The organism is Mesorhizobium sp. M8A.F.Ca.ET.165.01.1.1 (genome assembly GCF_004792065.1).
In the GTDB taxonomy this organism is placed as follows: Bacteria; Pseudomonadota; Alphaproteobacteria; order Rhizobiales; family Rhizobiaceae; genus Mesorhizobium.
In genome coordinates this window covers 167,020-224,498 of sequence record NZ_SRTH01000003.1, presented here as the reverse complement: position 1 = coordinate 224,498, position 57,479 = coordinate 167,020, and the positions used below count along the sequence as shown (strand labels likewise).

At 63.0% G+C, this 57,479-nt stretch carries 52 protein-coding genes and 1 pseudogene (2 of these 53 only partly in view); 24 read left to right on the top strand and 29 right to left on the bottom strand.

The features are described from left to right. A protein-coding gene (locus EN808_RS10340; RefSeq protein ID WP_135915719.1) for a prolyl oligopeptidase family protein crosses the window boundary here: on the bottom strand, positions 1–1,553 show its 5' portion. Its footprint begins 523 nt before the window's first position; 1,553 of the gene's 2,076 nt are visible here — the first part of the coding sequence; it begins with the start codon at positions 1,551–1,553; its stop codon lies beyond the left edge, outside the window. 122 nt (positions 1,554–1,675) lie between these two features. Between EN808_RS10340 and EN808_RS10335 the strand changes: the two genes are divergently transcribed. Next, complete coding sequence (locus EN808_RS10335; protein WP_135915718.1) at positions 1,676–2,227, top strand: hypothetical protein; 552 nt, start codon at positions 1,676–1,678, stop codon at positions 2,225–2,227. Positions 2,228–2,246: 19 nt separating this feature from the next. On the opposite strand, the gene EN808_RS10330 is transcribed toward EN808_RS10335, so the two are convergent. Together EN808_RS10330 and EN808_RS10325 are read right to left on the bottom strand one after the other, a co-directional pair. Next, positions 2,247–3,407 (bottom strand): MFS transporter, encoded by a 1,161-nt coding sequence (locus EN808_RS10330; RefSeq protein ID WP_135866738.1) that lies wholly within the window; start codon positions 3,405–3,407, stop codon positions 2,247–2,249. Between the two features lie 96 nt (positions 3,408–3,503). Continuing rightward, positions 3,504–4,678 (bottom strand): annotated as a pseudogene (locus EN808_RS10325) (MFS transporter). Between the two features lie 256 nt (positions 4,679–4,934). Between EN808_RS10325 and EN808_RS10320 the strand changes: the two are divergent. The 4 genes from EN808_RS10320 (at position 4,935) to EN808_RS10305 (ending at position 11,065) form a co-directional block, all read left to right on the top strand. Beyond that, positions 4,935–6,512 carry a trimethylamine methyltransferase family protein gene (locus tag EN808_RS10320; RefSeq protein ID WP_135915717.1) on the top strand — a complete coding sequence of 526 codons (1,578 nt, stop codon included), beginning with the start codon at positions 4,935–4,937 and terminating at the stop codon, positions 6,510–6,512. A gap of 135 nt (positions 6,513–6,647) precedes the next feature. After that, a complete protein-coding gene (locus EN808_RS10315) occupies positions 6,648–7,133 on the top strand; it encodes a DUF559 domain-containing protein (RefSeq protein WP_135880600.1) in 486 nt (161 codons plus the stop codon). Continuing rightward, the gene (locus tag EN808_RS10310; RefSeq protein ID WP_135915716.1) at positions 7,130–9,700 is read left to right on the top strand and encodes an FAD-dependent oxidoreductase; all 2,571 of its coding nucleotides are present in this window, start codon (positions 7,130–7,132) and stop codon (positions 9,698–9,700) included. The genes EN808_RS10315 and EN808_RS10310 overlap by 4 nt, the downstream gene beginning before the upstream one ends. A 9-nt stretch (positions 9,701–9,709) precedes the next feature. Next, positions 9,710–11,065 (top strand): Xaa-Pro peptidase family protein, encoded by a 1,356-nt coding sequence (locus EN808_RS10305; RefSeq protein ID WP_135915715.1) that lies wholly within the window; start codon positions 9,710–9,712, stop codon positions 11,063–11,065. Here EN808_RS10305 and EN808_RS10300 read toward each other — a convergent pair. Then, the gene (locus tag EN808_RS10300; protein ID WP_135915714.1) at positions 11,030–11,857 is read right to left on the bottom strand and encodes a PhnD/SsuA/transferrin family substrate-binding protein; all 828 of its coding nucleotides are present in this window, start codon (positions 11,855–11,857) and stop codon (positions 11,030–11,032) included. The genes EN808_RS10305 and EN808_RS10300 overlap by 36 nt on opposite strands. A 94-nt stretch (positions 11,858–11,951) precedes the next feature. After that, a complete protein-coding gene (locus tag EN808_RS10295; RefSeq protein WP_189343746.1) occupies positions 11,952–12,971 on the bottom strand; it encodes a fatty acid desaturase in 1,020 nt (339 codons plus the stop codon). A 230-nt stretch (positions 12,972–13,201) separates the two neighbouring features. On the opposite strand from EN808_RS10295, the gene EN808_RS10290 reads away from it, so the two are divergent. Together EN808_RS10290 and bmt are read left to right on the top strand one after the other, a co-directional pair. Continuing rightward, positions 13,202–14,059, top strand: coding sequence for a helix-turn-helix transcriptional regulator (locus tag EN808_RS10290; protein ID WP_127280234.1), 858 nt, complete (start codon positions 13,202–13,204; stop codon positions 14,057–14,059). Between the two features lie 86 nt (positions 14,060–14,145). Further along, positions 14,146–15,168: a betaine--homocysteine S-methyltransferase gene (gene bmt, locus EN808_RS10285; protein ID WP_189524108.1), complete on the top strand. Its 1,023-nt coding sequence runs from the start codon at positions 14,146–14,148 to the stop codon at positions 15,166–15,168. Positions 15,169–15,185: 17 nt separating this feature from the next. On the opposite strand, the gene EN808_RS36275 is transcribed toward bmt, so the two are convergent. The 7 genes from EN808_RS36275 to EN808_RS10250 all read right to left on the bottom strand — a co-directional run bounded on the left by EN808_RS36275 (position 15,186) and on the right by EN808_RS10250 (position 23,123). Continuing rightward, positions 15,186–15,455: a hypothetical protein gene (locus tag EN808_RS36275; protein ID WP_189524086.1), complete on the bottom strand. Its 270-nt coding sequence runs from the start codon at positions 15,453–15,455 to the stop codon at positions 15,186–15,188. A 352-nt stretch (positions 15,456–15,807) separates the two neighbouring features. Beyond that, complete coding sequence (locus EN808_RS10275; protein WP_135915712.1) at positions 15,808–17,967, bottom strand: VWA domain-containing protein; 2,160 nt, start codon at positions 17,965–17,967, stop codon at positions 15,808–15,810. Positions 17,968–17,969: 2 nt separating this feature from the next. After that, positions 17,970–18,530 carry an RNA polymerase sigma factor gene (locus tag EN808_RS10270; RefSeq protein ID WP_127871520.1) on the bottom strand — a complete coding sequence of 187 codons (561 nt, stop codon included), beginning with the start codon at positions 18,528–18,530 and terminating at the stop codon, positions 17,970–17,972. A gap of 123 nt (positions 18,531–18,653) precedes the next feature. Beyond that, positions 18,654–19,832 (bottom strand): NAD(P)/FAD-dependent oxidoreductase, encoded by a 1,179-nt coding sequence (locus EN808_RS10265; RefSeq protein WP_135915711.1) that lies wholly within the window; start codon positions 19,830–19,832, stop codon positions 18,654–18,656. A gap of 102 nt (positions 19,833–19,934) precedes the next feature. Further along, positions 19,935–20,666 (bottom strand): dienelactone hydrolase family protein, encoded by a 732-nt coding sequence (locus EN808_RS10260; protein WP_135915710.1) that lies wholly within the window; start codon positions 20,664–20,666, stop codon positions 19,935–19,937. A 104-nt stretch (positions 20,667–20,770) separates the two neighbouring features. After that, positions 20,771–21,451, bottom strand: coding sequence for a hypothetical protein (locus EN808_RS10255; protein ID WP_135915709.1), 681 nt, complete (start codon positions 21,449–21,451; stop codon positions 20,771–20,773). Positions 21,452–21,548: 97 nt separating this feature from the next. Further along, positions 21,549–23,123: a trimethylamine methyltransferase family protein gene (locus EN808_RS10250; protein ID WP_127278059.1), complete on the bottom strand. Its 1,575-nt coding sequence runs from the start codon at positions 23,121–23,123 to the stop codon at positions 21,549–21,551. 288 nt (positions 23,124–23,411) lie between these two features. On the opposite strand from EN808_RS10250, the gene EN808_RS10245 reads away from it, so the two are divergent. Beyond that, positions 23,412–24,110 carry a B12-binding domain-containing protein gene (locus EN808_RS10245; RefSeq protein ID WP_135915708.1) on the top strand — a complete coding sequence of 233 codons (699 nt, stop codon included), beginning with the start codon at positions 23,412–23,414 and terminating at the stop codon, positions 24,108–24,110. Between the two features lie 82 nt (positions 24,111–24,192). Here the strand turns inward: EN808_RS10245 and EN808_RS10240 are convergent, their stop codons facing one another. Then, the gene (locus tag EN808_RS10240; RefSeq protein WP_019858698.1) at positions 24,193–24,330 is read right to left on the bottom strand and encodes an entericidin A/B family lipoprotein; all 138 of its coding nucleotides are present in this window, start codon (positions 24,328–24,330) and stop codon (positions 24,193–24,195) included. A 52-nt stretch (positions 24,331–24,382) separates the two neighbouring features. Between EN808_RS10240 and EN808_RS10235 the strand changes: the two genes are divergently transcribed. After that, the gene (locus tag EN808_RS10235) at positions 24,383–25,012 is read left to right on the top strand and encodes a DUF1638 domain-containing protein (RefSeq protein ID WP_127871523.1); all 630 of its coding nucleotides are present in this window, start codon (positions 24,383–24,385) and stop codon (positions 25,010–25,012) included. Positions 25,013–25,017: 5 nt separating this feature from the next. Here the strand turns inward: EN808_RS10235 and EN808_RS10230 are convergent, their stop codons facing one another. Further along, positions 25,018–25,938 (bottom strand): NAD(P)-dependent oxidoreductase, encoded by a 921-nt coding sequence (locus EN808_RS10230; RefSeq protein WP_135915707.1) that lies wholly within the window; start codon positions 25,936–25,938, stop codon positions 25,018–25,020. A 120-nt stretch (positions 25,939–26,058) separates the two neighbouring features. Here EN808_RS10230 and EN808_RS10225 point away from each other — a divergent pair, with 120 nt between their 5' ends. From EN808_RS10225 to EN808_RS10185, 9 genes are all read left to right on the top strand, one after another. Then, positions 26,059–26,634 carry a DUF4893 domain-containing protein gene (locus tag EN808_RS10225; RefSeq protein ID WP_127278056.1) on the top strand — a complete coding sequence of 192 codons (576 nt, stop codon included), beginning with the start codon at positions 26,059–26,061 and terminating at the stop codon, positions 26,632–26,634. A gap of 101 nt (positions 26,635–26,735) precedes the next feature. Beyond that, positions 26,736–27,518, top strand: coding sequence for a formyl transferase (locus tag EN808_RS10220; protein ID WP_135915706.1), 783 nt, complete (start codon positions 26,736–26,738; stop codon positions 27,516–27,518). Positions 27,519–27,720: 202 nt separating this feature from the next. Then, positions 27,721–28,023, top strand: a complete 303-nt coding sequence (locus EN808_RS10215) for a virulence factor (RefSeq protein ID WP_127871527.1) — start codon at positions 27,721–27,723, stop codon at positions 28,021–28,023. Beyond that, positions 28,016–28,612, top strand: coding sequence for a methylenetetrahydrofolate reductase C-terminal domain-containing protein (locus EN808_RS10210; protein ID WP_135915705.1), 597 nt, complete (start codon positions 28,016–28,018; stop codon positions 28,610–28,612). The genes EN808_RS10215 and EN808_RS10210 overlap by 8 nt, the downstream gene beginning before the upstream one ends. Then, entirely contained in the window at positions 28,609–29,700 is a 1,092-nt protein-coding gene (locus EN808_RS10205) for a methylenetetrahydrofolate reductase (protein WP_127278052.1), read from the top strand. The genes EN808_RS10210 and EN808_RS10205 overlap by 4 nt, the downstream gene beginning before the upstream one ends. 80 nt (positions 29,701–29,780) lie before the next feature. Continuing rightward, positions 29,781–30,755 (top strand): methyltetrahydrofolate cobalamin methyltransferase, encoded by a 975-nt coding sequence (locus tag EN808_RS10200; RefSeq protein ID WP_135866672.1) that lies wholly within the window; start codon positions 29,781–29,783, stop codon positions 30,753–30,755. Further along, complete coding sequence (locus EN808_RS10195; RefSeq protein ID WP_135915704.1) at positions 30,706–32,835, top strand: ASKHA domain-containing protein; 2,130 nt, start codon at positions 30,706–30,708, stop codon at positions 32,833–32,835. The genes EN808_RS10200 and EN808_RS10195 overlap by 50 nt, the downstream gene beginning before the upstream one ends. 178 nt (positions 32,836–33,013) lie before the next feature. After that, the gene (locus tag EN808_RS36270) at positions 33,014–33,199 is read left to right on the top strand and encodes a hypothetical protein (RefSeq protein ID WP_167531375.1); all 186 of its coding nucleotides are present in this window, start codon (positions 33,014–33,016) and stop codon (positions 33,197–33,199) included. Positions 33,200–33,431: 232 nt separating this feature from the next. After that, entirely contained in the window at positions 33,432–34,412 is a 981-nt protein-coding gene (locus tag EN808_RS10185) for an alpha/beta hydrolase (RefSeq protein ID WP_127871532.1), read from the top strand. Here EN808_RS10185 and EN808_RS10180 read toward each other — a convergent pair whose 3' ends face one another. After that, positions 34,413–35,312, bottom strand: coding sequence for a LysR substrate-binding domain-containing protein (locus EN808_RS10180; protein ID WP_015317416.1), 900 nt, complete (start codon positions 35,310–35,312; stop codon positions 34,413–34,415). A 219-nt stretch (positions 35,313–35,531) separates the two neighbouring features. Between EN808_RS10180 and EN808_RS10175 the strand changes: the two genes are divergently transcribed. The 3 genes from EN808_RS10175 to EN808_RS10165 all read left to right on the top strand — a co-directional run bounded on the left by EN808_RS10175 (position 35,532) and on the right by EN808_RS10165 (position 37,545). Next, positions 35,532–35,717, top strand: coding sequence for a hypothetical protein (locus EN808_RS10175; protein WP_127280941.1), 186 nt, complete (start codon positions 35,532–35,534; stop codon positions 35,715–35,717). A 350-nt stretch (positions 35,718–36,067) separates the two neighbouring features. After that, complete coding sequence (locus EN808_RS37595; protein ID WP_127281166.1) at positions 36,068–36,202, top strand: hypothetical protein; 135 nt, start codon at positions 36,068–36,070, stop codon at positions 36,200–36,202. A 404-nt stretch (positions 36,203–36,606) separates the two neighbouring features. Next, complete coding sequence (locus tag EN808_RS10165; protein WP_348630721.1) at positions 36,607–37,545, top strand: GlxA family transcriptional regulator; 939 nt, start codon at positions 36,607–36,609, stop codon at positions 37,543–37,545. 37 nt (positions 37,546–37,582) lie between these two features. On the opposite strand, the gene EN808_RS10160 is transcribed toward EN808_RS10165, so the two are convergent. From EN808_RS10160 to EN808_RS10095, 14 genes are all read right to left on the bottom strand, one after another. Continuing rightward, a complete protein-coding gene (locus EN808_RS10160) occupies positions 37,583–38,368 on the bottom strand; it encodes an ABC transporter ATP-binding protein (protein ID WP_135915703.1) in 786 nt (261 codons plus the stop codon). Further along, complete coding sequence (locus EN808_RS10155; protein ID WP_127279859.1) at positions 38,365–39,138, bottom strand: ABC transporter permease; 774 nt, start codon at positions 39,136–39,138, stop codon at positions 38,365–38,367. Before EN808_RS10155 ends, EN808_RS10160 begins: the two co-directional genes overlap by 4 nt. A gap of 68 nt (positions 39,139–39,206) precedes the next feature. Continuing rightward, positions 39,207–40,157 carry an ABC transporter substrate-binding protein gene (locus tag EN808_RS10150; RefSeq protein ID WP_127279860.1) on the bottom strand — a complete coding sequence of 317 codons (951 nt, stop codon included), beginning with the start codon at positions 40,155–40,157 and terminating at the stop codon, positions 39,207–39,209. Positions 40,158–40,270: 113 nt separating this feature from the next. Next, positions 40,271–41,119, bottom strand: a complete 849-nt coding sequence (locus EN808_RS10145) for a DUF1194 domain-containing protein (protein WP_189343743.1) — start codon at positions 41,117–41,119, stop codon at positions 40,271–40,273. 94 nt (positions 41,120–41,213) lie between these two features. Further along, complete coding sequence (locus tag EN808_RS10140; protein WP_135915702.1) at positions 41,214–43,775, bottom strand: FAD-dependent oxidoreductase; 2,562 nt, start codon at positions 43,773–43,775, stop codon at positions 41,214–41,216. A gap of 149 nt (positions 43,776–43,924) precedes the next feature. Continuing rightward, positions 43,925–44,683 (bottom strand): FkbM family methyltransferase, encoded by a 759-nt coding sequence (locus tag EN808_RS10135; protein WP_127277688.1) that lies wholly within the window; start codon positions 44,681–44,683, stop codon positions 43,925–43,927. After that, entirely contained in the window at positions 44,680–45,912 is a 1,233-nt protein-coding gene (locus EN808_RS10130) for a hypothetical protein (protein ID WP_127277687.1), read from the bottom strand. Before EN808_RS10130 ends, EN808_RS10135 begins: the two co-directional genes overlap by 4 nt. Before the next feature lie 21 nt (positions 45,913–45,933). After that, entirely contained in the window at positions 45,934–47,397 is a 1,464-nt protein-coding gene (locus EN808_RS10125) for an aspartate aminotransferase family protein (RefSeq protein WP_189522139.1), read from the bottom strand. 69 nt (positions 47,398–47,466) lie between these two features. Continuing rightward, positions 47,467–48,474, bottom strand: coding sequence for an NAD(P)-dependent oxidoreductase (locus tag EN808_RS10120; protein WP_127277685.1), 1,008 nt, complete (start codon positions 48,472–48,474; stop codon positions 47,467–47,469). Then, positions 48,471–48,905, bottom strand: a complete 435-nt coding sequence (locus tag EN808_RS10115; RefSeq protein WP_127277684.1) for an EamA family transporter — start codon at positions 48,903–48,905, stop codon at positions 48,471–48,473. The genes EN808_RS10120 and EN808_RS10115 overlap by 4 nt, the downstream gene beginning before the upstream one ends. A gap of 124 nt (positions 48,906–49,029) precedes the next feature. Then, a complete protein-coding gene (locus tag EN808_RS10110) occupies positions 49,030–50,379 on the bottom strand; it encodes an FAD-binding oxidoreductase (protein ID WP_135915701.1) in 1,350 nt (449 codons plus the stop codon). 2 nt (positions 50,380–50,381) lie between these two features. Then, positions 50,382–51,815 (bottom strand): UbiA family prenyltransferase, encoded by a 1,434-nt coding sequence (locus EN808_RS10105; protein WP_135915700.1) that lies wholly within the window; start codon positions 51,813–51,815, stop codon positions 50,382–50,384. Positions 51,816–52,040: 225 nt separating this feature from the next. Next, on the bottom strand, positions 52,041–52,304 hold the full coding sequence (locus EN808_RS10100) for a hypothetical protein (protein WP_127277681.1): 264 nt from the start codon (positions 52,302–52,304) through the stop codon (positions 52,041–52,043). A 206-nt stretch (positions 52,305–52,510) separates the two neighbouring features. After that, positions 52,511–54,997 (bottom strand): mechanosensitive ion channel family protein, encoded by a 2,487-nt coding sequence (locus tag EN808_RS10095; protein WP_135915699.1) that lies wholly within the window; start codon positions 54,995–54,997, stop codon positions 52,511–52,513. Positions 54,998–55,186: 189 nt separating this feature from the next. Here EN808_RS10095 and EN808_RS10090 point away from each other — a divergent pair, with 189 nt between their 5' ends. The 3 genes in view from EN808_RS10090 to EN808_RS10080 are tightly spaced (at most 9 nt apart) and all read left to right on the top strand, a layout consistent with a single transcriptional unit that may run on beyond the window. Next, on the top strand, positions 55,187–56,446 hold the full coding sequence (locus EN808_RS10090) for a sarcosine oxidase subunit beta (RefSeq protein WP_135915698.1): 1,260 nt from the start codon (positions 55,187–55,189) through the stop codon (positions 56,444–56,446). A gap of 9 nt (positions 56,447–56,455) precedes the next feature. Further along, positions 56,456–56,752, top strand: a complete 297-nt coding sequence (locus EN808_RS10085; protein WP_027145874.1) for a sarcosine oxidase subunit delta — start codon at positions 56,456–56,458, stop codon at positions 56,750–56,752. Beyond that, a protein-coding gene (locus tag EN808_RS10080) for a sarcosine oxidase subunit alpha (RefSeq protein WP_135915697.1) crosses the window boundary here: on the top strand, positions 56,749–57,479 show its start. 2,263 nt of this gene lie beyond the right edge of the window; 731 of the gene's 2,994 nt are visible here — the first part of the coding sequence; it begins with the start codon at positions 56,749–56,751; its stop codon lies off the right edge, out of view. The genes EN808_RS10085 and EN808_RS10080 overlap by 4 nt, the downstream gene beginning before the upstream one ends.

Genomic DNA, 57,479 nt, shown 5'->3' with positions numbered 1-57,479 from the left:
TTCTGGCGCTTGCCTTTCAGCGCCGCCTGGTGCCAGCCAGGTCCGAATTCGCCACCACCGCGAATGCAGGCCTGCACATAGGCATTGCCTTTCTCCAGCCACAGCCTGCCGCGCACGCCGGCATAGCCAGGCAAGAGCGGCACTTCGAAGCCGCCATAGCCATAGAGCAGCGTCGGCACCGGCCCGTTCTGGTCCCGCCGCCTGACGACGAAGTAAGGGATCATCGTGCCGTCCTTCGATCGTGCCTCGAACTGTTCCGAGATCAGCGGCGAGGCATCGAAGCGGGCCGGCTGCGACTTCACGGTGGCCAGCGTCTCGCCATCGTCATCGGACCAGATGATCGAGCTTGGCGTGAGGAAATCGGTGAAGGAAAAGGACACGGTGGAGCCGAAATGCTCTGCATGGCTGATGCCGACAGTGCCGTTTTCAGGCAGCGCGACAGGCTTCAGCGACCAGGCGCCATCCTTGCGCTCGCAGACGATAACTTTGCCGCGGACATTGTCCATCAGGTTGATGAACAGGCGGTCCTGCGTTCTGGCGAGCCCGGCAATCGAGACGCGATGCGCCGGCGCCAGCAAGGTCTCGATGGCGCCAAAACCGCCAGTTTCGATCCAATACGCGAAGTCGAGCGAATAAAGCCCGTCCGGCTGGCATGCGGTGCCGTCCGGCGCCGTCCACGGAGTGCGCACCCCGAACACCAGCTGATCCCTGAAGAGCGCGGTGTCGGTAACGTCGTCGGGCAGCGGGATGCGGCGGTTCTCGCCCGAAGGGAGGCGCAGGAAACTGTGCGATGCGAAGAAGTTGAGTGTCCGCGCCAGAAACAGATGGCGCTTCTCGCCGTCGAACTCGACGCCGGCGCCAACGGCGAGATCCTCGGTCTTTCCCTCGAAGATCGGGGTTGCCTCTTCCAGCCTGGTGCCGCGCTTCCAGAGCTTGACCACGCGCGGATATCCGGACTCTGTCTTGTCGGCCTCTTCGAACGCGGCCGAGACGATGACCGTGTCCTCATCCAGCCAGCCGAAGCCCGATTTCGAGGCCGACGCCTGAAAACCGCCTTCGACGAAGGACTTGGCCGCGATGTCGAACTCGCGCATTGCACTGGCATCACCGCCATCGGGCGACATCGAGACCAGGCAGCGGTTGAAATCGGGGTAGAGCCTGACAGCGCCGCCGAACACCCACTTTATCCCCTCCTTCGCCGCCAGTCGGTCGAAGTCGATGATCGTTTCCCATTCGGGCTTGTCGGTCTTGTAGGAAGCGACCGTCGTGCGCCGCCACAGGCCGAGCGCGTTGGTCTTGTCCTGCCAGAAATTGTAGACATGGCCCGCGATTGCCGCGCCGACCGCGATATTGTCCTCGGCCGTCATCAGGTCGAGCGCCGTCTGGAACGACGCCTGATAGGATGGATCGCCCTGCAATTGCGCCACCGTCACCTCATTCTGCTGGTGAACCCAGTCGAGCGACTGTTTGCTTGTCCTGTCCTCCAGCCAGAGAAAGGGATCTTGTCTCTCGTCAACTGGCCCTGGCTGCCTTTGGGCGATCGAATTGGTCATGTGGGTCTCCGAAAAATTCATCAGGCTCGGTGCCACAAACATCGGCATGACGCTACCGACATTCAACGGGAACAGGTAAAACGGTTCGCGGACGCGACAGCTGTTCAGAGCAGGCAGCCGGCATGCAACGTCTTTACATCGCAACCGAGAAGTTCAGCCCATTCCACGGAAGCGGGTGGAGGGAATACATCGAGTGGTCGGGCCTCACCCAGTTGACCGAAGTCGTTACGCTCGACGGGGTGCTTTGCCCAGTTGCGCTCTCGCAGATCAAGAATAGCTACTGGCCTCACATCGTCAACGACGACAACATGCTCGATTTCTTTGTCGACCTGGACTTCCTGCTCTCGGAATTGGGCGATCCCGCCAACTTCAACATCCTTGGCGTCATCCGAAGGCCTCCGGCAGACGTACGATCGCTTGGTTGGGACGGGTTCACCTTCATGGGCTATGACCTGATGGATCAGGCTGTCGGCGTCAGCGCTTTGACCAATTGCGGTGGCTTCCCAGACGTGTTTGCAAATGCAGAGCTGTCCAGGGTCGGGCTGATTGATGACTTCGATCGAGCCGTGGAGATTCGGGATTCGCTGCGCAGGATGCATCCCGAAGAACGCCATGCCGACTGTGACCTCTGGGCCATTTTCAGGCTGGCGAGCAAACCGGGCCCAGGGATTTGAGCATCCCGATACCCCGATGCTACACAACCCGTCTTCGAATAAGCGTCGCCAGCGCCAGCGTGGCGCAGATCGCGCCAAGCGTGGCCGGCAGGCCACCCGCGCCAAGCACATCCATCATGCCACCGGTAAGCGGCGGGACCAGAATGCCGCCGACGCCCCACATCAGCGAGAATGCCGCATTGCCGGCAACCAGCGCCGAGCCGGTAAAGCGCTCGCCGAGCTCGATGATCGACATCGTGTAGATGCCGTAGGACACCGCGCCCCAGACGAAGACGCAGGGCCATATCAGCGGGGTTTCGATCAGCAGCGGCAGCAGCACACAGCCGCCCAGCGTCAGCAAGACGCAGAGGAAACGTACCAGGCGGGCCGTCAGCCGCTCGGCCAGCAGGCCAAGCGGCACCTGCATGGCAATGTTGCCGGCAATCATGACCGCCAGCAGCGCCGACATGCGCGCCTCCGCGATGCCATGATGCGTGCCATAGACAGGCAGCAGCGCCAGCGCCGCCTGCTCGAAGCCGGCGGCCACGACCACCGCCGACAGAAGCAGCCAGGCAAGCGGCATGAAACCCATCACCGAAACCCGATGCCCGGCCTCGTCCACCCTGGGCAGCTGCGGCAGAACCGACGCCAGGCAAAAGCCGCACAGCACGAAGGCGCCAATCCCGACAAGGAATGGCGGCCAGCCTTCCGTGCCGACGGCAAGCAGGCAAAGCGGCCCGGTCGCGAAGCCGGCGGAAATGATCGTCGAATAGAGACCCATGATGCGGCCGCGCCGGGCCGGCGGTGCCAGCGCGATCACCCAGATTTCACTGAGCACATAGAGCGGGTTGGTCACCACGCCGATCAGGAAGCGCAGCGGAAACCAGAGATAGACGTTCTGCGTCCAGCCGATCAACGCCAGCACGATAGCCGAGAATGCGGCGCAGGTGAGCGCCGTGCGCCCTGCCCCGAACCGGCGCGCCAGGCCAGGTATCAGCGGCGATGACAGGATGAAGCCGACAGGGGTCATTGCCGCCGACAGGCCGATCATCGCTGGCGAGACGCCCTGGCGCTGCAGGATGAAGCTCAAAAGCGGATAGGACAGGCCCTGCGCGATGGCGAACACGGACACGGTCGCGATCACACCGGTGATCGCCGCCCACTGCATCCTCTCGTCGCTTTTGGTGTCCACCAAGTCCATGATCCCCAGTGCCGTCGCGGTTGCAGACTTAGCGGTTCGGCCCGATGGCGGTAAGCCCTGCGGCCCGAACCGACGCGCGGCTCCAGCCAAACCTTGTCAGGAGCCTCCGCGGCGGGCCGATCTATAGAGCGCGAAGGCGACCAGCAAAGCGTCGAGGCCAATGATTACGGTCGGCAATCCCAGTGGTCCGATCGCTTGCATCAGCAGGCCCGCACCCGGCGGACCGACGATGCCGCCGACGCCCCACAGCAAGGCGAAAGCCGCATTGCCGGTGACCAGCAGCGAGCCCCCGAAGCGGCTGCCGAGTTCGACGAGCGCCATCGTATAGACGCCGTAGCCGACCGCGCCCATTACCAGAAGCACGCCCCAGATCAGCGGTGTGGTGATCAGCAGCGACAGCAGGACAGCGCAAGTGGTCGTCGCCACCGCGCAGGCCAGGATCATCGGCCGGCCACCGAAGCGCTCGGCGAGCACGCCAAGCGGGACCTGCAAAAGGATGTTGCCCAGCGACAGCGCCATCACCAGCGCGGCGAGCACGGCCTCAGGCTGGCCGTAGCCTGCGCCGAACACCGGGACCAGCGCATAGGTGCTCTGCTGAACGGCGGCCGAGACCAGCACCGCCAGCAGCAGCGCCGGCGCCAGCCGGGCAAAACCGACAAAACTTCCTGCTGGCTGGCCGTCATCCTCAAAGCCGGCAAGCTTCGAGGAGACAAGGCGCAAAATGACCGCGCAAAGCAAAAAGCCGCCAATGCCGACGCTGAAGGGTGCCCAGCCCTCGATCCCGATAAAGGTCAGGGTAAACGGACCGGCCGCGTAGCCGGCGCCCATCAGTGTGTTGAACACCCCATCACCCGGCCGCGCCGCGACGGTGGCGCCAGCGACAGCGCCCACACCTCGCCAAGGATGTAGAGCGGATTGATGACCACCCCGATGATGAAGCGGATGACGTACCAGGCTAACCAGTTCTGCAGATAGCCGATGCCCAGGAAGCACAGCGCTCCGATCAGCGAGCATCCGACTGCCAGGTTTCGCGCACCGACCAGCCGAACCGCCGCCGGCACGAAGGAAGCCGACAGGATCAGCCCGAGCGGCATCATCGCCGCCGACAGGCCGATCAGGCCTGGAGACATGCCTTGCTTCTGCATCAGCAGCGTGAACAGCGGCGAACTCAGCCCTTGCGCCGCTCCGAACATGGCCAGCGCGGCGGTGACGCCGGCGAGCGCTGCCCACTGCGCTCCCGCTTCGCCTTCGCTCGAGCCGGTTGCGACCATGCTGTCATTCCATGTGAGGCGCCGGCTGACCTCCCTGCCGGCAGGCCTCACCAGCTACTGGTTCGATCCGGGGAAAGAAAGGGCCGCCGAGGAAAACCCGTTTGCGCCAAGGGATGAATGATCGGGCGAATGCGGCGGCCGCGCAACTGCCGTTCGGGCATGTCGCTTCCCTCGCCCTAGTGGTCGCCGCCTCCGCAATGGCCGGACGGGCGCCGGTCCATTATGCCGCCCGTTATCGCATCCTACGAGGACCATCATGACCGCCGCCCTACAACCCTCAGAGCCGGCTTTGGCACCCGACCGTGCCCGCCGTGGCGGTCGCGCCGGCAAGCGCGCCGGAGGCTCGGCCGCCTTCGAGCAGCCGGCCTTCCGCCAGCTGAAAAATCCACTGACGCCGACCAAGCTGGTTTCCGAGGACGAACTCGAATCGATCCACCTCGCCTCTCTGCGCGTGCTCAGGGAAATCGGTGTCGATGTCCTGCACGAGGAAGCCCGCCACATCATGAAGGCGCATGGCGCCGATGTCCGCGAGGGCTCTGAGCGGGTACGCTTCGACAGCGACATGATCCTCGATCTGGTGTCGAACTGCCCGTCCGAATTCACCATTCATGCCCGCAATCCCGCGCACAATTTGCGCTTCGGCGGCGACAATCTCATCATTTCGATGATGGCCTCGGCACCCAATTGCTCCGACATCGATCGTGGCCGCCGACCGGGCAACCAGCAGGATTATCGCAATTTCCTGCGGCTGGCCCAGATGCACAACATCCTGAACTGCACGGGCGGCTATCCGGTCGAGCCGACCGATATCCACCCGTCGGTCCGCCACCTCGAATGCATCCGCGACCTCGCAACGCTGACCGACAAGGTGTTCCACATCTATTCGCTCGGCAAGGAGCGCAATGTCGACGGCATCGAGATCACCCGCATCGCGCGCGGCATCAGCCACGAGCAACTGCTCGCGGAGCCGTCCGTCTTCACCATCATCAACACCAATTCACCGCTCAAGCTCGACGTGCCGATGATGGAAGGCATCATCCAGATGTCGAGCAAGGGCCAGGTCGTCATCGTCACGCCCTTCACCCTGTCGGGCGCCATGGCGCCCGTCACCATTGCCGGCGCGCTGGTGCAGCAGAACGCCGAGGCGCTGTCGGGCATTGCTTTCGCCCAGATGGTGCGCAAGGGCGCGCCGGTCGGCTATGGCGGCTTCACTTCCAATGTCGACATGAAATCCGGGTCACCGGCATTCGGCACGCCCGAATACATGAAGGCGCAACTCGTCGGTGGCCAGCTTGCCCGCCGCTACAACATTCCCTACCGCACCTCCAACACCTGCGCGGCCAACACGGTCGACGCGCAGGCAGCCTATGAAAGCGTGTTCTCGCTGTGGGGTGCCATCCAGGGCGGCGGCAATCTGATGATGCACGCCGCAGGCTGGCTGGAAGGTGGCCTGCGCTGCTCCTACGAGAAGACCATTCTGGACATCGACCTGTTGCAGATGGTGGCAGAATTCCTGACCCCGCTCGACCTCTCCGAAGAGGCGCTCGGCTTCGACGCCATCCAGTCGGTAGGCCCCGGCGGCCACTTCTTCGGCACCCAGCACACGCAGGATCGTTACAAGACCGCCTTCTATTCGCCCATCCTGTCCGACTGGCGCAATTTCGAGACCTGGGCCGAAGCCGGCTCGCCGACAGCGCTGGAAAAGGCCAACAAGGTCTGGAAGGAGCGGCTGGCGTCCTATGAGGAGCCTTACATGGACCCGGCGATCCGCGAGGAACTCAATGCCTTCGTCCAGAAGCGCACCGCCGAAGGCGGCGCACCGACCGATTTTTGATCTATATTGCTGATGAACGGTCGACCCCCACTCCGTCGAGCTTCGCTCGACACCTCTCCCCCGATCGACGGGGGAGAGGAAAGGCGCGAGCTTATGCCGGCTGGCTCCCTTCCTCTCCCTCCGGAGGGGGGAGAGGTGGCGCCGCGAAGCGGCGACGGAGTGGGGGAAGCCGGTCACGCAACGCGCAGCCGCCGAAAAGCAGGCACGACCCCGCGAGCACGAAAACTCCGGCAAGCCGGCAATCAGGCGGAAGCATTGCTTTGGCTTGAGCTGAAGGCGCGCAAGCTTGGCGGCCATCGCTTTACCCGTCAGTTTTCCATCGGCCCCTTCTTTGCAGACTTCGCCTGCCGCGAAAAATGGCTTGTCGTTGAGGTCGACGGCCACCGACACGCCGACAGCCCCTATGACCGTCGCCGCGACGATTTCATGCGCGCCCAAGGCTATTCGATCCTGCGTGTCTGGAACCATGATGTCCTGAAACAACGTACTTCCGTCTGTGAAACCATCCTTGCCGCGCTTGATGGAAGGCTCGCCGAAAACACGGCTGCATCCGACCTCCGCCTTGTTTTCACGCCCCACTCATTCGATTCAATCTCTTCAAAAACGGACCTATCTTCATGAAATCTCATGTAAAAGCGGTTGTCATCGGCGGTGGTGTCGTCGGCTGCTCGGTGCTCTATCACCTGGCCAAGGCCGGCTGGACCGACATCATGCTGATCGAGCGGTCCGAGCTGACCTCGGGCTCGTCCTGGCACGCGGCGGGCGGCTTTCATACGCTGAACGGCGATCCGAACGTCGCCAAGCTCCAGGCCTACACCGTCCAGCTCTACAAGGAGATCGAGGAGATTTCGGGCCAATCCTGCTCGCTGCACCTGACCGGCGGCGTGATGATGGCTGATACGCCCGAGCGCATGGATTTCCTGCGGCTGGCCCACGCCAAGGGCCGCTATCTCGGCATGGACACCGAGCTGATCACGCCGTCCGAGGCCAAGGCGATGTTCCCGCTGATGGACGAGACCAATTTCGTCGGCGCGATGTGGGATCCGGTCGAAGGCCATCTCGACCCCTCCGGCACCACCATCGCCTACTCCAAGGCGGCCAAGAAACTCGGCGCCGAGATCGTGCTGCGCAACCGCGTCGTCGACCTGACGCAGCAGCCGGACGGCACCTGGAACGTCGTCACCGAACAGGGCACGGTCCATGCCGAGCATGTTGTCAACTGCGGCGGCCTGTGGGCGCGCGAGATCGGCCGCATGGTTGGCGTCGAACTGCCGGTGCTGGCGATGGAGCACATGTACCTCTTGACCGAGCCGATGCCGGAGGTCGAGGAATTCAACAAGTCGACCGGCCGCGAAATGATCGGCGTGCTCGACTTCAAGGGCGAAATCTACACCCGCCAGGAACGCAACGGCATCCTGCTCGGCACTTATGAGAAGGCCTGCAAGCCGTGGTCGCCGGTCAACACACCGTGGGATTTCGGCCATGAACTGCTACCGCCCGATCTCGACCGGATCGCGCCGTCGCTGGAGATCGGCTTCAAGCATTTCCCCGGCATCGAAAAGGCCGGCATCAAGCAGATCATCAACGGCCCCTTCACTTTCGCGCTCGACGGCAACCCGCTGGTCGGCCCGGTGCAGGGCCTGACCAATTTCTGGTGCGCCTGCGCCGTCATGGCCGGCTTCAGCCAGGGCGGCGGCGTCGGCCTGGCTCTCTCCAATTGGATGGTCCATGGCGATCCGGGCTTCGACGTCTGGGGAATGGATGTCGCCCGCTTCGGCGAGTGGGCCGGCCTGCGCTACACCAATGCCAAGGTTCGCGAAAACTATTCGCGCCGCTTCTCGATCCGCTTCCCCAACGAGGAACTGCCGGCCGCCCGCCCGGCCCAGACGACGCCGCTCTACGACACCATGCTCGCCAACAACGCCGTCATGGGCGACTCGTGGGGCCTAGAGACCCCGCTATGGTTCGCGCCCAAGGGCAAGGAGCCTAAGGACATCGTCTCCTTCCACCGCTCCAACGATTTTGGGCCGATCGGCGAGGAAGTGCGCGCCACCCGTGAAAAGGTTGGCGTCACCGAAATCGCCAACTTCGCCAAATACGAAGTGTCGGGACCGGGCTCGGAAGAGTTACTCAACCGGCTGATGACCAACCGCATGCCGAAGACCGGCCGCATCGTGCTGACGCCGATGATCAACGAATTCGGCAAGCTGATCGGCGACTTCACCATCGCCAAGGCCGGTGAAGACCGCTTCATGATCTGGGGTTCGTCGGCCGCGCAGAAATACCACATGCGCTGGTTCGAGAAGCATCTGCCGAAGGATGGTTCGGTGCGTATCCATCGCTTCGACCAGACGCTGGTCGGCCTGTCGATCGCCGGGCCGAAGTCGCGTGACCTCCTGCAGAAGCTGGTCGATGTCGACATTTCGACCAAGGCTTTCCGTTTCATGGATTTCCGCGAAATGGCGGTCGGCGGCGCACCGTGCCTGGTCAACCGCATTACCTACACCGGCGACCTTGGCTACGAAATCTGGATGGCGCCGGCCTACGAGCGCCTGGTCTATAAGGCGATCAAGGAAGCGGGCGAGGAATTCGGCCTGGTCGATTTCGGCATGCGCGCCTTGCTGTCCATGCGCCTGGAAAAGAACTTCCCGACCTGGTTCCGCGAGCTCAGGCCAATCTACGGGCCATTCGAAGGTTCGATGGACCGCTTCATCAAGCTTGAGAAGAACGATTTCATCGGTCGTGAAGCCGCCGCCAAGGAACAGGCGGAAGGTCCAAAACTGCGCCGCGTCTCTTTCATCGTCGACGCGGCCGATGCCGACGTGATGGGCGACGAGCCGATCTGGGCCAAGGTCAACAAGGATTACGGCACCGTGGAGAAGCCGCATGGCTACGGTGCGCCGCGCTTCGACACTTCAGGCAAGGAAATACGCGGTTCAAAGGCCGCCGAAGGCGCGTCCGCCGTGCGCGGCATCGTCGACGGCGACTGGCGCGTGGTCGGCTGGGTGACGTCGGGCGGCTATGCGCATTACGTGCAGAAATCGATGGCGCAAGGCTATGTGCCGGCGGCACTCGCCGAGGATGAAAGCGCCGGACTGTTCGAGATCGAAATCCTCGGTCACCGGCGTCCGGCCCGCATCAATGTCGAGGCGCCCTTCGACCCGAGTGGTGAGAAGATGCGGACCTGAGGTTTCGCCATGGACAGCGCGGCGCCAAAGGGAAGCTTCGGCCGCCACCGCAAGATCATGCCTTTTGTATCAGGCTCGATCGAGGCGCTGCGCGACGCCTCACGACAGAAGGCCGCTGGGCTCAACCAGCATGTGCTGGGTTATGGCGCGGTGGCTGAAGCGGAATGGGCCGCGGCAGGCATTGCCGCTCCCGACCTGCCCGCCATGCGGCAATATCGGCTCGACCGCATTCGCGCCGAGCTGAAGCGCCGCGGCTATGCCGGCGCCCTGCTCTACGACCCGGTCAATATCCGCTATGCGACCGACAGCACCAACATGCAGCTGTGGGTGGCGCACAATCCGACGCGGCATTGCTTCGTCGCCACCGACGGGCCGGTGGTGCTGTTCGACTACTTTTCCTGCGAGCATCTTTCCGACCACTCCGGTGTCGTCGATGAAGTCCGCCCCGCCATTTCATGGATGTATCTCTATGGCGGCGAACTGACCGAGCAGAAAGTCCGCCGCTGGGCCGCCGGCATCGCCGATCTGGTCAGGGAGCACGGCGGCGGCAACAACCGCATCGCCGTCGACCACATCAATCCGGAAGGGGTTGAAGAGCTCCACCGCCTGGGGATCTCCATTGGCAATGGCGAAGCGGTGATGGAAAATGCTCGGCTGATCAAATCACCGGACGAAATCCTCGCCATGCGCCGCGCCATCGTCGCTTGCGAGGCGGCGATGGGCGAGATGGAACAGGCGTTGAGGCCCGGCATTTCCGAGAACGAATTGTGGGCCGAACTCCATCGCGGCAACATCGCGCGCGGCGGCGAATGGATCGAGACGCGGCTGCTGACGTCGGGACCGCGCACCAATCCGTGGTTCCAAGAATGCTCGTCGCGGATCATTGTATCAGGCGATCTCGTCGCGTTCGACACCGACCTGATCGGCCCCTACGGCTTCTGCGCCGATCTCTCGCGCACCTGGCTGTGCGGCGATACAAAGCCGACCAACGAACAGCGCGACCTGTTCCGCATCGCCGTCGATCAGATCGAACACAACACGGCACTGATGCAGCCCGGCGTCTCGTTCCGCGACCTTGTCGAACGCTCAGCAGTGCCGCCAGGAGACTGCTTCCCGACCCGCTACGGTGTTCTCTACCACGGCGTCGGGCTGGCCGACGAATACCCGACCTTGCCGCATGCCGGCGACTGGACATCCGATACACCCGACGGTGTGCTGGAACCAGGCATGGTGCTATGCGTGGAGAGCTATATCGGCCGGCTCGGCGGCGGCGAAGGCGTCAAGATCGAGGAGCAGATCCTGATCACCGAGACCGGCAACGAAAAACTTTCAACCTACCCGTTGGATCAGCGGCTGCTCGGCTAGGCCGCCAAGCGCCTCGCGCATCGCGCGCACGGTCTTTTCCGGCGTCGTTTTCGCGGTGATGAACGGCAGACCTTTGCGCCGTGCTGTCCAGCCGACGATCACGACCTTGCGCGCCGCCGGCTCGAAGCGCTGTGCCAGCGCCCAGCTTTCGCAATCGATCGCGGCGACATCCGCCCTGCCTTCGGCGACCGCCACGATCGAGCCGCGATGGCCGCCGCTTTCGCCACTGGATGAAAATATGTCCAGGTTTTCGCCGGCCGCTTCCAGGTCGCGCGTCAGCGCGATGATGCCCGACATGGAATCGAGGCTGTTGAAGGTGAAGCGCTTGCCTCGGATGAGATCGAGCGGCAGCAGTGCCTTTCCGTCGGCAGGTGACCGAACCTCCGGCCCCTCGCCCGAGCGCATCACCACCGCGCTCGAATAGAGTTCGCCCTGTCCGCCTTCATAGGCGTCATAGCTTGGCTGGCCGACCACCTGCACGTGCCGGGACAAACCGAGTTCCATCGGCCCCCAGCAGGTCTGCGCGAACAGCAGCGCCGGATGCAGCCAGAGCTTGTGGAAATCGAGCTCGTCCGGCGGCAGGGTCGCCGGATCCGGAGCGATCAGCCCCCCCTGGGCGTCGTGGATACCGCCCGGCACGGCGGGCAGGTCAGCGTTGCGCCGCACGATGGACCGCGGCGCATCGATACCCCTCGGCCGGAAAGCCTCGCGCAACGACGCCCATTGCGCGTCGACCTCGTCGCGCACTTCGGGCCAGTCATACATCGGCAACGCCGCAATCAATTCGCTCATGCCGATATCAAACCACCATGCCTGGGAAAAAGATCGCAAAAACGCGGCGCCCAATCAGAATTGGCCGACGCGGTATCCACACTATCGGCGGATACTATTCCTTGGGCGGCTCGGCCGGGACCGGCACCGTGCCAAGCCCGTTGATGTTGCGCGCCCTGACGCGCGGCTTGAACGCCCTGCCCGGCTCGGGCGCGCGCCGCAGAACCGGATGGACTATCGGCTCCTTGGCCTTGAAGGCATAGGATTTGAGCAGCGCGAAATAGTTCGGGTAGGCATAGCCATTGTTCATCCGCAGCCATTCCTCGCGCCGGTCACGAAACAGCTTCGGCAGCCGGTACCAGGCGATCGTCGGGCTCTTGTGATGGACGAAGTGCAGATTGTTGTTGAGGAACAGGAACGACAGCGGCGAGCGCTCGACGATCACCGTGCGGCCTTCCGGATGCTCCGACCACTGATGCTCGGCATAGGTGCGGATCGAGATCAGCGACTGCCCGAGCCACACCGGCACCAGCACATAGAGCCAAACCGGCATGCCGAACCCGAACTGCACGACCGGCAGCACCACGGCAAGGCCGATCGCATGCAGCAGCCAGGCCTTGCGGATCGCCTTGTCGCCGGCAATCACATGCTTGGCATCGTCGATGAAGAAGCCGATGCAGGACAGCCACGGGCCGAGCACCAGACGACCAGCCATGGTGTTGTTGACCTTCAGCACGAATTTCATCAGCGGCGGCATTTCTTCGTGCATCCAGAGCGCCTGGTAATAGCTCTCGGGATCGTCCAGCGGATCGGTCAGGCGCTCGTCCGCATGGTGGCGCAGGTGAATGGTCTTGAAGCGGCGGAACGGCCACGCAAGACCGATCGGCAGGAAGACGAAGGCCTCATTGACCAAAGCGTTGCGGGTCGGGTGACCATGAAGCACCTCATGCATGATCGAGGACTGCAGAGCCAATGTAACGGCCATGACGATAAGGGCCAGGATGGGATAGGATGGCCAGAGGAAGAGGCCGGCGGCGAACCACGTGCCGTAGCAGAAGAAAGTGAGGACCACGGTCGGCCATTCGATGGCCGGTTTGCTGCTTCGACGGATGCTCTTGCCTGGTATGCTTGCCATGCTATCGACCACTGTCCCTCAGTCGCCGGAACCCCAACTGGTTCCTGACAGCATTGTGTCAGGAGAAGTGATTCCACTCAACGCGACAAAGTGCACAAAATGTTGCGATTGCGCATTTTTGACTGCATATGTTGTACATTGTAAACAATCTTAGGGATTCATTTACGCCTGGGAGCCCTGCTGTAGGGGCTTCGGCGCAAATTTTTCCTCCGGAGGACGGGAGCAAGGCCATGGACAAGCGCGATCTGTCGACGATCTTTCGGGAGCGTCTGAAGCTCCTCCTGACACGCTCGGATCTCAATCAGTCGGCGTTCGCGTCTGCGGTCGGCATCGATCGGTCGGCGCTGTCGCAGCTGATGTCGGGCGCGTCGACACGCCTGCCGCGAGCCGAAACGCTGCTCAACATAGCCGCCGAATTCAAGGTGTCGCTGGACTGGCTGCTGGGCTTGAGCCAGGACGAAGGGGTGACCGGCGAAATCCGCGAGAGCCTCGAAATCGAAGAAGCGCCCGACGGGTTCGACCGCACGCTGCTCGCCAAATGGTTCGCTGAAGCCGCCGGCACCAAGATCCGTTATGTGCCGGCCGGCATTCCCGATCTGCTGCGCACCCGCGCGCTCGTCGACTACGAGGCCAACATCACCAACAGGAGCCGCCTGGCGCAGGCCAGCGAGACGCAATACCGCATCGAATACAACCGGCGTCCGGAAACCGACATGGAAGTCTGCATGCCGCGCCACACGCTGGAAATCTTCGCCCGCGGCCTCGGCGTGTGGGATCGTTTCCCGGCAGCCGACCGCCAGCAGCAACTTGCCCATATGGCGACGCTGCTCGACGACCTCTATCCGACCTTCCGCCTGTTCCTCTATGACGGCCGCATGCGCTATTCCATCCCGCTCACCATCTTCGGTCCCTATCGCGCCGCCATCTATGTGGGAGACATGTATGTGGTGCTGAACGCCACGCAGCCGGTCCAGGCGCTGACACAGCATTTCGACAATCTGATCCGTGCCGCCGACATCAACCCGCACGAAGCGGCCGCCTTCGCCCGCAACCTGGCCGGCATGTCGTTCGCATCAGGCTCAGCCTGAGCGCGTTCTGCATCGCAATTTCATTGACTAGACATAAAGACTTCTTTATATCCTTATTCGAATTTCAAGACATGAAAGCCAATCCGATGACGACGAGCAATCCGATCGAAGCCCTGCTGGCTGAAAAGGGCGTGCTGCTGGCCGATGGCGCCACGGGCACCAATCTGTTCGCCATGGGTCTGGAGGCCGGCGAGGCGCCGGAACTGCTGAACGAAACGGCGCCCGACACCATCACCAGCCTGCACCAGAATTTCGTCGACGCAGGCGCCGACATCATCCTGACCAACTCCTTCGGCGGCACCCGCCACCGGCTGAAGCTGCATCATGCGCAGGATCGCGTCAATGCGCTGAACAAACGCGCCGCCGAGATCGCCCGCGCTGTTGCCGACAAGGCCGGCCGCAAGGTGATCGTTGCCGGTTCGGTCGGCCCGACCGGCGAATTGCTGGTGCCGCTTGGCGCCATGACCTATGACGAGGCGGTCGACGCCTTTGCCGAACAGATCGAGGGTCTCAAGGAAGGTGGCGCCGAAGTCGCCTGGATCGAGACCATGTCGGCGCCCGACGAGATCCGCGCCGCCGCCGAGGCCGCCATCCGCGTCGGCCTGCCCTACACCTATACCGGCTCGTTCGACACCGCCGGCCGCACCATGATGGGCCTGCTGCCGAAAGATATCCACGGCGTCGCCGATGGCCTGTCGCAGGCGCCGCTCGGCGTTGGCGCCAATTGCGGCGTCGGCGCCTCCGACATCCTGGCTTCGCTGCTCGATATGACGCAGGCGAAGCCGGAGGCGACCGTCATCGTCAAGGGCAATTGCGGCATCCCCGAATTCCGTGGCACCGAAATCCACTATTCCGGCACGCCGGAATTGATGGCCGACTATGTCCGGCTGGCCGTGGATGGCGGAGCCAAAATCATCGGCGGCTGCTGCGGCACCTCGTTTCAGCATCTGGCCGCGATGCGCAAGGCGCTCGACGCCCATACCAAGGCGGATCGTCCGACGGTCGAAAAGATCGTCGAGCGCATCGGTCCGATGCGCAACAAGGTGGCGACGGCAAACACCGCCGAGACCAGCGAAGCCCGCCGCGAGCGGCGGCGCGGCCGGGCCTGACGCGATTTCTTTTGCGGCTATTCGCTGTTGTCGGCGTAGCTCGACTGCGCCGACCTGAAATCGACGACATTGTCGCCGCGCATTGTCGCCAGCACACCCGACGCGCCCGGATCGGTAATCTGCTCCAGCATGGCGCGGAAGCGGTCGTTGGTCAGCGCCGACATGGCGGTGTGACGCGCCTGCACGACATCATCGCTGATGCGTCTGGATTCGGCTGACGGGGCTGATGAAACCGCCGAAGCATCCCGTGCCGGCGGAGTCGAGTTGGCGATGGTTCTGATCTGCAATTCCGGCTCCCTCAAGCCTTAGACATGACCGGTGTAGCGAGAGGAAATTGCTATCCGGTACCGGAAATGCAGCGCAATTTAACGATCCGGCGCGCTGCCCTAGGATCTGTTGAGATTCAGGTCATGCCGAGCCGAAAACAGTGACTTTCGAGAACCGGAGCGGAGCGTACTTAAGTACGTGAGCACCGGAAGCGCAGGAAGCCACTGTTTGCAGGCCGGCATCACCTGAATATCAACAGATCCGAAAAAAAGGCCGGCAAGGGAAAGTATCCCTCGCCGGCCTGCCTCACCCGCCCGTGGGCCGGCTATCAGAACGATCCCATCATCTGAAAGAAGCCGGCCTTCATCGCCACTACCGGTTACCGCCCAGCGCCGAGGCAAGGCGCACAAGCGAAAGGAACTCGGACCTGTACCCAAACGGGTCGGCTCCTCGGGCGGCAGTGGCAATCTCCATGATCTTGTCGTAGCCGAACTTCGCGGTCGCATCCTCGTCGCGCAGCTTCTGGCCGAAGGCCGCCACCGCGACGGAGAAACGCTGGTCGGTGCTCGCCTGGTCGAAGGACGCCACCTCGTTGGCAGAGGTCACCGGCGTGGTGATCAGCTTCGAGACGTCCTCGTTGGGCAGCTTGTAGCGTATCTTGACGAAGGCATATTCGTCCGCATTGGCAACGCCGCCATTGTTGACCGTGGCCTGACCATAGCGCAGCGGATCGATCTGCTCGCCGCCACTGCCTTTGGGCGTGATCTCATAGATCGCGGTGACCGAATGGCCCGAGCCGATATCGCCGGCGTCGACGCGGTCATTGTTGAAATCCTCGCGGTTGAGCGCCCGGGTTTCGTAGCCGATCAGGCGATATTCCGAGACCTTGTCCGGATTGAACTCGACCTGGATCTTCACATCCTTGGCGATCGGGAACAGGGTCGAGGAGGCATCCTCGACCAGCACCTTCTCCGCCTCGGCCAGCGTGTCGATATAGGCGGCGGTGCCGTTGCCGTTCTGTGCGATGGTCTGCATCATCTGGTCGTTCAGATTGTCGTGGCCGAAGCCGAACACCGACAGGAAGACACCCGACTTGCGCTCCTGCTCGATCAGGCGCTTCAGATCATCGTCGTCGCTCTGGCCGACATTGAAGTCGCCATCGGTGGCCAGCATCACCCGGTTGACGCCATCCTTGACGAAGGATTGCTGGGCAAGCTTGTAGGCCTCCTTGATGCCGGCCTCGCCGGCCGTCGAACCGCCGGGCGTCAGATTGTCGATGGCGTTGAGGATCTTGTCCTTTTCGGCCGCCTTGGTCGGCATCAGCACGGTGCCGGCCTCTCCGGCATAGGTGACGATGGAGATCGTGTCGTCGGCCTTCAGCTTGCTGACCAGCAGGCGGAATGCCGATTTGAGCAGCGGCAGCTTGTCCGGCTCGTCCATCGAGCCCGAGACATCGATCAGGAAGACCAGATTGGCCTTCGGCTGCTCGGTCGGCTTGATGTCGAACCCTTTGATGGCGACATGCATCAGCTTGGTGTGCTCGTTCCACGGCGTCGGCATGACGCTGACGGTCGAGTTGAACGGCGTCGATGCCGAGTCCGGCCCCTTCCAGTCATAGGGGAAGTAATTGATCATCTCCTCGACCCGGACCGTGTCGGCCTGCGGCACCGACCCTTCCTTCAGCGAGCGGCGCACGAAGGAATAGGAGGCGGTATCGACATCGATCGAGAAGGTCGAGACCGGGTCTTGCAGGGCCGCATGCACCGGATTGGTCTTGAAGTCCTCGATGCGGTTGCGGTTTTCCTCTTGCGGCGCGATCTGATCCGCCGGTGCGGTCGGCTGCGGCGCCATCAGCTTGGATTCGGCAGCCGGCATGCGGGCAACCCGCGACGGCGCGCTTGTCGTGCCGTCGACCGCGAACTCGCCTGTCGGGGCCGGCGCTGGCTTGTAAGCCCGCAAAGTGGCCGACTCGGGTTCGTTGACCGTTGCCGGGGCCTCATTCGGCGTCACGTCACGCGTGCGTCCGTCCTGCTGCGCCACGCCGCCTGCGGCAGTCGTCTGCGGCTGCGGCGGCGAGGCTGGTGGCGCAAGCGCGTCGCTGGCATCGCGGCTTTCCACATCCGCGTCGGCCTTCTTGTCTTTCGCCAGTTCCGTCGGGGCCTGCTTCGGCTCGGCGGTGGCCGGCTTCAGCGTCGCCGGCTTGTCGGCCAGCGTCTCGGTGATCTTCTCCTTGTCGCCGAACGCCGGCGGCTGTTCCCTCAGCATATGGAAGGTGGCGTATCCGGCGATCGGCAGGGCGACGAGCCCGGCAAGGGCCGGCGTGGCAATGAGTTTCTTTTGCATGATTTCGCTCCAGAGCTTTTGTGCTCGCTCTGTGAGACGAAGGCCGCCGACCGATCCTTGGGTGACAGCAGAAATATTTTCCTGGTCGTAGGCGCGCAGGGCGGCCTCGAAGGCACGCGCCTTCGCGCTCTCGCCGGGTGCGGGTATTGCTGCGTCGCGCAGCTTTCTGAGTTCGTTGTCGTCGACCATGGTCACACTTCCCCGGCTGAACGCATCAACGTCTTCAGCCGTTTCTTCGCTTCATGGATGTGCCAGGAAACCGTCGTCTCCGAGATCGCCATCGCCTCGGCGGCGGCCGCGTGGCTCAAGCCTTCGCCATAGACAAGCATCACGGCATCGCGCTGCTTGTCCGGCAATTGCCGCACCGCCGCCCACAGCGCTTCGGCAGGGTCTTCGCTCTCGGCCGGGGCCTCACCCGAAATCAGCGCATGGACGCCATAGGCCTCGGTCTTGACCGTCTCGCGCGCGGTCTTGCGCATCATATCGCGCGCGGCGTTCATCGTCATGGTATAGAGCCATGTCGTGAACGCGCCGCCGCCGCGATAATCGCGGATCGCCTTGCCGAGCCGGACGCAGACTTCCTGGGCGATGTCTTCGGCATCGGCCTTCCTGCCGCACCAGCGATAGGCGGCGCGATAGACGAAGTCGTAGTGACGCTCCAGCAATTTGCCGAAGGCCCCCCTGTCTCCGCCCTTCGCCCGCCCGATCAGTTCGGCGTCGGAGGCTTCGCTCTCATCCAGCATCATCGCCATCATTTGCCTGTTGGACGAAGGCTAATGGCTAATCCTTGGGGTGATGGAAAGATTTTTTTCGAACAGGGCCTTTTGCAGCTAGGGGCAGGTTGAGATTCAGGTCAGGCCGGCCTCACCTGAATATCAACACGCCTGGCCCGCCGCCCAGCCCGACGACCATGCCCACTGGAAATTATAGCCGCCGAGCCAGCCCGTGACGTCGACGACCTCGCCGATGAAGAACAGGCCGGGTATCGATTTCACCCGCATGGTCTTCTGGTCGAGCCCGTTGGTGTCCACCCCGCCGAGCGTCACTTCGGCCGTACGATAGCCCTCCGACCCGGCTGGCTTGATGCGCCAGTCGTTGACCGCGGCCTCGACGGTTTTGATCTGGGCCTCGGAAAGATCGGCGAGATTGCCGTCGAGCCCGGTTCGCTCGGCTATCGCTTGGGCAAGCCGTTTCGGCAAGTGATTTGCCAGCACGGTCTGCACCGCTTGCCGGCCATTGCCGCGCTTGGCGGCGCGGAGGAGCTCAGCCACGTCCGTGCCCGGCAGCATGGCGATGCGGATTTCATCACCCTCTCGCCAATAGGATGAGATTTGCAGGATGGATGGCCCGCTGACGCCGCGATGCGTGAACAGCATCGCCTCGGAGAACCGCGCCTTGCCGCAGGCAATCTCGGCGTCGACGGCGTTCCCGGCCAGGGGCGAAAGCCGCTCGAGCGTTTTTGCATCGAAGGTCAGCGGCACCAGGGCAGGCCGTGTTTCGACGACGGCAAGGCCAAACCGATCGGCAAGCTCGTAGCCGAAGCCCGTCGCGCCCATCTTGGGGATCGACTTGCCGCCACAGGCCACCACCAGGGACCGGCAAGAGACCGAGCCGGTGGAAAGCCTGAGTTCAAATCCTTCCTCGGTTTTGCTGACGGTCTCGACGGAAGTCGACAATACCAGCTCGGCGCCCCTGCCCTGCATTTCCGAGACCAGCATGTCGATGATCTGGCGCGCCGAGCCGTCACAAAACAGCTGCCCCAGTGTCTTCTCGTGATAGGCAATGCCGTAGCGTTCGACGAGCGCAATGAAGTCGCGCTGCGTATAGCGGCTGAGCGCCGAGATGCAGAAATGCGGATTCCTCGAGATGAAATTCTTCGGGCTCGCATGGATGTTGGTGAAATTGCACCGACCGCCGCCGGAGATGCGGATCTTTTCGCCAGGTGCCGCCGCATGATCGAGGATGAGCACCGAACGGCCGCGCTTGGCGGCCTCCACGGCGCACATCAATCCGGCGGCGCCGGCGCCAATGATCACGACATCATAGGATTGCATCAGGCTGATCGTTCCCGCATGACCCGCGCCGCTTTAGCGGGCGAGCCGGTCATCCCGCCTGATACCTCCAATGTGGCGCGCGGCCAACAGGGTGGCGAAGGCTCAGACCAGCGTTTCGGCGAACAAATCCGTCAATCGCTTCCAATGCCGCTCGGCACCGGCTGCATTGAAGACACTATGGTCGGGCACACACCAGCCATGCGCCATGCCGACATAATTCTCGATCGTGTGGTCGACTTCAGCATTCCGCAGCGCCTCTTCCAGCCTCGTCGACTGTTCCGGCGGAAAGCTCCGGTCGACGCCCGCCATACCGACATAGATGCGCGCCTTGATGGAAGCCGCCTTGCGGTGCGGACTGTCGGCGGCATCGCTGGCGAGGTTGCCGCCATGGAAACTGGCGGCGGCCCGGATCCTGTCGGGATAGGTCGCGGCGGCGTTGAGCGCCCGCGCGCCGCCCATGCAATAGCCGACGACACCAACAGGTCCGGCGATCCTCTCGGCGGCCAGAGCATCGAGGAAGGCGCTGCCGTCGCGGATGGTCATGCCCTGCGTCGTGCCGCCGCTCAGCATCAACAGCAGGGCCTTGGTCCTTGCCTCGGCAAAGGCGGTTTTGGGATCGAACGGGCCATACGGCGCATAGCGGTAGAAGAGATCGGGCACCAGCACGGCATAGCCATGCCCCGCGAGGCGCTCGGCCATCTGGTCGAGCACCGGACGCGGACCGAAAATATCCATGTAGATGATGATGCCGGCCCTGGCGGGCGAGGCTGGACGAAACAGCCGTGCCTTCGCCGTGCCGTCCAGGGTCTTGATCTCGATGTCCTGCTTCGTCATTGCGCGCTCCGCCGGTTGCCAGGCGATAGATATCCGCGCCGCCCGCCAGGGCAAGCCGCAACCTGCCGATCTCGGTCAAGTTTCCGTGCGGTTCGGAGGAATGCCTATACTCCGGCGAACGCCGCCATGTGGAAAGCCTGGACATGGGCCGGATAGCGATGCTCAGCGCCGTAGGGACAGGCGTTGCGGTCGAGGCAGCCGCCGGCACGGCAAGGCGCACCATCCGTGCCGCGCACATGCGCCAGGCACGCCTGGTGCGCGAAGCCGTCCACCGAATAGGCGCCGACTGGACAGGATTTCAGGCAGGGTTTTTCGATGCATGCGTCGCAAAGGTGAATCGCTGCGTCAGCTTCGGGGGTCGCGATCTCCTGATCGAACAGCAATGCGCCGCGATAGGCGTGCCAGAGCCCATATTTCGGATGCATCAGGATGCCGAGCGGCGACGGTTTCAGCCCCTCGGCCCGCATCGCCCATCGCTGGAACGGCAGATACGGGCGGTCCGAAGGCGACACAGCGCGCGCGCCGAAATCGTCGGCAACGGCGCCGATGACCGCGCGCGACCATGTGTCGAGCGGATTGATGGCGGACGGTGGCTGCTTCTCACGCCACCGCATGAAGTGCGGCCACGGCGCCGCGCCCGCCTGCCCGACCAGCAGCACCGAGTTGGCTGGAGCGCCGGAAAATCCGGCTGGCGCCACCTCGTCATCGCCGAGCCTGAAACCACCACGAAGGATAAAGCCGTTGGCCGCAAGCGCGGCCGTGATCTCCTCGATCATGCCGCGCACGCAATCATCCCTTCCGGTCCGGATCGGAGAACGCGCTCCGCCAGACTTCCTTGTGGATGATGTTGGCGACTTTAGCCCCGCCTGACTCGGGCTCCTTTCAGGTGAAGGCGTCGGGCATCGACCCTTTCTTCTTGGCGATGAAGTCCTTCAGGGCTTCGTCGATGCCTTCATCAAGGTGCGGCGCCTCGTAAGCCTCCAGCCAGCGGCGGGCGAGATCGTTGGCACGCTGCGGGGCGGTCTTCTGGCCTTCGGCCAGCCACTGCTCATAGGAGTTGTTGTCGGCGATCGACGAGCGGTAGAAGGCGGTCTGGAAATTGGCCTGGGTATGGTCGCAGCCGAGATAGTGGCTGCCCGGGCCGACCTGGCGAATGGCATCCATCGCCTGGCCGTTTTCCGACAGGTCGACGCCTTCGCAGAATTTCTGCTGCATGCCGAGCTGGTCGATATCCATCATGAATTTTTCGTAGCAGGACGCCAGCCCGCCCTCGAGCCAGCCGGCCGAATGCAGCACGAAATTGGTGCCGGCGAGAATCGTCGAGTTCAGCGTGTTGGCGCTCTCATAGGCTGCCTGTGCATCCGGAACCTTGGACGCGCAGAGCGAGCCGCCGGTACGGAACGGCAGTCCGAGGCGGCGGGCGAGTTGCGCTGCTCCATAGGAGACCAGCGACGGTTCCGGCGTGCCGAAAGTCGGCGCGCCCGACTGCATCGATATCGACGAGGCGAAGGTGCCGAACAGCACCGGGGCGCCCGGACGGATCAGCTGCGTGAACGATGCGCCGGCCAGCACTTCGGCCAGCACCTGCGTCAGCGTACCGGCGACCGTCACCGGGCTCATCGCGCCGGCGAGGATGAACGGCGTGACGATGCAGGCCTGGTTATGCCGCGAATAGACTTTCAGGGCGCCAAGCATGGTCTCGTCGAACACCATCGGCGAGTTTGCGTTGATCAGGCTGGTCAGCACCGTGTTGTTCTCGACGAAATCGTCGCCGAACACCAGCTTGGCCATCGCCACCGTGTCCTCGGCGCGCTCCGGCGCGGTCACCGAACCCATGAACGGCTTGTCGGAATATTTGATGTGCGCGTAGACCATGTCGAGATGGCGCTTGTTGACCGGCACGTCGACCGGCTCGCACACCGTGCCGCCCGAATGGTGGATCGATGGCGCCATATAGGCGAGCTTCACGAAATTCTGGAAATCCTCGATCGTCGCATAGCGCCTGACGCCGTCCAGATCACGCACGAAGGGTGGACCATAGACCGGTGCGAACACGGTCGCATTGCCGCCGATCTGCACCGAGCGCTCCGAATTGCGGGCATGCTGGGTGTAGATGGACGGCGCGGTCTTCAAGAGCGAACGGCAGAGCCCTTTGGGAAAATGCACGCGCTCACCCTTGACGTCGGCGCCGGCCTCTTTCCACAATTGCAGCGCTTCCGCGTCATCGCGAAAAATGATGCCGATCTCCTCCAGCACCGTGTCGGTGTTCTTCTCGATCAGCGCCAGACCTTCCTCGTTCAGCACCTCGTAGACGTTGATCTTGCGCTTGATGTAGGTGAGCTGGGTGCCGGGGCCGCCGCCGGAACGCGCGGCCCGGCGGGCCGCCGCTCCACCGCTGGCGCCGCGCCCACGCCGCGCATTGGACGCTTCCTGGTCGACTGCCGCGTGTTCGCTCATGATCGCTCTTCCCTGAATATGGCCTGCCTGACTATGGCCGGACCGTAACCGTTGCGGCCGCATGGCGCGGCTTTGCCCGGATCGTAGCCATGCACCCTATTCGAAACGGCCAGTCCGCGCCAACGCCTGTCGCAAAATCGACAAGAAATCCGATAGATTTTCCAGTCGCTTTCCTTTTGCGGGAAGTCGCAAATCAGCTATGGATACCCGCCCGTTGCGGGTTAGGTATGAACGCCATTATTTTGTGCCTTGCGACAAAGTCGCGATGCCGTGAGGAGCTGGATTAAAATGTCGGACGACGAGATCATCCTTTCTGAACTTTCCGACGAAGAGTTGGTGCAGCAGATGCACGACGATCTCTATGACGGTCTGAAGGAAGAGATCGAGGAAGGCACGCGCATCCTGCTCGAGCGCGGCTGGGCTCCTTACAAGGTGCTGACCGAGGCGTTGGTCGAAGGCATGCGTATCGTCGGCGAGGATTTTCGCGACGGCATCCTGTTCGTTCCCGAAGTGCTGCTGTCGGCCAATGCCATGAAGGCCGGCATGTTCATCCTGCGTCCGCTGCTCGCCGCCACCGGCGCGCCCAAGCAGGGCAAGATGGTGATCGGCACCGTCAAGGGCGACATCCACGACATCGGCAAGAACCTCGTCGGCATGATGATGGAAGGCGCCGGCTTCGACGTCATCGACCTCGGCATCAACAATGCGGTCGAGAAGTATCTCGATGCGATCGAGCAGCACCAGCCCGACATCATCGGCATGTCGGCGCTGCTCACCACCACCATGCCCTACATGAAGGTCGTCATCGACACGATGAAGGAAAAGGGCATCCGCGACGACTATGTCGTGCTGGTTGGCGGCGCGCCGCTCAACGAGGAATTCGGCAAGGCCGTCGGCGCCGACGCCTATTGCCGCGACGCGGCGGTGGCGGTCGAGACCGCCAAGGATTTCATGAAGCGCAAGCACAACGTGCGCGCTTCGGCCTGATCCAAGGCATCGGGACGACGAAAAGGAAGCCGCGCCTTGCAGCGCGGCTTTTTTGTTCCCAGATGAGGGACGCGGCTGCCGATCAATTGGCGACGGTGTCTTTGACCGCCCTCGCCGTCGATTTGACATCCTTGCCGACACCCCGAATGGTGTTGGCGCAGGCCGTGAGTGCAAGCGCGCAGGCAAGGATGGCGATCGGCGCAATGCGTAGCAGTTTCATGGACGGTGTCTCCCTCGACAGATAATAGCCCCGCAGCGAAAGCCGGTTCTACTTGGTCAAGACGAAAAAAACCAAACCGAATCAGACAGGCAGGCTGCTCGTCATCGCCTGCGGAATGATTGCGCGTGAGGTATTGGCCGTCAAGGAACAGCTCGGGCTGAGCCACCTGGAATTGACCTGTTTGCCGGCGGAATTTCATTTCTATCCGGACCGCATCGCGCCGGCCATGGACAAGGCCATCGAAAAGGCCAAGGCGGAGGGTTACGAACACATCTTCGTCGGTTATGCCGATTGCGGTACGGGCGGTCTGCTTGACCGCGTGCTGGAAAAGCATGGCGTCGAGCGCATGGCCGGCCCGCATTGCTTCGCCTTCTACCAAGGCATGGACGCCTATGCGAAGGTCGCCGACGACGACATGATGTCTTTCTACATGACCGACTTCCTGTGCCGTCAGTTCGATGCCTTCTTCATGAAGCCGCTCGGCCTGGACAAGCACCCGGAGCTGATCAAGGACTATTTCGGCAACTACGAGAGACTGATCTATCTGGCGCAGACCGATGATCCTGAGCTCGACAAGGTTGCGGAAAAAGCCGCCGCCCTGCTCGGCCTCGCCTACGAGCGCCGCTCGACCGGTTACGGCGATCTGACGCCGGAGCTAGCGCGGATCGCATCGAACGCCTGACGGCTTCAGGCAGCTTCTTCCGCCGCCAGCGCCGTCAGCACATCGGCAAAGCTCGTCCTGCAGACAAAACCCAGCCTGTCCCTAGCCCGCGACGCGTCATAGACCCGGTCGATCGAGGAAAACATCGTCCAGCCCTTGCGCGCATAAAGGGCGGGAAATTCGGGATAATAACGCGCCACGACCGATGGAGCGTCGGCGATCAAGTCCGCGCAATCATCGGGCTGGAACGGCGTTGGCGCACAGACGATGAAGATGTCGAAGCCGAGCTCCGGCGCCTTCTCCAGGGCCGCGACATGCGCCCGCGCCGCGTCGTCCACCGTCAGCCGCCGAAACAGCAATTCGTTCGCCTTGGTGTTGGCGTCCGACTGCTCGATCGCATGCGCCATGTCGTCGGCTTCGGGAAAGAAGCGGGCCGTGCGGAGCACAACCACCGGCAGGCCATGCTGAAGATGGTAGAGGCGGCAAAGATGTTCGGCCGAGAGCTTGGTCACGCCATAGATGTTGCGCGGCTCGGGCGACATCGCTTCCGTCAGCCACGCCGCCCTGCGCGCACCGCCCTTGAAGCCGTCGCGTATCGCCTGCGAGATCATCAGCGAGGTTGTGGACGTAAAGACGAAGCGTTGCACATTGGCCGCCACCGCCGCATCGAGCAGGTTTAGCGTGCCTTGCACGTTGGTCGCGATGAAATCGCTGTTGGCATGGCTTTCTATGTTGGGCTTGTGCAGCGCGCCGCTGTGAATGATGGCCTCGATCCGGTTTTCCCCAACGGCGCGCATGACGAGGTCACGGTCGGCAATCGAACCGACGATCCGCGTTTCGGCCGACGGAACGGGATCGAGGCCGGTGACGTCATGTCCAAGCCCGCGCAGGCGTGGCGCCAACGCGCTTCCCAGCCAACCCGATGATCCCGTAAGCAAGATTCGCATTCGTCACACCATGAATTTCGATCGTGACGCTGTTAAGCATGGATGACAGGCGCCAGCGACCCGGTAAGTTATGCACCAGACGGCAGCGGCGCCGTTCCAGACAAAACAGGGAATCCTTCGATGAACCTCCGCCCCTTGCTTGCCGTTGTCGGCCTGCTCTGCTGCTCCTTGCCCGCCCTTGCCGACGGTCAAGTGCAGAAACTGATCACCGCCTCCGACAAGGCGCGGCTCGACAAATATGGCGACACCCGCAAGGCAGCACTCGCCGAGGCAAAGGCGGGCAAACCCGCCGAGGTCAAGCAACTCGACGCGCTGCTGGCCAAGCCGCTGGTCGCCTTCTCCGACAAGGATCTCACCGGCAACTGGCGGTGCCGCACGATCAAGGTCGGCGGACTGAGCCCACTCGTCATCTATGGCTGGTTCAAATGCAGGGTGACCGATGATGGCTCCGGCTGGCGGCTGGAAAAGATCAGCGGTTCGCAGCGCACCCAGGGCCGCTTCTTCGACGATGGCGACAAGCGCTCGATCTATCTTGGCTCCGGCTCCGTCAACGACGACCGGGCAAAGCCCTATGGCAGCGGTCCGCAGACCGATCAGGTCGGTTACGCCTTCCGCAACAGCGCCAAGGAATGGCGCATCGAATTCCCCGCGCCATATTACGAATCGAAGCTCGACATCATGGAGTTCAAACGCTGACCGGCCTTCATGTCCTGGTAAGGCTTCCGGCATACCAAGGATTAACCCGCCTGCCGTAAGGTCCGGCCACGTCAGCCGGTCCTTGGAGCATGGCAAGATCAATGGCAGCGTCGGGATCCAATCCGCGACCGATTGTAGTCGTTACCGGCGGCGGTGCGCATGTCTGGGCCATGATCAACGATCTCGCCGACCGCGTCGGCCCTGTCAGCGTCGTCCTCGAAATCCCTGAATCTAAAAAGCAATTGCTGCATGGCCGCGCCCGACGCCAGGGCTGGATGTCCGCCATGGGTCAGCTCGGCACCATGGTGCTGAGCAGGCTTGGCAAACGGCTCAACGTCAAACACGCCGCCCGGTTGATTGCCGAGGAGAAGCTTGAAACGGAACCGCGGCAAGGCCAGGTCATCGTCCATGTGGAATCCGCCAACGGGCCGGAATGTCTGCAGGCGATCGAGACGATCAAGCCCGGCGTCGTGCTGTTGAACGGCTGCAGGCTGATTTCCAGCGAGATGCTGGCCAAAATGCCTTGCCCGGTGCTCAACTATCATGCCGGCATCACGCCGAAATACCGCGGCATGAATGGCGGCTACTGGGCATTGACGTCGGGCGATCCGCAGAATTTCGGCACGACCGTCCATCTGGTCGATGCGGGCGTCGACACCGGCGGCGTGTTGAAGCAGGTGCGCGGCAAGCCCAAACAAGGCGACACCATCTCTAGCTATGCGCTGCGCCAGGCGGCGTTTTCGCGCGACATCTGCGTCGAGGCGGTCAGCGATGCGCTGGCCGGAAAACTCGCAACATTCGATCCAGGGCTGCCATCGAAACAGTGGTACCACCCAACGATCTGGTTCTACGTCTGGACAGGGCTGAGAACCGGCATCTGGTGACGCATCCAGCCCCGCAAACAGCGCAAACTCCGCCGCCATACCACTGCATTGACCCCGTCGCGACATGGGTCGCAAACGAATAAACCCACCTTTCATTTTACGACATCCAAATGCGTCGCTTTTGAATGCGCGCGCGTCGTCCCATAACAAGCAGCCTTACGACGCTTGCGGCAATGCTCGGAATATCGAGGAGCGAGAATTCATGGCCGATCTTATCGTCGTCTACTGGCGCGACATCCCTGCCCAGGTCATCGTCAGGAAAGGTCGGCAGAACGCCAAGCGCGAATTGCCGTTGCGCTTCACCGAAGCCATCGACATGTGCGCCATGCGCACCGGCGCCGGTGGCACCGACGACTATCTCGCCGAATGGCGCAAGGCCGAACCGGTTCCGGTCGGTGACGATCTCGAAGCCGAGGTCGAAAAGGCTTTCCACGAGCTCGACGCGAAATACGACCGCGAGCGGCTGGTCGCTCTGGTCAAGGCGGGCGGGAAAGAAAATGTCTGACGAGAACCCGACGGTTACCCAAGCCACGTTGGTCAAGAAGGCTGCGGCGAAATCCGACTACAAGCCGGCCGACGTCTCACCGCAGCGCCGCGTGCAGCGCTCGTTCGCGGTGAGATTATGGTCCATTCGGCACTCGCGCCTGCTCGAATGGTTTTATGCCCGCTTCGCCGACATGTTCCTGCTGCTGCATCCCTTGTGGAAAGGCATCGGCTATGGCCGCGTCGAGGCCCCGGTGAAATTCATCGAGAAGCGCGTCAAGGGCTTTATGTTCGACTGCCGCATGTGCGGCCAGTGCATCCTGTCCTCCACCGGTATGTCTTGTCCGATGAACTGCCCCAAGCAGTTGCGCAACGGCCCTTGCGGCGGCGTGCGCGCCAACGGCAATTGCGAGGTCGAGCCCAATATGCCCTGCGTCTGGGTCAAGGCTTGGGAAGGTTCGCAGAACATGGTCAACGCCGACAGGATCCTCACCGTGCAGAAGCCGGTCGACCAGTCGCTGCGCGAAACCTCGGCCTGGCTGCGCGTCACCGCGCAGGCGGCGGCAACCCGCGAAGCCGCTGCCGCGCCAAAGACCGGAGCCGCCGCATGACCGGCCGTCAGCGTGACGAGAACCCGGCCGGCATTCACCTGCCGCTCGATCCCCTGCCCGGCCACACCTCGCGCGGCCGGCTGGAGCGCGTACTGCGGCGCGGCGAATTCGCGGTGACCACCGAGCTCAACCCACCCGACAGCGCCGATCCCGAGGATGTCTACAACAGGGCGAAGATCTTCGACGGCTGGGTCGACGCCATCAACGCTGTCGATGCGTCCGGCGCCAACTGCCACATGTCGTCGGTTGGTATTTGCGCGCTGCTGACCCGCATGGGCTACGCACCGATCATGCAGATCGCCTGCCGCGACAAGAACCGCATCGCCATCCAGGGCGACGTGCTGGGCGGCGCTGCCATGGGCGTCGCCAACATGCTGTGCCTGACCGGCGACGGCGTCCAGGCCGGCGACCAGCCGGGCGCCAAGCCGGTGTTCGATCTCGATTCCATGTCGCTGCTGGAGACCTGCCGCATCATGCGTGACAACGGCAAGTTTCTGTCCGGCCGCAAGCTGACGACGCCGCCGCAGCTGTTCCTGGGCGCTGCCGTCAACCCGTTCGCGCCGCCCTTCGACTTTCGCCCGATCCATCTCGGCAAGAAGATCGCCGCCGGTGCGCAGTTCGTGCAGACGCAGTATTGCTTCGATGTGCCGATGTTCAAGACCTTCATGCAGAAAGCGCGCGATCTCGGCCACACCGAGAAAGTGTTCATCCTGTGCGGCGTCGGCCCCTTGGCCTCGGCCAAGACGGCAAAATGGATCCGCTCCAACGTGCCGGGCATCCATATTCCGGATGCCGTCATCAAGCGGCTGGAAGGCGCCCAGGACCAGAAGAAGGAAGGCAAGCAGCTCTGCACCGACATCATCAACGAGGTGAAGGAAATTCCCGGTGTCTCGGGCATCCATGTGATGGCCTATCGCCAGGAGGAATATGTCGCCGAGATCGTCGATGAATCGGGCGTGCTGAAGGGCCGCCAGCCATGGAAGCGTGAAATCCGCCGCGACGACCAGATGGTCGCCGACCGGCTGGACCGCATCCTGCACGAAGATATTACAGAAACCCAGGTGGACATGGTGAAGACCGCGCATTGACCCGCGCGGAACGCACCATTCGCTTGATCGACAAGAGATAACGATATAAAGAACTCTTTATATCACGACGGAGAGATTTCATGACCCGGACCATCGTCGCCTCGGCGACACGAGAAATCATCATCGGCTTCGACCAGCCCTTCTGCGTGATTGGCGAACGCATCAACCCGACCGGCCGCAAGAAGCTCGCCGCCGAGATGGTGGTTGGCAATTTCGAGACCGTCATCAAGGACGCGCTGGAGCAGGCCGCCTGCGGCGCCACCATGCTCGACGTCAATGCCGGCGTCACCTCGGTCAACCCGAACGAAACCGAACCTGGTCTTTTGGTGCAGACGCTGGAAATCGTCCAGGGCCTGGTCGATCTGCCGCTGTCGATCGACAGTTCCGTCACCGCCGCGATCGAGGCCGCGCTGAAGGTCGCCAAGGGCCGCCCGCTGGTCAACTCCGTCACCGGCGAGGAGGAGAAACTCGAGGCCATCCTGCCGCTGGTCAAGAAATACAACGTGCCCGTCGTCGCCATCTCCAATGACGAGACCGGCATTTCGATGGATCCGGACGTGCGCTTCGCCGTCGCCAAGAAGATCGTGCAGCGCTGCGCCGATTTCGGCATTCCGGCGCACGACGTCGTTGTCGACCCGCTGGTCATGCCGATCGGTGCGCTTGGCGATGCCGGCCGCCAGGTGTTCGCGCTCTTGCGCCGCCTGCGCGAGGAGCTCAAGGTCAACACCACCTGCGGCCTCTCCAACATCTCCTTCGGCCTGCCGCACCGCCATGGCATCAACGCCGCATTCATCCCGATGGTAATCGGCGCCGGCATGACCTCGGCGATCATGAACCCGGTTCGCCCACAGGAAATGGAAGCCGTGCGCGGCGCCAACGTGCTCAACGGCACCGACGAGAACTGTACCAACTGGATCCGCACCTACAAGGACTACAAGCCGGCCGAAGGCGGTCACCCGGTGGCGGCGCCGACAGCGGTCAATGCACCGGGCGAAGGCGGCGGCAATGGCGGCCGCCGGCGCGGTGGCCGTGAAGCCCGGATGGGCCGGGGATAAGCGCGCAATCGTGAATTCACCTGCAAACATTACCGATCCGCTCGTGCTGTTCATGCCGTCAGGCAAGCGCGGGCGGTTCCCTGTCGGCACGCCCGTGCTCGACGCCGCGCGTCAGCTCGGCGTCTATGTCGAAAGCGTGTGCGGCGGGCGCGCCACTTGCGGGCGCTGCCAGATCGAGGTGCAGGAAGGCAATTTCGCCAAGCACAAGATCACCTCTTCAAACGACCACATCTCGCCCAAAGGCCCCAAGGAAGAGCGCTACGAACGCGTGCGCGGCCTGCCCGAACGGCGCCGCCTCTCCTGCTCGGCGCAGATCCTCGGCGATCTCGTCATCGACGTGCCGCAGGACACTGTCATCAACGCGCAGACCATCCGCAAGGATGCCGACACCAGGGTGATCGCCCGCGATACGGCAATCCGCATGTGCTATGTCGAGATCGAAGAGCCCGACATGCACAAGCCGCTGGGCGATCTCGACCGGCTCAAGATCGCGCTGATGAAGGATTGGGGCCTCAAGAACCTCGAATTCGACTTCTACCTGCTGCCTCAGGTGCAGGGCATATTGCGCAAGGGCAACTGGACCGCCACCGCCGCCATCCACAAGGATGCCGACAGCGACATAGCGCGCGTCATCGCGCTATGGCCGGGCCTCAAGAACGAGGCCTATGGCCTGGCCTGCGACATCGGCTCGACCACCATCGCCATGCATCTGGTGTCGCTGCTGTCTGGCCGCGTCGCTGCCTCGTCCGGAACGTCGAACCCGCAGATCCGCTTCGGCGAGGATCTGATGAGCCGGGTCTCCTATGTGATGATGAACCCGGATGGCCGCGAAGGCATGACGGTTGCTGTCCGCGAGGCGATCTCCAGCCTCGTCGACAAGGTCTGCGCCGAAGGCAACGTCCAGCGCAACGACATCCTGGATTCCGTCTTCGTCGGCAATCCGATCATGCATCACCTGTTCCTCGGCATCGATCCGACCGAGCTCGGCGGAGCCCCCTTCGCGCTTGCCGTCTCGGGCGCCATTCGCATCAAGGCCTCCGACATCGGCCTCAAGCTCAACCAGGGCGCGCGCCTCTATATGCTGCCTTGCATTGCCGGCCATGTCGGCGCCGATGCGGCGGCGGTGACGCTGTCGGAAGGCCCGCATCGCCAGGACGAGATGATGTTGATCGTCGATGTCGGCACCAATGCCGAGATCGTACTCGGCAATCGCGCGCGTGTCGTGGCTGCCTCCTCGCCCACCGGCCCGGCCTTCGAAGGCGCCGAAATCTCAGGCGGCCAGCGGGCAGCGCCCGGCGCCATCGAGCGCGTGCGCATCGATCCCGACACGCTGGAGCCGAAATACCGCGTCATCGGCTCGGAACTGTGGTCCGACGAACCCGGCTTCCTCGACAGCGTGCAGGCGACCGGCGTCACCGGCATCTGCGGCTCCGGCATCATCGAGATCGTCGCGGAAATGTATCTCGCCGGCATCATCTCGGAGGACGGTGTCGTCGACGGTTCGCTTGCCGCGCGCTCGCCGCGCGTCGTCGCCAACGGCCGCACCTTCTCCTACGTGCTGAAGGAAGGCGAACCCAAGATCACCATCACCCAGACCGACGTGCGCGCCATCCAGCTTGCCAAGGCTGCACTCTATGCCGGTACCAAGCTGTTGATGGAAAAGCAGAACACCGAGCATGTCGACCGCATCCATTTCGCCGGCGCCTTCGGCTCCTTCATCGATCCGAAATACGCCATGGTGCTCGGCCTGATCCCCGACTGCGACCTCGACAAGGTTTCGGCCGTCGGTAACGCCGCCGGTGCGGGCGCGCGGATGGCGCTGCTCAATCGCGGCTACCGCCGCGAGATCGAGGAGACGGTGAGCCAGATCGAGAAGATCGAGACAGCGCTGGAACCGAAATTCCAGGAGCATTTCGTCTACGCCATGGCGCTGCCCAACAAGGTCGATCCGTTCCCGAAACTGTCGGCGGCGGTGAAACTGCCGCCACGCAAGACGGTGAGCGAGGACGGCATCGCCGGCGACGCCGCGCCGCGCCGGCGCTCGCGCGAGGGCCACGCGGCACGGCGCAGCCGCGAATAGGCCCGCCGGCCCCTCCCTCGATTTCATTTGTATGCAAATGTTTCCGGATCGAACCGATCCGGAAACCGAAACGCTGCTTCCGCGAAATCCATCCGATACATGGCAGGCGCATTTACCCCGCATCGAACGGCGGCCGAGGATAGTCCTTGGCCACGGCCGTTCTTCAAGGGAGATGAAAATGTCGATGTTCGAAAATCTCGGCCGCTTCGGTGTGACCATCAGGCAAGCCCATGCCAGGAACAAGGCGATCCGCGCGCTGAACAGCTTGCCGGCGCATGTCCAGAAGGACATCGGCTGGCCGGCATCGCCGCCGAACGATCCGCAGGTGACGCTCGCCTCGCTGCTTCTGGGTACGACGCGCTGATGACGTTCGCCGACAAATGCAAATTGCTCGGCATCCGCCGGGGATCTCGCACATCCCCGGTGGCCACCAGCAACCGATTGCGCGCGGCGCTTTTGCCGCGGCGCCGACGACAGCGCGCGGATCACACCAGCGTGTGGGCACAGCGTAAATCTTGACATTTTCGGCCAAGGCACGATCTTCGCTTGGAGGGGGAAATCTCTTAGTCGGCTGCCGCCGAAGTTCGTGTCTCCGCATGCCAAGTTTGAAAAGCCACGTCGTATCCTTCGTGCTCAGGCACAGCCGCAAGCAGGCCTTTTCCAGCCCGGAAAACTTGCGGCGCTGGATCGCGGCCGCGCGCAAAACCGAGGATCACCATCCACCGGCCGCGCTGCAGCAGCGTTACGACATCCAGACGCGCAGCGTGGACGGTTTCCCGGTCTACGAAATCGCCCCCCGGGCCGGAGAGCACAAGCGAATTCTCTACCTGCACGGCGGCGCCTATGTCTTTGAGATCACGCCCTATCACTGGTATCTGATCGCCGACATGGCCGACCGGCTGGGCTACGGCATCACCGTGCCGATCTATCCCATCGCACCGGAACACGATTTCCACGCCATGTTCGGCATGGTCGGCAATGTCTATCGCCAGATGATCGAGGAGACGGAGGCGGAAGAGATCATCTTCATGGGCGATTCCGCGGGTGGCAACATGGCGGTGGTACTGACCATGATGGCGGCGGAAGAGGGCCTGCCCCTACCCTCGCGCCATGTGCTGATTTCACCCGGGCTCGACGTCTCGCTCGCAAACCCCGAAGTGTTCGAGGCGGAGCGAAACGACCCATGGTTGGGCATTGCCGGTGGGCGGGAGGCAATCCGGCTCTATAGTGCCGGCATGGATCCGGCAGACTGGCGCATCAGCCCGGTCTATGGCGATCTGTCGGTGTTGCCGAAGACATTGCTCCTGACGGGCTCCCGCGATCTTCTCACACCCGACAATCTGATCTTCGCACAAAAAGCCCGCGCCGCCGGTGTCGAGGTGGAGCTGGTCTACGAGGAAGGCATGTTCCACGTTTGGCCGCTGATTGACATGCCCGAAGCGCGGCGCGCGCGCCAACACATCGTTGCTTTCCTCAACGAGAGCCCTTCGCCGATCGTTCAAGGCACGGCGGCAAGGTTCAAGGCGCCCTCCGCGGAGGCTGCGGAGCAGCGCCTCCAGTCCGGGTATCCCGGATAATCAGAACTTGCCGGTTTCCCGGAACACTTCGAAGGTCGCGCGGATGTGGTCGGCGACGGCCTTGACCGGCGCGCTGGCGTCCGGCGCCACCACCATGGCAAGATTGTAAGTGCCGATATCGGGCATGCCGTCCTTCGGGCAGAGTTCGACCATGTCATTGCCGAGGAACGAACGCGGCAGCGGCGCGACCGCGAGGTCGGCCATGATGGCGGCGCGCTGGCCGGCCGTATGGGCGCTCATGTAAGCGACGCGGTAATTGCGGCCCTCGCGGCCCAATGCCTCGAGCGCACCGGCCCGCCAGGCGCAGCCTTCTTCCCAAAGCGAAACCGGCAAAGGTTCGCGCAGATGCGCGCAGCCACCCTTGGCGCCGGCCCACACGATCGGCTCGGTCAAAAGCACCTCGGCGCCGAGCGCGCTGGTCTTGTACGAGTTCGTCAACAGCGTGATGTCGAGCGCCCGGTCGTCCATGCGGCGGCGCAGATTGCTGCTCTGGTCGATGGTGACGTCGACGGCGATCGAGGGATGCGACTGCGCGAAACGTTTCAGCACATGCGGCAGCACGCGCTCGCCATAGTCATCGGGGGAGCCCAGCCGCACAACGCCGACAATATCGGGGATGATGAACTTCGACACCACCTCGCGGTTGATCGACAAAAGCCGGCGGGCATAACCGAGCAGCATTTCGCCGTCCGTGGTCAGCGTTACCGAACGCGCATCGCGCGCGAACACCGAGCGGCCGAGAATATCCTCCAGCTTCTTGATCTGCATGGAGACGGCCGACGGCGTGCGGAACACCGCATTGGCCGCAGTGGTGAAACTGCCGGTCTCGGCAATCGCCACGAAAGTGCGCAAAACGTCGAGGTCGAGCAGCGGCAGCGGATGATTGAGTGGGGCGTTCATGGCGATCAGCCTTCAATTTTTCTGATACAAAGCATCATTCCATTTCGTTTGATTGAACATCAGATCAGGAGCATAGTCAACTCCATCGAAGCAGCATGCTGCCAAAAGCGGTCACCAAACGACCACGGCGCAGACCTGCATTCGGCATGAAATGAAGCTGAAACAGACCTGACGTAACGCATTGCCGGCGCCTCCCGCGCCGCCGCAAAGGAGATCGAAATGTCTATCCTGTCGTCCCTCGGCCGCATCGCGACCGAATTCAACGCGGCCCGCGCCCGCTACCAGACCGAACGCGCCATCCGTTCCCTGCCGATCGAGTTGCAGAAAGATATCGGCTGGCCGGAAGCTTCCGACGCCAAGACCGGCATTCGCAATGGCGTCGGATCCTGGGCTGGAGCAAAGTAGATCGTGTGTACCCCGTGCTGAAGGCCTGCCGCGCAAACCGCCCGGCAGGCCTTCTCTATTTTATTTGCATTCAAACGAATTCAGGAGCCATGCCGCCGCTGCATGGCGCACATGAGCAAGCCGCATAGCAGCTCGTTTTTGAAGCTAACCGTCTGTAAATATTCGTAAATATTGGGCACGACAGGTTCACTCTGCCCAAATTTGTCGCATTTGGTGTCGCTTTTCATATCAAGCGCTTCGCTTTTGCGATTTAGTTTCCGCTCACACAAGCCTATATCACCGTCAGCAAACGAGCTGCCCCACTCCATCAAGCGAAGGCGACCCGTCTGAGCAACCGATTGGAGATGATCATGAAGCTTTTTGCCCGCCTCTTCGCCCGCCGCGAAATGAACCTGACCACGGCGCTCGAGCGTCAGCGCCTCGCCAAGACCATGCCTGGCCAGACCGGCGCCATGGCTGCGGCGCGCCTCGGCTTCGTCGCCTGAATAAGACTAGTTCCAGGAAAATCGTGTAACGGTTTTCCGTTCGGGACTGCATAGAAACACAAAATACCTCCAGAGCCGCGCTCCCCTGCCACGGCTTCAGAGTTGACTGCCGCCGCTTCGGTCCGCCGAGGCGGCGTTTATTTTGTTGCGCTTCCATCGTCTTTTCACAACCTGACGGTGGCCTGGTTTGAGCAGCACCGCGCGGCGATTGCCCATTTGCGACCCATGTCGCAAATTTAATCTTGCCAAAGCCACCTAGCCGATTGACAGGAATGGTTTTTCCTGATGACGCTATGCTATTCGCGACATCCTGTTCGCGTCATGGCCAGATGAGGTTCCCCGTGAACGCCGTCAAGCATCCGATCAAGCGGTCGTTTGTGTTCTTCCTTGTTCCCGATTTCACCATGATCGCTTTTGCGACCGCGCTGGACCCGCTGCGCTCCGCCAATCGGATGCTCGGTTACGAGGCCTATCGCTGGCGCCTTGCCAGCATCGACGGCAAGCCGGTGCGCGCCTCCAACGGCGTCGAATGCGCCGTCAACACCTCGCTGGAAGAGGAACGCAAGAAGATGGCGGGGCCGGATCGTCCCAACATGGCCATCGTCTGCAGCGGCATCAATGTCGAACGCTACCAGAACAAGTCGGCCTTTGCCTGGCTGCGTGAGGAATACAATCGCGGCGTCGCGGTGGGTGGCCTGTGCACCGGTGCGCATATCCTCGCCTCCGCCGGGCTGTTGTCGAACAAGCGCTGCGCCATCCATTGGGAAAACCTGCCGGGCTTTTCCGAGGCCTTCCCGAAAGCCAATGTCTTTGCCGACCTGTTCGAGATCGACCAGAACATCTACACCTGCGCCGGCGGAACCGCCGCGCTCGACATGATGCTGAAGCTGATCGGCGACGACTTCGACGAGAACCTCGTCAACCGCGTCTGCGAGCAGGTGCTGACCGACCGCGTGCGCAGCCCGACCGACCGCCAGCGCCTGCCGCTGCGCGCCCGGCTTGGTGTGCAGAACTCGAAAGTGCTGACCATCATCGAACTGATGGAGGCCAATCTGTCCGAGCCGCTGTCGCTGATCGAGATCGCCGACCATGTCGACCTGTCGCGCCGCCAGATAGAGCGCCTGTTCCGAACCGAGATGGGACGCTCCCCTGCCCGCTACTATCTCGAAATCCGCCTCGACCGCGCAAGGCATCTCCTGATCCAGTCGTCGATGCCGGTGGTCGAGGTGGCGGTCGCCTGCGGCTTCGTCTCGGCCTCGCATTTCTCGAAATGCTACCGCGAACTCTATGCCCGCTCGCCGCAGCAGGAGCGCGTCGACCGCAAGCAATTGCTGGCGGCCTGACCCAAACCATACGCGCGGACGACCGAACCGTGAGCGGTTAGTGCACGTCCGCGGTCCGCATCGCCTCGACGCGGATGTCCTCGGTCAGCCGCGCCTTCAACGCCGAGAATTCCGGACTGGTCTTGAGCGTGTAGTGGCGCGGATGCGGCAGGTCGATGGCGACATCCGACTTGATGCGGCCGGGCCGCGCCGTCATCACGATCACGCGCGAGGCCATGAAGATCGCCTCCTCGATGTCGTGGGTGACGAACAGCACCGTCTTCTTGCGCCGTTCCCATATGCCGAGCAGCAATTCCTGCATCAGTCCGCGCGTCTGGTTGTCCAGCGCCCCGAACGGCTCGTCCAGCAACAGGATTTCCGGATCGTTGGCCAGCGCCCGGGCGATCGCCGTGCGCTGCTGCATGCCGCCGGAAAGCTGCTTCGGCCAATGGTTCTCGAACCCTTTCAGGCCGACGAGATCAACATAGGAGGCGACGATCCCGTCCCGCTCCTCTTCGGCCATGCCGCGTTCGCGCAAGCCAAAGGCGATATTTTCGGCGACCGTGAGCCAGGGAAACAGCGTGTAGGACTGGAAGACCATGCCGCGGTCCGGTCCCGGTCTCGTCACCGCCTTGCCGTCAAGCAGAACGCGGCCTTCGCTTGGCGCCTCCAGACCGGCGACGATCCGCAACAGCGTCGACTTTCCGCAACCCGACGGCCCCAGAATGGTGATGAAGTCATTGGCCGCGACCGCCAGGTCGACCGGCATCAGCGCCCTGACGGGTTCTGCGCCTCGCACGCCGGCAAAGGTGCGCGACACACCCTCGATGAGAAGCTTGCTCACGCCAGGCTCCACGGAAAGAGCCAGCGGTTGAACGCCTTGAAAGCGAAGTCGGACAACAGCCCGATCAGCCCGATGACGATGATGCCGAAGATGATCTGCCCCGTCGCCAGCCGCGACTGGCTGTTGATGATCATATAGCCGATGCCCGACGACGAGCCGATCAGTTCGGCAACGATGACGTAGGTCCAGGCCCAGCCGAGCACCAGCCGCAGCGTCTCGGCGATTTCGGGCGCATTGGCCGGCATGATCACCCGCTTGACAATACTGTTGTTGGTCGAGCCCAGCGTATAGGCCGCCTCGACCAGGTCACGCCGCGTTGATCCGACCTTGACAGCAATGATCAGGATGATCTGGAACACCGAGCCGACGAAGATGACGAGCAGTTTTTCCAGTTCGCCAATGCCCGCCCACAGGATGAGCAGCGGAATGAAGGCCGATGCCGGCAGATAGCGGGCGAAGGAGACGAACGGCTCCAGAAAGGCTTCCACCGGCTTCCAGGCGCCCATGGCGATGCCGAGCGGCACGGCGACGACCGAGGCCAGCACAAAGCCGCCGAAGACCCGCCAGATGGTGATCAGTATGTCGAGCCAGAAACGATCCTCGACCAGCAGCCGCCAGCCATCCCGCAGCATCGACAGCGGATCGGCGAGGAAGATGCGGTTGACGTTGCCACCAAGCGTGATCCAGGCCCAGAAAACCACGAACAGCACGAAGAAGGAAATGCCGAGCACTGTTCGCAGGCCCGGCGAGACAGGATGCAAGGGGCGCATCTTCGTCCTTTGTCAGCAGGAAGGCGGCGGCGCTCTGCGCCACCGCACGGTATCCAGGGGTTGAGCCGTCAATTCGCCACGGCGCTGGTGTCGGCCAGCGTGGCGACGTCGGGCGCCTCCTTGATCAGCCCCATCTGCAGCAGCAGGTCGCCGGCGGTCTTGGAAAAGTCCTGGAATTCCTTGGTGAAGAACTGCTTGTTGTCGGCCTTGTCGGCCCATTTCAGGTACTTCGCCGAATCCTCGAATTCCTTGGCCGACTGTTTCACGTCGGCGCCCATGATCTCGTAGGATTTCTGCGGATCTTTCTTGATCAGGTCGAGCGCATCGAAATAGCTGTCGGCAAGCGCCTTGGCGGCGTCGGGATTGGCCTTGAGGAATTCGGGCGTGCAGCCGACCGTATCGAGAACCATCGGATAGTCGAGCGTGGTCGCCAGGATATGGCCCTGGTCGGCCTTGTCGCGCACGGCCGAGATGAAAGGCTCATAGGTAACAGCCGCGTCATTCTGGCCGGCGAGGAAGGCTTGTGCCGCCGCGTCAGGCTCGAGATTGACGACCGTCACGTCCTTGGTCGACATGCCGTTCTTGTTCAGCACCCAGGCCAGCATGAAATAGGGCGACGTTCCCGGCGCGGAGGACGCTACGTTCTTGCCCTTGAGATCGGCGACGGTCTTGATGTCGTTGCGCACCACGATGCCGTCGGCACCATAGGATTTGTCGAGCTGGAAAATCTGCTTGGTGGTCACCCCGCTGGCGTTCCAGACCAGCCAGGTCTCGACCGTGGTGGCGGCGCATTGCAGGTCGCCGCTGGCGATGGCAAGCGGCCGGCTGGCCTGCGGCACCTTCTTCAAGGTCACGTCGAGTCCATGTTTCTCGAACAGCCCTGCCTGCTTGGCGAGTGTCAGCGGCGCGAAGCCGGTCCAGCCGCTAATGCCGATGGTGAGTGACGTGGCGGCCATCACCGGAGCGGATAAGCCCGCGGCAAGCGTCAATGTCGCGGCAAATACGGTTATCCTGTTCATATCAGTTCCCCTTTGTTTTTCTGGGGGAAATTGTTCACAGAGGCCGATGGGCTTGTCAATCAACAGGAACGTGTTCGCGCGGAAAGCAGCCGACAACCCGGTTTGGGATTGCCCTACCGGCTGTCGGGCATCCAGTTGCGGTTGCGCCACATTTTCTCGCCGATCTGGCAGTCGGCGGCGGACTTGTCCTGCGCCAGCACCACCGGCGGGTGATCCGCCTCCGCCGCCGCCCATTGCGGTGACGCTGGGCCGGCAAGCTCCAGCACCAGCTTGCGGCGGATGGCTTCGGGAAATTGCGTCCAGTCGTTGACCGGGATCATGAAGGCGCCGGCGCCGCCGATGACGCAATCACTGTAGTAGCGGTCGAGATCGTTGACGTCATAGACGCCGGAAAAGCCGCCTCGGGTCATCAGCGGCAGGCCGTTGATGACGATGCCTTGCCTGACCACCCCGTCGCGGACGAGATTGACCGGCGCGCCCTGGTTGTTTGGCCCGTCGCCCGAAATGTCGATGACGCGCTTGGTTCCCTGGTAGCCGCTTTCGGCGAAAAGGTCGCTGCCGAACTCAAGCGCGCCGGAGATCGAGGTGCGCCGCGCGCTGTTGGGCGGCTGGGCCGACAATTGCGCCACCACCCGCTCCGCGTCGGCCCGGGTCGCGATCACCGTCCACGGCACGATGACGCGTTGCCAGCTGGTGCCGGCCCATTCGACATAGGTGACGGCGATCTTGCCATAGGCGCCATCGGCGATCGCCTGCAGCACATTGTCATGCGTCAGCGCCGCCGCGTAACCATGGCGCTGAATCTCCAGCTCCTCCGCCGACATCGACAGCGAAACGTCCACCGCCAGCACCAGCTCGACATCGACCGGCTCGTCCGCGCGGGACGTTGGCGCCAGCCAGAGCACCAACGCCAGTGCAGCAGAGGCGGAAAGCAGATGTCTTGCGCAGGGCAAACCAGACATTGCGCAAGGGTAAGCGAGAATCGTCCACCGAAAAAGAGAAAAGCCCGGCCGTGGTCGGGCTGATCCAATCTATGCGAGCCCTACCGCTGGGCGATCAGCTCCGCGGCTTCAGATTTTCCGGGTCGTAAAGCGGCCTGTAACCGACGCCGGCGACTTCGACCGGATAGGTCTCGCCGAAATACTCGACCATGAGCTTGCGGCCCTCCTGCGCATAGGCCCAGGGCAGATAGGCGAGCGCGATGTTCTTGCCGATCGTCGGGCCGTAGGCGACCGATGTGGTGAAGGAGCGACGGCCGAGTTCGTCGACCAGCGTTTCTCCGCTCTCCGGGTCAATCACCGGCATGATGCCGACGGGATAACGGGCAACACCCCTGGAATCCGTATTCTCGGTCATCACCAGCGTGCACAGCATGGCCGGCTGATGCGCGCGTTCGCGGTATTCGACATGCTTGGCCTTGCCGCAGAAATCGTTCTCCTTGACCTTCGGACGGGCGAGATCGGCCTCCAGCAGATTGTACTCGGTCAAGAGGTCGGCATTCTGCAACCGCAGGCTCTTTTCCATGCGGCGGGTGTTGGCATAGGTCTCGACACCGAACGGCATGACGCCGGTCGAGCGCAGCGCGTCCCAGACGGCGAGGCCATCCTCGTAGCGCATATGCAGTTCCCAGCCTTGCTCGCCGACATAGGATATGCGGAACGCGGTGACATCCTTGCCACCGATGCGGACCGGCTTGATGGCCGCGAATGGAAAATTCTCCGGTGAAAGCCCATCCGGGTTCTCGACCACCTTTTGCAAGGTGGTGCGGGCGTTCGGCCCCCAGATGCCGATGGTGACGTACTTCTCGGTCACATCGGTGATGGTGACATCGAACCCTTTGTCCTGAGCCGTGCGGCGCATGTACTGGAAGTCGCGCGGCCCGGCATCGGCGCCGTCGATCAGCCGGCAGCGGTCGGCCATGCGGATCACGGTGAAGTCGGCGCGCACCATGCCTTCCTCATCGAGGAAGTGGGTGTAGATGCCCTTGCCGATGTTGTTGTCGCCGCCGATCTTGGCCGCGCACAGCCATTCCAGCAGTGCGACATGGTCGGGTCCCTCGATGTCATACATCGAGAAATGCGAGAGGTTGACGATGCCGCAATCCTCGCTCATCGCCAAATGCTCTGCGTTCGAGACGCGCCAGAAGTGGCGGTTGTCCCACTCGTTCTCGCGCACGGGCACCCGGTTGCCATACTTCTCGAGCAGATGCTCGTTGGCGGCGTAACCATGCGCGCGCTCCCAGCCGCCGAGCTCCATGAAATAGCCGCCGAGTTCCTTCTCGCGCTCCCAGAACGGCGAGCGCCTGATGTTGCGACCCTTGGAGAAGGGCTCGCGCGGATGCACCGCCGGATTGTAGACCTTCATCGCCGTCTCGGTGCAACGATCCCAGATGAACTGTTCCTTCGTCTGGTGCGGATAGAAGCGCGCATAGTCGATGGCGTGATGGTCGATCTCGGTGCGACCGTCGGTCATCCAGTCGGCAATCAGCTTGCCCATGCCGGGGCCATCCTTGACCCAGATGGCGACGGCGTACCAGAGACCCCTCACCTTCTGGCTCTCGCCCATCGACGGCCCGCCATCGGCAGTCACCTGCAACAGGCCGTTGAAGGAATGGCCTTCGTTGTAGCCGAGTTCGCCCAGAATCGGCGTCAGTTCCATGGCGCGTTCCAGCGGCGCCAGGATCTGCTCCATGTCGAGATCGCGCTGCGACGGCGACAGCCGTGCCTGGTCCTTCTCAAGCAGATCGCGCGGGTGGCAGAGGCGCGGATTGGTCTCTTCGTAATAGCCCCATTCGATCTGGCCGCCCTCGGCGGTCTTGGGGTCGCCGGTGTCGCGCATATAGGCCGAGTTGCCCTGGTCGCGCAGCAGTGGCCAGCCGATCTCCTTGCCGGTGCCGGCAAACTCGGTGTAGGGCCCGAAGAAGGTCAGCGGATGGTCGATCGGCATGACCGGCAGATCCTCGCCGACCATCTCGGCGATCAGCCGTCCCCAGATGCCGGCGCAGACGATGACATAGTCGGCCTCGATCGTGCCGCGGTCGGTCACCACGGCGCTGATGCGGCCGTCCTTGACGACAAGCGACTTCGCCGGCGTGTTGGCGAAGGATTTGAGCTTGCCGGACGCTTCCGCCTGGTCGACCAGCTTGCCGGCAACGGTCTGGGAGCGCGGGATGACGAGCCCGGCGTCCGGATCCCACAGGCCGCCCTGCACCAGATCCTCTTCGATCAGCGGGAATTTTTCCTTGATCTCGGCTGGTTCGATCAGCCGGGCGCGCGTGCCGAAGGCCTTGGCCGAAGCGATCTTGCGCTTAATCTCGTCCATGCGGCTGTCGTCGCCGACGCGGGCGACCTCGAGGCCGCCGACACGCGCGTAATGGCCCATCTTCTCGTAGAAATCGATCGAATAGAGCGTCGTCCAGCAGGACAGGAAATCGTGGCTGGTGGTGTAGCAGAAGTCCGACGCATGCGCGGTCGAGCCGATATCGGTCGGGATGCCCGACTTGTCGATGCCGACAATGTCGTCCCAGCCGCGTTCGATCAGATGATGAGCGATCGATGCACCGACAATGCCGCCGAGGCCAATGATGACGACCTTCGCCTTTTTCGGAAATTCTGCCATTGCCCGCGACTCCAAGTGCTGTTGCGGGCGGCGTCGGCGCCCGTTTGATCGGCGCACAATATGCAGGCGGCGGGCACTGCGCTACCGCCTGTTTGCGACACGCCACGGATGCGGCGCGACCCGTCGTGGCTCAGGAAAAACAGCTACCGTCAGGCAAACGCCCAGACGTCCTCGGCCTGGAAGCCGACCTGGTAGCCGGCGGTCTTCAGCTTGACCACGACCTGGCCGATTTCCAGGGCGGGCAGCGCACCGACCTCGATCTTGATCATGCCGGGACGGTAGCGCTTGAGGTCGAGCTGTTCGAAGACGATCCAGTCGGCGCCTTCGCAATCGACGAGGAAGGCGTCGATATGGCTGACGCCGTTGCGGTCGAGCAATGTCTGCAAGGTCTCCGACGGCACCTCGATGTCTTTCAGATGCGGCGCGAACTTGTTGAAGTTGGCATCGGCCTCGCCCCAGGCGTTCTTGCCCGACATCAAATTGGTGTCGGTCACCGACGAGCAACCGATGAACTCGATCGGCAGCGTGCCGGCCTCCAGGGCAGCGGCATCGAAAGTGTGGACGGTGATGGTGCCCTTGGTCCTGGTCACCGCCACAGGCTCGATGATGAAGCGCTCCGTATCTGGATAGTTGGCGCGTAGCCGCTTCTGATTGTACGGGATCGGCTCGACCAGCACGGCGCGGGCCCTTGGGATGCGGTGCAGCCAGGGCGTCACGTCATCGAACAGCGCGCCATCGCAGGCGCCGACATTGACCATCTGGAATGGCCGGCCGCCAACACCGAAATGCGCCCTCAGCGCCGCCTTGACCAGGAATTTGGTGCCGCGCAGTGACGGCCCGCGATCGAGCAGGCCGGCGGGAAGGCCAAGCGACAGGGCAATGCGCGCCAGGCTGGAAACCGAACTCATGATTTGTCTCCGGGAATGACGTGCAAGGCGGCGCGATGCTGGCCACGGGCGACCGCCGCCCACAGTTCCATGAAGGGCGGTGCCAGCAGCAGGAATGGCGGGATCAGATGCGGGAAATAGATGCGCGTATCGTGGATCGGAAAGACGGTGAATTTGGCTAGCGCGCCGAGCACCAGCGCCGCGAACAGGATACCGGCGCGGCGATCGAGCTTGAAGCCGGCACGGCTCGCCGCATACCAGCCGGCCAGCGCCAGCACCGAAACGCCGATCCAACTGTTCAGGTTGACGGCGCGCAGCAGCGACGTGGCGAACGCCCTGAGATAGGCGATGACCGAGAAGGCCGGCTCGAACCCGTCCATATTGTAGTGCTGTTCGATGCTGGAGAACCAAAGATGCGGCCACCAGCCGGGATGATGGGCCCAGTGCGAAATGGCGAAATAGGCAATTAAGGACGCGGCAAAGCCGGCCAGCGCGCCCCATGCCTGCTGCCGGAAGACGACCAGCAGCACAGCGAAAACAGCAAGGAAAACAATATTGTCCGGTCGCACCATGAAGGCGGGAAAGAGCAGGATCGCCGTCGCCGCCTCGCGGCCTCTGACGTAGGCGTAGAGCCCGCCGAGCAGCAGCGCCGAGGTGAGCAGATCCGGCGTCGAGGCGCGCGCCGCATCGCCGAAATCGGCCATGATCAGCACCGCGCCGACCACCGGCGCCAGGGCCAATGCGTTTTGCGAACGCAGCCAGAGCAGCGTGATCGCGCCGAACAGCAGTGCCGAAAACACCTGCACCAGACGCATCGCCTCGACCGGTGACATCACCCCGCTCAGCGTCGACAGGATTTCGGCATAGAGGAACTTGATCCGGTACATGCCGAGCAGCGAATGGAAGTCGGCGGCGTTCTGCGCCATGTGGCTGCGGAAGCCGCCGCCATCGTCGGTCAGCGCCTTGTAGTCGCCGGCCGAGACACCCGATTTGACGGTGTCGTAGGTATAGTCATGCAGCGCTTGCGCATCGGGGTAGGTGCTCTCCTCCGATATGGCGAGATAGGGCAGCATGTCCCAGTTGGCGTCGGGCATCACCCAGGCCGTGAACGCCGTCAGAAGGATATAGAGCGCGAAAGCCGCGGCGCCGATCGGAGCCGCCAGCCGCGCATAAGTTCCCTCACCCCACGCCAGGCCGGCCTCGACGAGCCGGTCGAGTGGATTCTTTGCAGAGGGCGACTTGGTCAGCATGACAGTGTTCAGCGAACCTCGTTAACGGACTTGGCTTTTGACGAAATCCTTAACGATCGCCACGATGCCGCGCGACAAAAGGCTGTCGAAGGCGTCGACGAAGCGGTCGACATGCTCGCGCTGGCAGATCAGCGGCGGCTCCAGCCGGATGACGTTGCGGTTGTATTCGGTGAAGGCGACGAGCACGTCATAGTCGCGCAACAACAGCGCGCCGACGAAGCCGGACAGCGAGCCCTTCAGCTTGTCGTCGAGCACGCTGACGATGGGGCGCAGTACCATAGGCAAGGTCTGCGAGAAGTCGTGGAACTCCAGGCCAATCATGAAACCCTTGCCGCGCACGTCCTTGATGATCTTGGGGTATTTTTCCCTGAGCGCCTGCAGGCGCTGCAGCAGGTAATCGCCGGTAACGGCGGCATTGTCGATCAGCCCCTCGTCGTAGAGCACGTTGATGCCCTCGATCGCGGTGGCGCACGCCTCGCCCATGCCACCGAAGGTGGCCATGGCATGGATCATCGCCGTCTTCGGCGTGCCATAGGCCTTCATGTAGATTTCGCGGCGCGCAATCATCGCGCCGACCGCTGCCTTGCCGGCGCCAAGCGACTTGGCCAATGCCGTCACGTCAGGCACGACGCCGTAATGCTCGAAGGCATAGAAGCGGCCCGAGCGGCCATAGCCGCACTGGACTTCGTCGGCGACCCACAGCACGCCATACTGGTCGCACAGCGCCCGCAGCTTTTGCCAGTATTCAGTCGGCGCCTGGATGATGCCGCCGCCGCCCTGGATGGTTTCCAGCACGATGACGCCGACTTCCGGATCGGAGCGGAACAGGCGCTCCACGGCTTCGATATCGGCGAAGGGAATGCGCACCGTGTTGTCGGCCATCTTGAAGTCGGCGCGATAGAGCTGGCCGTCGGTGATGCCCAGCACACCCTTGGTCTTGCCGTGGAAGGAATTCTCGGCATAGACGATCTTCGGCCGCTTCGGACCGGCGGCGCGCTCGGCGAGCTTCACCGCCGCTTCCATCGCTTCCGAGCCGGACGAGCCGAGGAACACCATATCGAGATCGCCAGGCGAGCATTTGGCGATGTTGTGCGCCAACGCGGCCGCATATTGCGACATGAAGGCGATGGCGATTTCCTGCCGCTTTTCCTCCTGGAATTTTTTGCGGACTTCCAGAATGCGCGGATGGTTGTGGCCGAAGGCCAACGAACCGAAGCCGCCGAAGAAATCGAGGATCTTGCGGCCGTTCTGGTCGATGTAGAACATGCCCTCGGCACGCTCGATCTTGATCTTGTGGAAGCCGAGCAACTTCATGAAATGCAGCTGGCCCGGGTTGAGATGCGCCTTGAACAGGTCGGTCATCCCTGCGACATCCATCGCCTTGGCCTGCTCGACGCTGATCAGGTCGGGCTTGGCGATGGTGGCGGGCGACAGCGTCGGCGCGCTGACCAGGGTGCGCGTATTCGTCTGCTCCGGCTTGGCCATGACGGTCATTTCAATCTCCTGTCAGCGCTCCGACCAGCGTCGTGCGCAATAAGCTGTGTTGGCAGGCCGCTATTCGCCGGGCACATGTTTGGTGGCGACAGCGGGACCTGCCTTCTTGGCGCGGTATTCGCTGTAGGCGGCGATCAGCATGTCCTCGTCGCGGTATTGCGGCACCCAGCCGAGCTGGCGCTCGGCCTTGGATACGTCGAGCACGCATTCCTCGTCGGCGATCAGATATTGCTCGGGATCCATGATCGGCAGGTTGATGAGATCGAGCAGGTCGAGCGTGCGCTTGACCGCCCAGCCGGGCGTAGGCAGCAGGATCGACTTCGAGCCGGCATGCCGGATCAGGTCACCGAGCAATTTTCTCACCGGCGGCGGGTTGAGCGAGCCGAGATTATAGGCCTCGTTGGGCACACCGGCCTTCCAGGCCGCGCGTGCGGCCTCGGCGCAGTCGAACACCGAGATGAATTGATAAGGGTTGCGGCCCGAACCGATCATCGGCACCGGAAAACTCCAGTCGATCAGCTTGAACAGCTTTTCCAGGATGCCGAGCCGGCCGGGTCCGATGATCAGGCGCGGACGAAACAGCGAGATCGACATGCCGCGCCTGCGCCATTCGGCGGCCAGTTCCTCGGTCTTCTGCTTCGACCAGCCATATTCGCCGAGCGGCGCGACCGGATGCTCCTCGGTCATCGGCTGGGTGACCGTGTGGCCGTAGATCATGTCGGTCGTGTAGTGGACAAGCTTCGGCGCGCCAGCCTTGTCCATGGCCTGCATGATGTGCTCGGTACCGTGGACGTTGACCGGAAAGAAGAAATCGTGCCGCTTGGCACGCACCTGGATCGGCGACAGCATCTTGGCCGACAAATTGTAGACCATGTCGTCGGCTTTCAGCCCGACCGCGGCAACCGAGCCCGGGTCGGTGACGTCGCACTTGATGAAGCGGACATTGCGGTAATGCGCAAGGTCGCTCTTGGCGATGTCGACGACGACGACTTCCTCACCATCGGCCACAAGCTTCGGCGCAAGGTGGCGGCCGACGAAGCCGTCACCGCCGAAAATCACATGTCTCATCGAACGATCTCGTTTGCCTGTATCTTGTCGGAGGTGATGGACGCGCTCTGCTCCTCATGCCCTCGCCCACTTTGCGCGATCAGCACCGTGCCGACGCAGATGCAGGCGATGCCGGCGATGCGCCAGCCGTTGAGATCCTCGCGGAACACGAAATAGGCGAAGATCGCGACGGCGACGTAAGCCAGGCTGAGAAACGGATAGGCAAAGGAGAGTTCGACTTTGGAAAGCACATAGAGGTGCGAGACCATCGAAATGACGAAGGTGCACAGGCCAAGGAAGACCCAGGGGCTGAAGACGATCTGCAACAGCTTGATCAGCGGATTGGTGCCCTCGAACGAAATCGGTCCGAGCGACATCATGCCTTGCTTCAGCATAAGCTGCGCGGCGGCATTGGTCATGACCGTAAAGAGAATGAAGACGATATATTTCATTTCAACCCGCCACCCCCGCAATATCAGGTAATGCAAACCTGAAAAGATTTCGTGAACTCACGAGACTATTTTGAGCAAACCTTGCCGTTAAGCGCTCAGAAACCATGATTCATTCCAATTTTATCTATTCGGCCGCCTCGGCGCCGCGGCGCCTGTGGTCGATGCTCCCGGCCGTGCGCGCCCAGAAATCGGACATGAAGGCGGGATCGCGCAACGCTTCCAGTCTCGGCCAGTCGGGGAACGAAGCGCTGAAGGTCGCAGCCGACATGCGTGCATCCTTGTAAGGGTTGACCGCCCCGCCGGCCGCGATGGTCATGCGGTCGAGCTCGCCGAGCAGGGCAAGCGTCGCCGCTCCCCTGTTGGGGAAGTCCAGCGTCAGCGTGTAGCCCGGCCTCGGGAACGACAGCAGTGCCGGCGAGCGGACTCCGCCGAAGCGCTTCAGGACGGTGAGGAAGGACCCCTGCCTGGCCTGGCGGGCAGCCGTCAGCAATGCCGGCACGATCGCGCGCGCCGCCTCTTCCGGGACCACGCTTTGATGCTGGAACAGCCCCTTCGGGCCATAGAGCCTGTTCCAGTCGCGTACACCGTCGAGGGGGAAGAAAAAGCCCTGGTACTCGACCTGACGTGGTACGATGGCCCGGCCCTTTTTCCACCTGTAGGCAGCGTTGAACGCGGTCAGGAACGGCCGGTTGAGCACGTTGAAGGGCGGCTGGAACGGTACGGAAAATTTCGCGTTTGCAGGCGCGGCCGCGTGCGAGCCATGCTCGGCGTGGTTGCCGGTAAACAGCAAGCCCCGTCCGCTGTCGCGGCCACCGGCAAGTTGGTCGATCCAGGCGACGGCATATTCATTGGCCTGGTCCGCAGCCTCGGCGAGGTCGAAATATTCGCCGAGATCGCGAAACCGCGCCGTCTTTTCGATGATGTCGAGCGACGGAACCCGCATCAGCCGGATCGAGGCCGACAGGATCAGGCCGGTGAGGCCCATGCCGCCGATGGTCGCCCGAAACAGGCGCGGATTGTCAGTCGCCGAGCAGCGATAGCTGCGCCCGTCCGACCGCAGCAGGGTGAAGCTTTCCACATGGCAACCGAACGAGCCGCGCCGGTGATGGTTCTTGCCATGAACATCGTTGGCAATGGCGCCGCCGAGCGTGACGAATTGTGTGCCGGGGACCACCGCTGGAAAGAAACCGTGAGGCGCGGCATGTGCAATGACATCCGCGAGCAGCACACCGGCATCCGCTTCGAGCAGGCCGCTCTCGGCGTTGAAGCCGCGAATGCGGTTCAGGGACCGCATGTCGATGACCGTGCCCGCCTGGTTCTGGCAGGAATCGCCATAGGACCGGCCATTGCCATAGGCAAGCAACGATGCTTGCCTGGCCTGGCCGCCTTTCAGCAGTGCAATGGCGTCATCGGCATGCATCGCCCTTGCCGCAGGCGGCGTGGCAAGGCCAAAGCTCTGGAAGCGTTCGGCCATGCCTACCAGCCCCCGATGACCAGCAGCACGGCGCCGATCGCTACCACGATCTGGCTACGCCAGTCGCGTATGATGAAGACGACCGGGTCATCGTGCATTTCGTCGCGGCGCGCCAGGATCCAGACGCGCATGGTGAGGTAGAGCACGATCGGCGCCAGCGGCCAGATCAGCCAGGGATGCGGATAGAGTTCGCGCACCGCGACGCTGTCCATGTAGAGCGCCAGCACCAGCGCCGAGGAGAAGGCCGAAGCCATGCCGGCCTGGGCGACGATCTCCTGGTCTTCGGTGCGATAGCCGCGGCCGGCAATGCGTTCGCCTGGCGGAATGGCGGTGGTGCGCAATTCGACGAAGCGCTTCACCAGCGCCAGCGACAGGAAGAAGAAGATCGAGAAGGCGAGCAGCCAGAACGAGACGTCGACGCCTGTGGCGGCCGCGCCCGCCAGCACACGGATCGTATACAGCCCGGCGAGCGTCAGCACGTCGACCAGCAGCATGCGCTTGAACGACAGCGAATAGGCCGTGGTGACGACCATATAGGCACCGAGCACCCCGAGGAATTCGATCGGCAGAAGGCAGCCGGTGCCGACGCCGATCACCAGCAGCACCGCGATCGCGCCAAGGCCGAACGGGATCGACAGCGCGCCGCTGGCGAACGGCCTGTTGCGCTTGGTCACGTGCTTGCGGTCGAGCGCAAGGTCGAAGAAGTCGTTGAGTATATAGATCGCCGAGGCAACGGCGCTGAACGAGACGAACGCCAGCAGGCATTCCCAGATCATGTTGGAGTTGAAATATTCGTGCGACAGCATCATCGGCACGGCGATCAGCGAATTCTTCAGCCATTGGTGGACGCGCAGCATCTTGATGACGGTCCGCAATGTCGGCTTCGGCGCCGGCATCGTTTCGGCGCCATGCGCCGCTTGCCAGCGCGCGGCATGACGGTCCGGCGCCACCACAATCGCGCTGCGCGCCGCGTCGAAGACCTGGAGGTCATGGCGGCTGTTGCCGGCATAGTCGAAACCGGCATCGCCATAAGCAGCGAGGAGCGAGGCGCGCTTCTTGCCCGAAGTAAGATTGTCGAGGCCGTCAGTGGCCAGCACCCGGTCGAAGATGCCGAGATGGACGGCAACGGCATCGGCGAACTTGCGCGGCGTGCCGGTGGCCAGCACGAGCTTGCGGCCTTCGGCGTGCTCGGTGCGGAGCCGGTCGAGCAGCGGCGCCCGATAGGGCAGCATGGCGGGGTCGATGTCGACGCGCTGGGCGATCGCCTGCTTCAGCCGCGCCGGTCCGCCGGCCGCCCAGAAAGGCACCAGGAAAAGATAGAGCGGGTTCTTCTTGAGGAGGATGAACAGTCCTTCCCACAAAAGGTCGGTCGCGATCAGCGTGCCGTCGAGATCGACCGCAAGCGGTATTGCGTTCCTGTCCGACCGCGCGTCCATGCCCGTCCTGCCCTGCCAGCATATGATCCGGAAACCGGAACCCGTTGAGCGCCGTATTTCGGCGTCTTGGACAGTGGTATAGCGGGGGATCGCCTAGCGAACGTTAAAACGTACGGTTGCAGACGGCTGCCGCGGCGGTATTTCCGGCGTCATTGTTAAGCAACAGCTAGCGGAAACGATAAAAGGCCGGACAAATGCCCGGCCTTTCCAACCATGCCACGGAGATTACTTGATGCGGGCGACGCCGCCGGAAATCTCGATGGTTTCCGAACCGGTCAGGGCTTCAAGGTCACCGTTCGGCAAGGTGACGAAGCAGCCGTTCTGGCAGAACTCGACGGTTTCACCGCCGGCCAGGGCAAGCTCGGTCTTGCTGCCGCCCTCGGTCACGACCAGCGTGCGGGTCTCGGCGTCCTTGTTGACCGCGCTGGCGGCATGGGCCGAGCCGCTCACGGCGAGCAAAGCCACGGCAGCGACGAGAGACTTCCACATTTGCAGTATCGGTGTTCCCACCGCCTCTGTTGCATTTCACAAGGCATTTTCGCCTTTGCATGGGAGCTTATATGAGATGAAAGCTGAACCGCAACTGAATGCCGCATTCATGCCGCAATTGGCTTTGGCTTTTGCCCACCCCGTTAACCTGGCCACCCGGCACGATATGATGCCGAAGGCGCCGCCCGGCAGGCCGGATCCCGGGCCTAGTCCGGATCGGGCTTCTTGGACTTGCGCGGCTTCGGCAGCTTTTTCGCCTCCGCCTCGGCTTGCGCCTTGGCCTCTTCCTGCTCCGCGAAATCGGCCTCGATCTTGTCGTCATCGGTTGGCCAAGCCTGGTGCTTCTTGGCCTCGACGACCGCGCGCGGCGTGGAAGGAATTTCGATGTGCTGGTCGTCGAACTTCTCCAGCACGGTGAAGCGGACGTCGTTCTGCACGATGTTGCCGTTCATCACATCGGCCAGGAACACACGAATCTCGAATTCGAGCGCGGCGGGTCCGAAATTGGAAAACAGCACGAAAGGCTCGGGATTCTTCAACACCAGCGGATGGCTGCGCGCGATATCCAGCAGCACGGCGTGGACCTGCTTGACGTCGCTGCCATAGGCGACGCCGACCTTGATGTCGATGCGGCCGAGCTTGTTGCGGTGCGTCCAGTTGCCGACGGCGTTGTTGATCAGGTTGGAATTGGGCAGGATCACCGACTGCCGCTGGAAGGTCTCGATCTCCGTGGCGCGCACGCTGATCTTCTTGACCGTGCCGCTGACGTCGCCGGCCACGATCCAGTCGCCGACCTTGAACGGGCGCTCGGCCAAAAGGATCAGGCCGGAGACGAAATTGGACACCACATTCTGCAGGCCAAAGCCGATACCGAGGGAGAGAGCACCGGCGACCAGCGCCAGGCTGGAGAGGTCGATACCGGCGGCCGAGATGCCGACCAGCGCCGCCAAGGCGACGCCGGCATAGCCGACCGCCAGCCGGATCGAGTTGCGCACCCCGGTGTCGACCTTGCCGCGCGCCATGACGGAGCCGTCGAGCCAGCCCTGGAACCAGCGCGTCAGGAAATAGCCTATAACGAAGACGACGATGCCCGACAGGATGCCGGTGACCGAAATCGTCACCGAACCGATATTGATGCCGGTTGCGAGCTTATATGCCCACGCCTCGATATCGCCGGGCTGGAAGCCCCACATCAAGAGGATCAGCGGCAGGAACACCAGCACGATCATCAGGTTGATGGCGATGCTGACGACAAGGCCGAGCTGGTCGAGTGCGGTGTCCTCGTAGCTGGAATTGGCCGACAGCCAGCGCCCGACCGACGTGTTGGCGAAAGCGCCCTCCTCGCCGATCGCCTGCGCCGACAGGAAGCCGATATAGGCTGTTATCAGCGCGGTGCCGGTGACCACGACCTGCAGCGATACGAACAGCGCAAGGCCGATATAACCGAGCAGCGCCGCGATGATGGTGAAAAGCCCGAGCCCGAGCGAGGTGTAGCGCAACCATGCCGGCCATGGGCGCCAGCTGCCATCACGCGCCTTGAACGGCCTCAGCATCGCCATCAGGATCAGGATGACGCCGACGATGATGGTGGCGACGAAACTGCGCGCGATGGTCAGCGACAGCGGCGACCCCATCTTGTCGTTCACGATCGACAGGAAGGTGTTGAAGCTGATGACCACGGCCATGGCGGTGGTCAAGCGCACCAGCCAGCGCGCCGGCCCGGTTTCGACGGGGATGAGGCGCCAGTTGGGCAAACGCGGCTCGAGTGCCGCGTTGGTCAGCCGGTTAACGCAGAACACCACGCCGATGACGGCGGCCAACGCATTGAGGAAGAGGCCAATGTCGCCGCGCAAGACGTTGTAATAGTTGAAAAAGAAGATAGTCGAGCCGAGAAAGGCGGCGACCGCCAGCGTCGGCAGCAAGGTCGACCAGAAGGCGACCGAAAGACGGCTGAGATAGGATGGGTCCTCATTGCTGGGATCGGCCTCGAACACCCGCCCGAACAGGCGTCGCCCGCCGACCAGCAGCACCAGCGCCAGGCCGAGCGCCACGAAGGTCGCCGCCAGGATGGCCTGGAACTTGAACTTGATAGCGAAGCTCAGCCAGGACGACACAGCCTTGTAGAAATTGCCGAACTCGTCGCGCGCATCGGAAAACACCTGCGGACTCAAGGCGTCCGAGAGTACGTAGCGCTTGGTCAAAAGATTGCGGAACAGCGCGCTGCGCATGTTGCCGATCTTGTCGATCAGCCCGCTGATGCGGATCGACAGGTTCTGTGCGCTGGCGACGACCGCGTTGATCTCGGCCTTCTCCGACGCCAGCGCCTGGCGTTCGCCGGTCACTATGTCGGGCTCCTGCGGCTGGCCTGCCGCCGGCGGCGGGCCCAGCACCTCGATGCGATTGTTGATGTCGGTGAGGCGCGAACGGAATGCCAGCGCACTGGTGAGTGCCGACCGCGACAGATCCTCCAGTTGCAGACGGATATCCACGAGCGAGGCATCGTCCTCACCGTCCTGCTGTATTTTCTTCTCGAGATCATCGGTTTTGGCTGTCAGGCCCTGGATGACCTTCTGCTGATCGGTGACCAATCCGGCGGCGCCCTGGCCGAGCGCTTGCGCCATCGCCTCGAACGAAGGCGGCGCCGAAACGACAAGCGCGAGGATCAGGATGAGGCGAAGCAATCGAAAAAGCATGATCTGTTGGCGACTCACGGAGCGCAAAGGCAATTCAAAAAAAGCCTGTCCTTGATAAAGACGGCCATATCATGGGGCAAGCCGTCGCATCGAGGCGTCGGCCAGTCGAAAGGCCATGGCGCAATATTGGCTTTGCCGATGCGGCCTGCTCTATAGTCTGCCGCATCGCCCGCAACGGACACCTTACACATGGCAGAGTACTCGGCCCTTTCGCTGCTCGCGAACGCGCTCAAGGGAAACAAGGACTGGAAGCCGGCCTGGCGCAAGCCGGATCCGAAGGCATCCTACGACGTCATCATCATCGGCGGCGGCGGTCACGGCCTGGCGACCGCCTACTATCTGGCCAAGGAACACGGCATCACCAATGTCGCGGTACTGGAGAAAGGCTGGCTGGGATCCGGCAATGTCGGCCGCAACACCACGGCCGTGCGCTCGAACTATCTGCTGCCGGCCAATACCCGCTTCTACGAGCATTCGATGAAGCTTTGGGAGGGCCTGTCGCACGAGCTCAATTACAACGTCATGTTCTCGCAGCGCGGCTGCCTGAACCTGGCGCACACGCCGGCTCAGTTCGACGACTACGCGAGGCGCGGCAACGCCATGCGCCATCTCGGCGTCGACGCGGAATTGATGACGCCAGCCGAGATCAAGCGCCTGATCCCGGCGCTCGATATCTCCAATGATGCACGCTTTCCCGTGGTTGGCGGCCTGATGCAGCGGCGCGCCGGCACCGCCCGGCACGATGCGGTTGCCTGGGGCTATGCGCGCGGCGCCGACCGCCGCGGCGTCGACATCATCGAGAATTGCGAGGTCACCGGCTTTCTGCGCGACGGCGACCGCATCACCGGCGTCACCACCTCGCGCGGCGATATCAGGGCCAAGAAAGTGGCGGTCGCGGTGGCCGGCAGCACCGGCCGCGTCATGCAACTGGCCGGCGTCGAGACGATGCCGATCGAAAGCCATGTGCTGCAGGCCTTCGTCACCGAATCGCTGAAACCTTTCATCGACACCGTCGTGACCTTCGGCATGGGCCATTTCTACATGTCGCAGTCCGACAAGGGCGGCCTTGTCTATGGCGGCGACATCGACGGCTACAACAGCTACGCCCAGCGCGGCAATCTGCCCATCGTCGACGAGGTGATGAGCGAGATGCTGGCGCTTTTCCCAGGCCTTGCCCGCGTGCGCATGCTGCGCTCCTGGGGCGGCGTCTGCGACATGTCGATGGATGGCTCGCCGATCATCGCCATCGGCCCCCTGCCCGGCATGTATCTCAATTGCGGCTGGTGCTATGGCGGCTTCAAGGCGACTCCTGCTTCCGGCTGGTGCTTTGCCTGGACCATCGCCAAGGACCAGCCGCACGATTTCAACGCCCCTTTCACGCTCGACCGCTTTCATCGCGGCCTGGTGATCGACGACAAGGGTCAGGGCGCGAACCCGCGGCTTCATTAGGAACATTCCGTGCTGATCACTTGCCCCTACTGCGGCCCACGCGACGTCATCGAGTTCACCTATCAGGGCGACGGAAACCGCGAGCGTCCCGACCCCGCCTCGCAGAATTTCGAGGCCTGGAACGCCTATGTCTACGACCGGCTGAATCCGGCCGGCGACCACAACGAGATCTGGCAGCATTCCGGCGGCTGCCGGGCGCATCTGAGGGTTGTGCGCAACACGCTGACGCATGAGATTTCCAGTGTCGCCTTCGTGCGCGGCGATCACAGCTCGGCCGCGCGCCGCAAGGCGGAGGACAAGCCATGAGCCCGCGCCGCACCGACACCGGCGGCCGCATAGACCGGCTGAAAACGATCCGCTTCACTTTCGACGGCGTTGCCTATACCGGGCATGGCGGCGACACGCTGGCGTCCGCGCTGCTGGCCAATGGCGTCACGCTGTTCGGACGTTCCTTCAAATACCATCGGCCGCGCGGCCTGCTGAGCGCGGGCGTCGAGGAGCCCAACGCCCTGGTAACGGTGCTGAAGGGCGAAGTGCGTGAGCCCAACATCCCGGCGACCATGGTCGAGATCCATGACGGGCTGATCGCCGTCAGCCAGAACCGTTTCCCCTCGCTCACCTGGGATATCCATGCCGTCAACCAGCTCGGCGGCAAGATCCTGTCGGCCGGCTTCTACTACAAGACCTTCATGGGTCCGGTTATCGGCCCGCTGAAAGGCACGCGCTTCTGGATGTTCTGCGAGCATTTCATCCGCCGCGCCGCCGGCCTTGGCAGCGCCGGATCGGCAAAGGACCCGGCCCGCTATGAACGCATGAACGCGTTTTGCGACGTGCTTGTGGTCGGCTCCGGCCCGGCCGGGCTGATGGCCGCCAAGGCTGCCGCCGATCAAGGCGCACGCGTTGTCCTGGCCGATCTCGAGCCGCGTTTCGGCGGTTCGGGCAACTGGTCGGGCGAAACCATCGATGGCGCACCGGCGGCTGAATGGGTGCGGCGCACCGTCGCCCAGCTCGAGGCCCGCGACAATGTCCGGCT

Excerpts from the sequence above, each read along its gene's own strand:
- EN808_RS10260 (WP_135915710.1), bottom strand. The coding sequence starts at position 20,666 with ATGACGAAGCAGGACATCGAGATCAAGACCCTGGACGGCACGGCGAAG.
- EN808_RS10175 (WP_127280941.1), top strand. The coding sequence starts at position 35,532 with ATGTCTATCCTGTCGTCCCTCGGCCGCATCGCGACCGAATTCAACGCG.
- EN808_RS10240 (WP_019858698.1), bottom strand. The coding sequence starts at position 24,330 with ATGAAACTGCTACGCATTGCGCCGATCGCCATCCTTGCCTGCGCGCTT.
- EN808_RS10140 (WP_135915702.1), bottom strand. The coding sequence starts at position 43,775 with ATGGCAGAATTTCCGAAAAAGGCGAAGGTCGTCATCATTGGCCTCGGC.
- EN808_RS10305 (WP_135915715.1), top strand. The coding sequence starts at position 9,710 with ATGGACAGCGCGGCGCCAAAGGGAAGCTTCGGCCGCCACCGCAAGATC.
- EN808_RS10310 (WP_135915716.1), top strand. The coding sequence starts at position 7,130 with ATGAAATCTCATGTAAAAGCGGTTGTCATCGGCGGTGGTGTCGTCGGC.
- EN808_RS10180 (WP_015317416.1), bottom strand. The coding sequence starts at position 35,312 with ATGAACGCCCCACTCAATCATCCGCTGCCGCTGCTCGACCTCGACGTT.
- EN808_RS10195 (WP_135915704.1), top strand. The coding sequence starts at position 30,706 with ATGGCGGCCGCCGGCGCGGTGGCCGTGAAGCCCGGATGGGCCGGGGAT.
- EN808_RS10220 (WP_135915706.1), top strand. The coding sequence starts at position 26,736 with ATGGCAGCGTCGGGATCCAATCCGCGACCGATTGTAGTCGTTACCGGC.
- EN808_RS10150 (WP_127279860.1), bottom strand. The coding sequence starts at position 40,157 with ATGAACAGGATAACCGTATTTGCCGCGACATTGACGCTTGCCGCGGGC.
- EN808_RS10110 (WP_135915701.1), bottom strand. The coding sequence starts at position 50,379 with ATGGCCGAACGCTTCCAGAGCTTTGGCCTTGCCACGCCGCCTGCGGCA.
- EN808_RS10205 (WP_127278052.1), top strand. The coding sequence starts at position 28,609 with ATGACCGGCCGTCAGCGTGACGAGAACCCGGCCGGCATTCACCTGCCG.
- EN808_RS10295 (WP_189343746.1), bottom strand. The coding sequence starts at position 12,971 with ATGGCAAGCATACCAGGCAAGAGCATCCGTCGAAGCAGCAAACCGGCC.
- EN808_RS10250 (WP_127278059.1), bottom strand. The coding sequence starts at position 23,123 with ATGAGCGAACACGCGGCAGTCGACCAGGAAGCGTCCAATGCGCGGCGT.
- EN808_RS10125 (WP_189522139.1), bottom strand. The coding sequence starts at position 47,397 with ATGGCCAAGCCGGAGCAGACGAATACGCGCACCCTGGTCAGCGCGCCG.
- EN808_RS10135 (WP_127277688.1), bottom strand. The coding sequence starts at position 44,683 with ATGAGTTCGGTTTCCAGCCTGGCGCGCATTGCCCTGTCGCTTGGCCTT.
- EN808_RS10290 (WP_127280234.1), top strand. The coding sequence starts at position 13,202 with ATGGACAAGCGCGATCTGTCGACGATCTTTCGGGAGCGTCTGAAGCTC.
- EN808_RS10095 (WP_135915699.1), bottom strand. The coding sequence starts at position 54,997 with ATGCTTTTTCGATTGCTTCGCCTCATCCTGATCCTCGCGCTTGTCGTT.
- EN808_RS10200 (WP_135866672.1), top strand. The coding sequence starts at position 29,781 with ATGACCCGGACCATCGTCGCCTCGGCGACACGAGAAATCATCATCGGC.
- EN808_RS10335 (WP_135915718.1), top strand. The coding sequence starts at position 1,676 with ATGCAACGTCTTTACATCGCAACCGAGAAGTTCAGCCCATTCCACGGA.
- EN808_RS37595 (WP_127281166.1), top strand. The coding sequence starts at position 36,068 with ATGAAGCTTTTTGCCCGCCTCTTCGCCCGCCGCGAAATGAACCTGACC.
- EN808_RS10265 (WP_135915711.1), bottom strand. The coding sequence starts at position 19,832 with ATGCAATCCTATGATGTCGTGATCATTGGCGCCGGCGCCGCCGGATTG.
- EN808_RS10210 (WP_135915705.1), top strand. The coding sequence starts at position 28,016 with ATGTCTGACGAGAACCCGACGGTTACCCAAGCCACGTTGGTCAAGAAG.
- EN808_RS10100 (WP_127277681.1), bottom strand. The coding sequence starts at position 52,304 with ATGTGGAAGTCTCTCGTCGCTGCCGTGGCTTTGCTCGCCGTGAGCGGC.
- EN808_RS10090 (WP_135915698.1), top strand. The coding sequence starts at position 55,187 with ATGGCAGAGTACTCGGCCCTTTCGCTGCTCGCGAACGCGCTCAAGGGA.
- bmt (WP_189524108.1), top strand. The coding sequence starts at position 14,146 with ATGACGACGAGCAATCCGATCGAAGCCCTGCTGGCTGAAAAGGGCGTG.
- EN808_RS10105 (WP_135915700.1), bottom strand. The coding sequence starts at position 51,815 with ATGGACGCGCGGTCGGACAGGAACGCAATACCGCTTGCGGTCGATCTC.
- EN808_RS10330 (WP_135866738.1), bottom strand. The coding sequence starts at position 3,407 with ATGGACTTGGTGGACACCAAAAGCGACGAGAGGATGCAGTGGGCGGCG.
- EN808_RS10145 (WP_189343743.1), bottom strand. The coding sequence starts at position 41,119 with ATGTCTGGTTTGCCCTGCGCAAGACATCTGCTTTCCGCCTCTGCTGCA.
- EN808_RS10215 (WP_127871527.1), top strand. The coding sequence starts at position 27,721 with ATGGCCGATCTTATCGTCGTCTACTGGCGCGACATCCCTGCCCAGGTC.
- EN808_RS36270 (WP_167531375.1), top strand. The coding sequence starts at position 33,014 with ATGTCGATGTTCGAAAATCTCGGCCGCTTCGGTGTGACCATCAGGCAA.
- EN808_RS10230 (WP_135915707.1), bottom strand. The coding sequence starts at position 25,938 with ATGCGAATCTTGCTTACGGGATCATCGGGTTGGCTGGGAAGCGCGTTG.
- EN808_RS10185 (WP_127871532.1), top strand. The coding sequence starts at position 33,432 with ATGCCAAGTTTGAAAAGCCACGTCGTATCCTTCGTGCTCAGGCACAGC.
- EN808_RS10115 (WP_127277684.1), bottom strand. The coding sequence starts at position 48,905 with ATGAAATATATCGTCTTCATTCTCTTTACGGTCATGACCAATGCCGCC.
- EN808_RS10225 (WP_127278056.1), top strand. The coding sequence starts at position 26,059 with ATGAACCTCCGCCCCTTGCTTGCCGTTGTCGGCCTGCTCTGCTGCTCC.
- EN808_RS10275 (WP_135915712.1), bottom strand. The coding sequence starts at position 17,967 with ATGGTCGACGACAACGAACTCAGAAAGCTGCGCGACGCAGCAATACCC.
- EN808_RS10270 (WP_127871520.1), bottom strand. The coding sequence starts at position 18,530 with ATGGCGATGATGCTGGATGAGAGCGAAGCCTCCGACGCCGAACTGATC.
- EN808_RS10245 (WP_135915708.1), top strand. The coding sequence starts at position 23,412 with ATGTCGGACGACGAGATCATCCTTTCTGAACTTTCCGACGAAGAGTTG.
- EN808_RS10155 (WP_127279859.1), bottom strand. The coding sequence starts at position 39,138 with ATGCGCCCCTTGCATCCTGTCTCGCCGGGCCTGCGAACAGTGCTCGGC.
- EN808_RS10300 (WP_135915714.1), bottom strand. The coding sequence starts at position 11,857 with ATGAGCGAATTGATTGCGGCGTTGCCGATGTATGACTGGCCCGAAGTG.
- EN808_RS10320 (WP_135915717.1), top strand. The coding sequence starts at position 4,935 with ATGACCGCCGCCCTACAACCCTCAGAGCCGGCTTTGGCACCCGACCGT.
- EN808_RS10120 (WP_127277685.1), bottom strand. The coding sequence starts at position 48,474 with ATGAGACATGTGATTTTCGGCGGTGACGGCTTCGTCGGCCGCCACCTT.
- EN808_RS10130 (WP_127277687.1), bottom strand. The coding sequence starts at position 45,912 with ATGCTGACCAAGTCGCCCTCTGCAAAGAATCCACTCGACCGGCTCGTC.
- EN808_RS10165 (WP_348630721.1), top strand. The coding sequence starts at position 36,607 with ATGATCGCTTTTGCGACCGCGCTGGACCCGCTGCGCTCCGCCAATCGG.